Origin of the sequence: Streptomyces arenae (assembly GCF_022343545.1) — a bacterium.
Lineage (GTDB): Bacteria > Actinomycetota > Actinomycetes > Streptomycetales > Streptomycetaceae > Streptomyces > Streptomyces humi.
The window spans coordinates 1-57,671 of sequence record NZ_JAKQYH010000060.1 but is presented as its reverse complement, the minus strand read 5'-3'; the positions used below and the strand labels follow the sequence as shown (position 1 = coordinate 57,671).

Genomic DNA, 57,671 nt, shown 5'->3' with positions numbered 1-57,671 from the left:
CTCACCGTCGGGGCCGAGCAGCAGCGGCAGCGGATGCCCGGCGCTGGCGAGGGTGCAGCGGGCACCGCCCTCCTCCAGGGGGGTCAGCTCGCCGTAGAGGAGGGACAGGAACCGGGTCTGCGGGCCGTCCCCGGGCGGCAGCGGGTGACCGCCGGCGGCGACCAGGGCGCGGGCGGCGGCGTCGGCGGCCTCGGTGGCGTCGTCGAGGAGCAGCTGGTTCAGGCGGTCGAGGACGTCGGCGACCCGGTAGCCCTCGCGCGCGAGGAGACGCAGCCAGGGCCGCGCCAGGCCGATGACGACGGCCGCCTCCGGGCCCTTTCCCTGGACGTCGCCGACGGCGAAGCACCAGCGGCCGTCACCGGCCGGGAACAGGTCGTAGAAGTCGCCGCTGGGACCGCCCATGTCACAGGGCTCGTAGACGAGCGCGCTGCGCAGGCCCGGGATCTCGGCGACCGCGCCGGGCAGCAGCCCCCGCTGGAGGACGGCGCTGATGGTGGCCTGCCGGGCGTACTGGCGGGCCGCCCCGATGGCAAGGGCGACCCGGCGGCCGAAGTCCTCGACCAGGCCGGTGATCTCGTCGGGGAAGCCGTCCGGGCCGGCGCGTCCGATGACGAGGGTGCCGAGCGGACGGCCGCCCGCGATCAGCCGGTAGGCGAGCGCCGCGCCCTGGGCGCCCTGCGGGCCGAGCACCGCGCCGGGCCAGGGATACGGCTCGGGCCCGGACCGCAAGCCGTCCCTCGCGCCCGGCGGGTCCTTCTCCAGGGCCCTGCGCAGCTCCTCGATGCGGTTCTCGCTGCTGTGCCAGACCCGGGCCAGCCGCGGCCCGCCGGCGCCCGTCGGGTCGTTCCAGCCGCCGCGTACGGTCGCCTCGTCCTCCAGCCACACCGCGCACCAGTCGGCGAGCCTGGGCACGATCAGCTGGCCGGTGAGCGCGGCCACCAGGTTCTCGTCGAGCTGTCCTGCGAGCAGGTCGGAGGCCTCGGCGAGGAAGGTCAGGGCGCCCCGGTTGAGCCAGTCCCGGTCCCGCTCGGGCCGGTGCGGGCATCCCTGGTCGGGACCGGCCGAGGAGGCTCCCTGGTCGGACTCGGCCGAAGGCCCGGGAGACGGGGTGTGCGGCCCCGGGGAGGCGGGCGGTTCGGGGGCGAGGATGCCGGCGACCCGCAGTTCCTGCTCGTCGGGCAGGGTGCCGCCGCGGCCGGTCAGCCGGGCCCACACCGACTTCGCCCCGGTCCGGTAGGTCACCCCCCAGGACTCGGCGAGCGAGGCGACCAGCCGCAGCCCCCGCCCGAACTCCGGCGTCTCGTACGGCGTCTCGCCCGCGTGGTCGCGGGGGGCACGGGAGGGATGGTGGTCGGTCACCTCGACGACGAGCGCCGTCTCTTCATGCCGCTCGTGCTGTGAGTGCTGTGAGTGCTGTGAGTGCTGTGAGTGCTGTTCACACTGTTCACGCTGTTCATGTTGCTGGTGCTGTCCGAGTGCGGGCTGCTCCAGCCACCAGTCGATCTCGACGTCGGTGCCGGCGTGCACCACGGCGTTGGTGACCAGTTCGCTGACGACGATCATGGCGTCCTCGGCGACCCGCCGCTGTTCCCGGCCCAGCAGTCCGCGGTCCGTCCACTCGTCCAGGGAAGCGCGCACCAGCGCGCGGGCGGAACCGGGCGCCAGCGGGCTCCCCGGCAGAGTCGCGCGCCCCTGCGCGCGCGGGACCGTGCTTTCGTGCACGGGCGCCTCGTCGCGCGCAGGCGCCTCACGGACCGGGGAGACGGTCTCCCGTTGCGTGGGTATGGCCCCCATGTCCAGCTCCCCGAGCAGTTCGGACGAATACATCCCGACGGATGCGGACAGAGTGACAGACTGACTGCGCCCATAAGCACCGAGTTACCGAAGTGGGCCGCCATGAGTGAGAACAGTGCTACGCGTGTGCTCGAAGACGGACAGAAACCGGAACAACTCCGAGCATCCGAACTGCGCCCGCTGCTCGCCGCGATGACCGCCGCGCGGGACGGCGACTTCACCAAGGCGCCCGAGACCGGGGAGGGGATCGTCGCCGAACTCATAGCGGTCTTCAACCAGATCATGGACCGCAGCGTTCACTTCAACACCGAGGTGCAACGCGTGAAACGGGAACTGGTACGCCACGGCCGTCTCGACGAACGGCTGTCGGCGAGCCCCGGCCAGGGCGCCTGGACGTCCCGTGTCAACGACGTCAACCAGGTGCTCGACGCCCTGGTCGCCCCGGCGGCGAACGCCACGCGCGTGCTGGACGCGGTGGCCGGCGGCGACCTCACCCAGCGGGTCGACCTGCACGACGGCAGCCGCCAGTTGCGCGGCGACCTGCGCCGGCTGGGCCGCACGGTGAACAAGACGGTCGACCAGCTGTCCCTGTTCACCGGCGAGGTGACCCGGGTGGCCCGCGAGGTCGGCACCGAGGGCCGGCTCGGCGGCCGGGCCAAGGTGCAGGGTCTGTCGGGCAGCTGGCGGGACGTGACCGAGGCCGTGAACACGATGGCGTCCCGGCTGACCGCGCAGGTCCGTGACATCGCCCTGGTGACGACCGCGGTGGCCCGCGGCGACCTCACCCGCACGGTGACCGTCGAGGCGACCGGTGAGCTGCTGGAGCTGAAGCTCACCGTGAACACGATGGTCGACCAGCTCTCCGCGTTCGCCGACGAGGTCACCCGCGTCGCCCGCGAAGTCGGCACCGAGGGCCAGCTGGGCGGCCGCGCCCAGGTACGGGGTGTCTCCGGTGTGTGGAAGGACCTCACGGACAACGTCAACTTCATGGCGTCGAACCTGACGTCCCAGGTCCGCAACATCGCCCAGGTGACGACAGCCGTCGCCAACGGTGACCTTTCGCAGAAAATCACCGTCGACGCGAAAGGCGAGATTCTTGAACTGAAGTCGACCATCAACACGATGGTCGACCAGCTCTCCGCCTTCGCCGACGAAGTCACCCGCGTCGCCCGCGAAGTCGGCACCGAAGGAAACCTCGGCGGCCGGGCGCAGGTCAGAGGCGTCTCCGGCGTCTGGAAAGACCTCACCGAGAACGTCAACTTCATGGCGGACAACCTGACCTCGCAGGTCCGCAACATCGCCCTCGTCTCCACGGCCGTCGCCCAGGGCGATCTCGGCAAGAAGATCACGGTGGAGGCGAAAGGCGAGATCCTTGAACTGAAGTCGACCATCAACACGATGGTCGACCAGCTCTCCGCCTTCGCCGACGAAGTCACCCGCGTCGCCCGCGAAGTCGGCACCGAAGGAAACCTCGGCGGTCAGGCGCAGGTCAGAGGCGTCTCCGGCGTCGGGAAAGACCTCACGGACAACGTCAACTTCATGGCGCTCAACCTGACCTCGCAGGTCCGCAACATCGCCCAGGTGACGACAGCCGTCGCCAACGGCGACCTCTCCAAGAAAATCACCGTCGACGCACGCGGCGAGATCCTCGAACTCAAGGACACCGTCAACACGATGGTCCAACAACTACGGGCCTTCGCCGACGAGGTGACCCGCGTGGCCCGCGAGGTCGGCACCGACGGCCGGCTCGGCGGCCGGGCCCAGGTCCTCGGCGTCTCCGGGGTCTGGCGGGACCTCACCGACAACGTCAACTACATGGCCGACAACCTCACCTCCCAGGTGCGCAACATCGCCCAGGTCGCGACGGCCGTCGCCCAGGGCGACCTGTCCCGGAAGATCGACGTCGACGCGCGCGGCGAAATCCTCGAACTCAAGATCACCATCAACACGATGGTCGACACCCTGTCGTCCTTCGCGTCCGAGGTGACCCGCGTGGCCCGCGAGGTGGGCTCCGAGGGCCAGCTCGGCGGCCAGGCCCGGGTGGAGGGCGTGTACGGCACCTGGAAGCGCCTGACGACCAACGTGAACGAACTCGCGCTCAACCTCACCACCCAGGTCCGCGCGATCGCCGAGGTCGCCTCCGCTGTCGCCCAGGGCGACATGTCCCGCTCGATCACGGTCGAGGCCCGCGGCGAGGTCGCCGAACTGAAGGACAACATCAACCTGATGGTGGCCAACCTGCGCGAGACCACCCGCGCGAAGGACTGGCTGGAGTCCAACCTGGCCCGGCTCGCCGCACTGATGCAGGGCCACCGGGACCTGATGGAGGTCGCCGACCTGATCCTGCGCGAACTGACCCCGCTGGTGAACGCCCAGTACGGCGCGTTCTTCCTGGCCGACCCGGACGACGACGGCGCCACCGTGCCCATGGCCGTACCGGCGAAGGGCCTCGCCTTCATCGCCGGCTACGGCTCCGCCCAGGGCGCGACCGTCGAGACCGGCGGACTCCCGGTGCACGGCCTGATCCACCAGGCGGCCCGCGAGAAGAAGCGGATCCTCGTCGAGGAGACCCCACCGGACTACATCAAGATCAACAGCGGGCTGGGGGAAGCCGCGCCGACGACGATCGTCATCATCCCGATCCTCTTCGAGGACAAACTCCTCGGCGTGATCGAACTGGCTTCCTTCTCCCGCTTCTCCGACGTCCACCTGGCCTTCTTCGACCAGTTCGTCAACACCATCGGTGTGGCGATCAACACGATCATCGCCAACTCCCGCACTGAATCCCTGCTCGGCGAGTCACAACGGCTGGCGATGCAGCTCCAGGAACGTTCGGACGAACTCCAGGAACAACAGGCCGAACTACAGCGTTCGAACGCGGAACTGGAGGAGAAAGCAGCCCTGCTGGCGACCTCCTCCCAGTACAAGTCCGAGTTCCTGGCGAACATGTCCCACGAACTGCGCACCCCGCTGAACTCCCTGCTGATCCTGGCCCGGCTGCTGTCCGACAACCCGGACGGCCGCCTGTCCGACCAGGAGGTCCAGTTCGCCACGACGATCCACCGTTCGGGCTCGGACCTGCTCCAGCTCATCAACGACATCCTCGACCTGTCGAAGATCGAGGCCGGCCGGATGGACGTCCGCCCCAAACGACTCCCGCTGATCAAACTCCTCGACTACGTCCACGCCACCTTCCGCCCGCTCACCCTGGACCGGGGGCTGGCCTTCGAGGTCGCGGTCGGCGAGGACGTACCCCGCGAGATGTACTCGGACGAACAACGTCTCCAGCAGATCCTGCGCAACCTGCTCTCCAACGCCATCAAGTTCACCGCCAAAGGACGCGTGGAACTCCGGGTGTCCCGGGTCAGGGACCCCGAGCACCACTACGTCCGCGACAGCGACGACGTGATCGCCTTCCAGGTCACCGACACCGGGATCGGAATCGCCGCCGAAAAACTCCCGGTGATCTTCGAGGCGTTCCAGCAGGCCGACGGCACCACGAACCGCAAGTACGGCGGCACCGGCCTCGGCCTGTCCATCAGCCGGGAGATCGCCGGCCTGCTCGGCGGCCACATCGTCGCCGAGAGCGAACCGGGCACCGGCTCGACGTTCACCCTGTACGTCCCGGTCGTCAGCCCCGGCCACTCGGCCGCCGGCCCGACCGCACCGGAGGGCCGCCCTCTCGCGCTGCCCGGCCCCGTCGTCCCCCACGACACGGACGACGCCTGGCCAGCACCGGCGAAACTCAAGGCGTGGCAGTCCGGCCGCGCCGGCCGGGTCCTCCCCGGCCGCCGCGTCCTGATCATCGACGACGACATCCGCAACGTCTTCGCGCTCACCCACGTCCTGGGCCGCGTCGGCATGCCGGTGCTGTACGCGGAGAACGGCCGGGAAGGCATCGAGACCCTCGAACGCAACCCGGACGTCGAACTCGTCCTGATGGACATCATGATGCCGGAGATGGACGGCTACGAGACCATCGCGGCCATCCGCCGAGCCCCCCGCTGGACGGGCCTGCCGATCGTCGCCCTCACGGCGAAGGCGATGCCCGGCGACCGGGAGAAGTCCATCGCGCGCGGCGCCAACGACTACGTGCCCAAGCCGGTGGACGTCGACCGGCTGCTCACCGTCGTCACGGCGCTCCTGGACCCCGACACCACGGAAACCGTCACCACGGAAACCGTCGCCACGGCCGACAACGAACGGACGGAGCAATGATCCCTGACGAGCGGGCCGGCATCCTCCTGGTCGACGACATGGAGGACAACCTCATCGCGCTGGAAGCCGTTCTCGGCTCACTGAACGAGCCCATAGTGCGGGCACGTTCCGGTGAGGAGGCGATGAAGGCCCTGCTGCGCCGCCGTTTCGCCGTGGTCCTCCTCGACATCCGCATGCCGGGCATGGACGGCTTCGAGACGGCCGCGAACATCAAACGACTCGACCAGACGAAAGACGTCCCGATCATCTTCCTGACCGGCATGGAGGAGGACGCGGGATACGCGTTCCGCGGCTACGCGACGGGCGCGGCGGACTACCTGACGAAACCGTTCGACCCGTGGGTGCTACGGGCGAAGGTCAACGTGTTCCTGGAGTTGCACCGGAAGAACCAGCAACTCCAGGCGCTGCTGAATCGGGAACAGGCGAGCTTCAACGAGCTCAGCAAGCGACTGGCGGTCATGGAGGACCGCCTGTCCGAGGAACCCGTCGACGTAGCAACGCTGAAGAAAGAAGCCGGAAAACTACGTCAACTGCTGAGCAATGCACGGTCGTACTGACACGGACGGGCGCGGACGGGCGCGGGGAACCGTGCGGCCGGCCCCCACGCGCCCGTACCTGACAGCCTCTAGGCTTCCCGCGTCCCGGCGTACATCTCGTCGATGAGGTGCTTGTACTCCCGCTCCACGACCGGCCTCTTCAGCTTCAGGCTCGGTGTGATCTCCCCGTGCTCCACGTCGAGGTCCCGGGGAAGCAGCCGGAACTTCTTGATGGTCTGCCACTTCTGGAGACCTTCGTTGAGCTGCTTGACGTATCCGTCGACCATCTCGACGGTCACCGGCGCGGCCACGACCTCGGCGTAGGACTTGCCGTCCAGGCCGTTCTCCTTGGCCCATTCGAGGATCGCGGGCTCGTCGAGAGCGATCAGCGCGGTGCAGAAGTTCCGGTCGGCGCCGTGCACGAGGATGTTCGAGACGTACGGGCAGACCGCCTTGAACTGTCCCTCGACCTCGGCCGGCGCGATGTACTTGCCGCCGGACGTCTTGATGAGGTCCTTCTTCCGGTCGGTGATCCGCAGATAACCGTCGGGAGACAGTTCGCCGATGTCACCGGTGTGGAACCAGCCGTCGCTCTCCAGTACCTCGGCGGTCTTCTCCGGCAGCCCGTGGTAGCCCTGCATGATGCCGGGGCCGCGCAGCAGGATCTCCCCGTCGTCGGCGATCCGGACCTCGCAGCCGGGCAGCGGCTTGCCGACCGTCCCGGTGCGGTAGGCCTCGCCGGGGTTCACGAAGGACGCGGCCGAGGACTCCGTCAGGCCGTAGCCCTCCAGGATGTGCACGCCGGCGCCGGCGAAGAAGTAGCCGATCTCGGGCGCCAGCGCGGCGGAGCCGGAGACGCAGGCCCGCAGCCGTCCGCCGAAGGCCTCGCGCAGCTTGGAGTACACCAGGCCGTCGGCGACCTTGTGCTTGGCGGCGAGCCCGAAGGGCGCGGTCGCGGCGCCGGTGCGGCGGAAGTTGTCCTGGGTGACCTTGGCGTACTCGCGGGCGACCTCGGCCGCCCACTGGAAGATCTTGTACTTGGCCGCGCCGCCCGCGCGGGCCTTCGCCGCGACGCCGTTGTAGACCTTCTCGAAGATGCGCGGCACGGCGGCCATGTACGTCGGCTGCACGACCGGCAGATTCTCGATGATCTTGTCGACGCGGCCGTCGACAGCGGTGACGTGACCGACCTCGATCTGCCCGGAGGTGAGCACCTTGCCGAAGACGTGGGCGAGCGGCAGCCACAGGTACTGCACGTCCTCGCCGCTGATCAGCCCGGTCGCGGCGATCGCCTTCGCCATGTACGACCAGTTGTCCTGCGGCAGCCGCACACCCTTGGGGCGGCCGGTGGTACCGGAGGTGTAGATGAGCGTGGCGAGCTGGTCCTTGGTGATCGCGCCGACCCGCTCCTTGATCAGCTCGGGGTGCTTCTCCAGGTACTTGGCGCCGCGCTGTTCCAGTTCGGCAAGGGTGATGACCCAGTCGCTCGTCTCGACGCCGGCCCCGTCGATGACGACGACCTGGGTGAGCTCGGGCAGCTCCGCGCGCTTCTCGACGGCCTTGGCGAGCTGTGCCGCGTCCTCCGCGATCAGCACCCGGCTCTCGGAGTCGGAGAGGATGAACGCCGACTCCTCGGCGTTGGTCTGCGGGTAGACGGTCGTGGTGGCCGCGCCGGCGCACAGGATGCCGAGGTCGGCGAGGATCCACTCGACGCGGGTGGAGGAGGCGAGGGCGACCCGCTGCTCCGGCTGGATGCCGAGTTCGATGAGGCCGGCCGCGATGGCGTAGACCCGTTCGGCCGCCTGCGCCCAGCTGAGCGACTTCCAGTCGTCCGGGCCGTCGCCGGAGGCGGCGGGCACCGGGTAGCGGTAGGCCTCGGCGTCCGGTGTGGCCGTCACCCGATCCAGGAAGAGGGCCGCCACGGACGGCGGTCGGTTCTCGATCAGTGTCTGTGTGTCGCTCACGACATCCTCCGGGACCCGCGACGGTGCGGCTGGCTCAGTGCGGCTGGGTTTACTCACGGTGTGGGTTGACGCTGGTTGTTTAACTCGCGAGTAACTATCGAGCAGGGATCAGAGTAAGCCGCGACCGGGCTGTACGTAAGGGGCATCGGCCTGTCTGTTTCCCCGCATCTTCCACGCAGAGCGACGCTACGCGCGCGTAGGGGCCCGCCGCGCTTTCGTACGGCGGACCCCTGTTGCGCCCGGTTTGCGACCGCGACCGACTGTTACCCGCGGTTACTTCTTGCTCTTGGCCGATCCCGCGCTGTCATCACTGCTCAGGACCGCGATGAAGGCCTCCTGCGGAACCTCCACGGAACCCACCATCTTCATCCGCTTCTTGCCTTCCTTCTGCTTCTCCAGCAGCTTGCGCTTGCGGGAGATGTCGCCGCCGTAGCACTTGGCGAGGACGTCCTTGCGGATGGCACGGATGGTCTCGCGGGCGATGACCCGGGAGCCGATGGCGGCCTGGATGGGCACCTCGAAGGCCTGCCGGGGAATCAGCTCGCGCAGCTTGGCGACGAGCCGCACACCGTAGGCGTACGCCGCGTCCTTGTGCGTGATCGCCGAGAACGCGTCGACCTTGTCGCCGTGCAGCAGGATGTCGACCTTCACCAGGCTGGACGTCTGCTCACCGGTGGGCTCGTAGTCGAGCGAGGCGTACCCGCGGGTCTTCGACTTCAACTGGTCGAAGAAGTCGAAGACGATCTCCGCGAGAGGAAGCGTGTACCGGATCTCGACCCGGTCCTCGGAGAGGTAGTCCATCCCGAGCAGCGTGCCGCGCCGGGTCTGGCACAGCTCCATGATCGAGCCGATGAACTCGGTCGGCGCGAGGATCGTGGCCCGTACGACGGGCTCGTACACCTCGTTGATCTTCCCCTCGGGGAATTCGCTCGGATTGGTGACGGTGTACTCGGTCCCGTCCTCCATGACCACGCGGTACACCACGTTGGGCGCGGTGGCGATGAGATCGAGACCGAACTCCCGCTCCAGCCGCTCCCGGATCACGTCCAGGTGCAGCAGGCCGAGGAAGCCGACGCGGAAACCGAAGCCGAGGGCGGCGGAGGTCTCCGGTTCGTAGACGAGTGCGGCGTCGTTGAGCTGCAGCTTGTCCAGCGCCTCGCGCAGCTCCGGATAGTCGGAGCCGTCGAGCGGATAGAGCCCGGAGAAAACCATGGGCTTCGGGTCCTTGTAGCCGCCCAGGGCCTCCGTGGCGCCCTTGTTCTGGCTGGTGACGGTGTCACCGACCTTGGACTGCCGGACGTCCTTCACACCGGTGATCAGGTAACCGACCTCACCGACACCCAGGCCGTCCGCGGACAGCATCTCCGGCGAGTTGGTCCCGATCTCCAGCAGCTCGTGCGTGGCGCCCGTCGACATCATCCTGATGCGCTCGCGCTTGTTGAGCTGGCCGTCGATGACACGGACGTACGTCACGACACCGCGGTAGGAGTCGTAGACCGAGTCGAAAATCATGGCGCGGGCGGGCGCGTCGGCGACACCGACCGGCGCCGGGATCTCCTGGACGACCTTGTTCAGCAGCGCGTCGACGCCGACACCGGTCTTCGCGGAGACCCGCAGCACGTCGTCCGGCTCACAGCCGACCAGGTTCGCCAGTTCCTCGGCGAACTTCTCCGGCTGCGCGGCCGGCAGGTCGATCTTGTTGAGCACGGGGATGATCGTGAGGTCGTTCTCCATCGCCAGGTACAGGTTGGCGAGGGTCTGCGCCTCGATGCCCTGGGCGGCGTCGACGAGGAGGATCGTCCCCTCGCAGGCCGCCAGCGACCGCGAGACCTCGTAGGTGAAGTCGACGTGCCCCGGGGTGTCGATCATGTTGAGGATGTGCGTGCTGCCCTGGTCCGGGCCCTCGGTGGGGGCCCAGGGCAGACGCACCGCCTGGGACTTGATCGTGATGCCGCGTTCGCGCTCGATGTCCATCCGGTCGAGGTACTGAGCACGCATCTGCCGCTGCTCGACCACACCGGTCAGCTGGAGCATCCGGTCGGCGAGCGTGGACTTGCCGTGGTCGATGTGCGCGATGATGCAGAAATTGCGGATCAGAGCCGGGGCGGTACGGCTCGGCTCGGGCACATTGTTAGGGGTCGCGGGCACGCAGGGTCCTGTCTCTTGAGGCGCCTTATGCCTCGGGTCGGATCGATACGTAGCCTCCATGGTCCCATGGAGAGCGACCAGGGGACGGTTTGGGCTGGCAGCCACCCCGCTGCTAGTCTGGGCAGCTGTGTCTCATGCCCTCTCAGCGCGAGGCACTGTCAATCAGAAAACACCCGGTACGCGACCCGGATCTCTCCATGCCTTCGTGCCCGGAGAAGTCCCGGCCCGTGCCTGAACCTGAAAAGGCTCATTCGTGGCGAACATCAAGTCCCAGATCAAGCGGATCAAGACCAACGAGAAGGCTCGGCTGCGCAACAAGGCCGTCAAGTCCTCCCTGAAGACCGCGATCCGCAAGGCCCGCGAGGCCGCTGCCGCGGGTGACGTCCAGAAGGCCACCGAGCTGCAGCGCGCTGCCGCGCGTCAGCTCGACAAGGCCGTCTCCAAGGGCGTCATCCACAAGAACCAGGCCGCCAACAAGAAGTCGGCGCTTGCTTCCAAGGTCGCTTCCCTCCAGGGCTGAACCTCTTCTTCCTTGATCTGACCGCCGGAAAGACCCAGAGCGGGCCCTCTCTCATCCGCTCCCGACCGGCACCCCGAGGATCGACGCGCGGCCTGCGTTCGCCACGCGGGCGTTGATCCGACAGCTCGAACCGAAGGCCCCGTCCTCCGCCCTTCCCCAGGGCGACGGACGGGGCCTTCGGTGTGCGCGGCGGCTCCGGGCGCCCGGAGCACGGGCCGGTTGGCGCTAGCCGCGCCCCCGTGACCGTGCGGCCCGCGCGATGGTCACCACGGCCTTCTCCAGGGCGTACTCGGGGTCGTCCCCGCCGCCCTTCACGCCCGCGTCGGCCTCGGCGACGGCCCGCAGCGCGACCGCGACACCGTCCGGTGTCCAGCCGCGCATCTGCTGCCGCACCCGGTCGATCTTCCACGGCGGCATCCCGAGTTCCCGCGCGAGATCAGCGGGCCGGCCGCCGCGGGCCCCCGACAGCTTCCCGATCGCCCGCACGCCCTGCGCGAGCGCGCTCGTGATCATCACCGGTGCGACCCCGGTCGCCAGCGACCAGCGCAACGCCTCCAGCGCCTCCGCCGTCCGTCCTTCCACGGCCCGGTCGGCGACGGTGAAGCTCGACGCCTCGGCCCGCCCCGTGTAGTACCGCCCGACGACGGCCTCGTCGACGGTGCCCTCGACGTCCGCGGTGAGCTGCGACACCGCCGACGCCAGTTCCCGCAGATCACTGCCGATGGCGTCGACGAGGGCCTGGCAGGCCTCCGGTGTCGCGGACCGCCCGAGCGCCCGGAACTCACCGCGTACGAACGCCAGCCGGTCCGCGGGCTTGGTCATCTTCGGGCACGCGATCTCCCGCGCCCCCGCCTTGCGTGCCGCGTCCAGCACTCCCTTGCCCTTGACCCCGCCCGCGTGCAGCAGCACGAGCGTGATCTCCTCGGCGGGCGCCCCGAGATACGCCTTCACGTCCTTGACGGTGTCGGCGGACAGGTCCTGCGCGTTGCGTACGACCACGACCTTGCGCTCGGCGAACAGCGACGGGCTGGTCAGCTCCGCGAGGGTGCCGGGCTGCAACTGGTCCGGGGCCAGGTCCCGGACGTCCGTGTCGGCGTCGGCGGCCCGGGCGGCGGCCACCACCTGCTGCACCGCACGGTCGAGCAGCAGGTCCTCCTGCCCCACGGCAAGGGTCACCGGGGCGAGCGGATCGTCATCAGCAGTCTTCTTGGCCATCGCGCCAAGCATCCCACGGCCCACTGACAACGCGGCCGGACAGCCGGGCGCCGCTCACCGGCACCTCCGCCAAGAACGGCACCTCCGACGAGAACGGCGCTTCGGCCGGGAACGGCACCTCCGCCGGGAGGAAGGTCACGGTTCCTCCCGCCAGCCGTCCCACTGCCCCGCGAACTCGTCGAGCGCCGCCGGGTCCAGCAGGCCTTCCTCGTCCCGCAGCAGCACCAGCCACTGCGCGTCCTCCGCGTCGTCCTCCCCCGCCAGCGCGTCCCGCACCAGCCGTGGCTCCTCGGCGACCCCGAACCGCTCCCCGAGCGCCTCGGCCGCCTCCTCCGCCGCGTCCCGGTCCGGCAGCACCAGCACATGTCTCACATCGCTCACGGCCTCATTCTCGGGCACCGCTGCGCACCGGACCGAGCCGGGACGGCCGGCTCAGCCCTTGGGCACGATCTGCACGTCCAGGTCGATGCGGATGCTCGGTCCGACGACCGCGATCCCGCGCGCCAGCATGGTCTGCCAGCTCACGGTGAAGTCGTCGCGGTGCAGTTCGGTGGTGGCCCGGCAGGCCGCCCGCACCTCGCCCTCCATGCCGTTGCCGAGCCCGAAATGCTCGGTGTCCAGCGTGACCGTCCGTGTCACGCCGTGCAGCGACAGCGCCCCCGTGACCGCCCACCTGGCGCCGCCCCTGTGCACGAACCGCTCGCCGTAGAACTCCAGCGTCGGGAACCGCTGCACATCCAGGAAGTCCGCCGACCTCAGGTGGTCGTCCCGCATCCGCACGCGCGTGTCGATGGCCGCGGCGTCGATGACCACGTGCACGCGTAATCCCCCGACGACCGAATTAACCGTTCTGGTCGCCCTTTCGTGCCTTTCGCACAGCCGGCACACGGTCCAGTTCGATCCCGAACCGCACCCGGTAGACCCCGAGCACCTCCTCGTCACTCCCCAACTCCCGCACCTCACGCGTTCCGTCCGCCGTCGTCACCGTCAGCGTCCGTCCCCCGAGCGTGATCCGGCCGCCGTCCTCGGTGACCCGGGAACAGACCAGAGACTGCGTGAAGTGCGACGCCGACGAGGTGCTGTGCCACCACGTCCCGGCCGTGAAATCCCCGAGCACCCGCGGCCTGACCTCCAGCCGGTACTCCGGCCGCTCGTTCCGCAGCACGTCCAGATCCCCGGACGCCCCGTCGCCCGCTCCGCCCGCCCCCGCCCCCGCCCCTGCCGCGTCCGGTCCGGCCTCCGTGATCCGGAACGACCCGCCCGGATCGGCCTGTTCACCCCGCTCCGCGAACGCCAGCGGGTAGTGGCTGTGCGCCCCGAACCCGACGTCCGCCAGCCATTCGCTCCCGTCCACCGTCCGCACCCGCAGCGCGAGATGGTCGTACGGGATCCCCAACCGCCCCGCCTCCCCGTACACCCGCCCCGCCAGCGGCGTCACCCCGAAGCCCAGCGCGGTGAGCAGGACGGCGAACGCGCCGTTGAGCTCGTAGCAGAACCCGCCGCGGCCCGCACCCACCACCTTGTCCAGCAGCCGCTCCTCCTCCAGCACGATCTCCTCGCCGAGATGGATCGACAGGTTCTCGAAGGGCACCGTCAGCAGGTGCCGCAGATGCAGCTCACGCAGAGCGGCGGCGCTGGGCCGGGGCGGGCGGGCGGTGCCGAGACGGTGGAGGTAGGCGTCGATCCGCGCGGAGTTCACCGAGTTCATGCCCTCAGTCTCGCGCCACTCCCAGCTCCCCGGCCCGCCGTCCGCTGCCACCACCGGTCACCGCGAGCGCCCCGTCCCGGTCCGTGCGCAGCACCACCGCCCCCAGTGCCTCCAGTCCGGCGACCGTCCCCGGTGCCGGATGCCCGTACGGGTTGTCCGCACCGCAGGAGATCAGCGCGATCCTCGGCGCCACCAGCCGTATCAACTCCGGATCCTGGAACGCGGACCCGTGGTGGGCGACCTTCAGCACATCCACCCGGCCCAGCACGGCGGCCGCCGGCGATCTCAGGAGTTCCTGTTGGGCCGGGGGTTCGAGATCCCCGAGCAGCAGCATGCGCAGCCCCGCCGAACGCACCAGCAGGGTGACACTGGCGTCGTTCGGGCCGTCCGGTTCCGGCGCCGGATCCGGCGGCGGCCACAGCACCTGCCAGTCCAGCGGCCCGGTCCTGCGCCGCTCCCCGGCCACCGCGCGCGTGAGAGGGACACCGTGCGCGGCCGCCTCCCGTGTGACGAACTCCGCCTGGTCCGCCGGTTCCGGAAACCCTGTCGTCTCGATCTGCGCGACCTCACGCCCCCGCAGCACCCCAGGCAGTCCGGCCACGTGATCGGCATGGAAGTGGGTCAGAACGACCAGCGGAACGCGTGTGATGCCGAGTTCCCTCAGACAGTGGTCGACCAGCTTCGGATCGGGCCCGGCGTCCACGACCACCCCCGTACCCGCGCCCGCCGCGAGCACCGTCGCGTCACCCTGCCCCACGTCGCACATCGCCAGCCGCCAGCCGGGCGGCGGCCAGCCCGTGACCACCCGGGTCAGCGGCGCCGGCCGTACCACCAGCAGGACCAGCAGCACCCCCAGTGCCCCGCACCACCACGGATGCCGCAGCAACCGCCGCCCCAGCGGTACGACGGCCACCGTGATCCCCGCGAGCAGCAGCGCACCCGCCCAGCTCCCCGGCCAGTCCACTCCCGCCCCTGGCAGCCCGGCCCCGGTCCGGGCGATCCCCGCGATCCACGCGGCGGGCCAACCCGCGCACCACGCCAGCACCTTGGCCACCGGCATCGCCACCGGAGCGACCGCGAGCGCCGCGAACCCCAGCACCGTGGCCGGCGCGACCGCGAGCTCCGCCAGCAGGTTGCAGGGCACCGCCACCAGACTCACCCGCGCCGACAGCACCGCTACCACCGGCCCGCACACCGCCTGCGCGGCGGCCGCCGCGGCCAGGCCCTCGGCCAGGCGCTCCGGCACCCCGCGCCGCCGCAGCGCCTCGCTCCACCCCGGCGCCAGCACCAACAGCGATCCGGTGGCCAGCACGGACAGCAGGAAACCGTAGCTGCGGGACAGCCACGGGTCGTAGAGCACCAGCAGCAGTACCGCCGTCGCCAGTGCCGGCATCAGGGACCGGCGGCGGCCGGTGGCCAGGGCCAGCAGGGCGACGGCCCCGCAGGCAGCCGCCCGCAGCACACTGGGATCCGGTCGGCACACGACGACGAACCCGAGCGTGAGCGCCGACGAGAACAGCGCGGTCGCCCGCAGCGACAGCCCCAGACGCGGGGCGAGCCCCCGCCGTTCGACCTGCTGCGCCAGGCCCGGCGGCCCGATGAGCAGCGCGAGCAGGATGGTGAGGTTGCTGCCCGACACCGCGAGGGTGTGTGCGAGATCGGTCTCCTCGAAAGCTTCGTCCAGTTCGGGGGTGATCCTCGAGGTATCGCCGACGACCAGTCCGGGCAGCAGCGCCCGCGCGTCCTCGGGCAGCCCGTCGGTCGCCTCCCGCAGCCCGGCCCGCAGCCGTCCGGCCAGCCGCTGCGGTCCGCTCGGCTCCCCCACCACGATCGGCGCGGGGTGCTCCCGTACCCGGAGCATCGCCGCGACCCGGTCCCCGCCGACGGTCGGCGCCGCCAGCCGCCCGGTCACCCGCAGCCGCGTGGAGGGCAGCAGCCCCAGCCACTCGGCCCGACCGCCACCACCGGGCGCCGGCACCCCGGTGTCGACGACCACCAGCACCGGCGAACGCGTCGTCACCACCGTCCCGTCGTCCTGCTCCACCCGCCTCACCTCGCCGCGCGCCAGTACGGCGGCCGACGTGGTGTGATCTCCCTGCACCCGGGGCCTGCTGACCCAGGGGTCACCGGTGAGTTCCACCTCCGCGGTCACGGTCGCGTACTCGCGGGCCAGTCCCGGCACCGGCCCCCGGCGCACATCCGCCCCGTGCAACCCCGCGGAGACGGCCGACCCGGCGACGCAGAGCAGCAGCGCACCGACGGAGGCTCCCCGCCAGGCCGGCCGGGACGGCGGTACGTCGCCGGTCCTGTCCCACGGGCGTGCCCCCGCCCGGCTCCGCCACAGCAGGATCAACCCGGTCACCAGGCAGCCGACGACGATCCCGGCCACCCACCCCCGCGGCGCGTCCAGCGCCAGCGCCGCCGTCGCCCAGACAGCGAGGGCAGGCGGCACCAGCCGCAGGTCCACGGTGCCGTCGTGCCGGCGACGTACGGTCCCCTGCCGCGGGTCCGAGCCTGAGCGGCCGGCCCGGCGCAGGGCCGCGGACCGGGGCGGGGGCGTGGAGTGAGGCGGGGGCGTGGAGTGGGACAAGGGCGTGTGGGGCAAGGGCGTGGAGTGAGACAGGGGCGTGGAGTGGGGCACGGATCGCGGCGGGGCGCCGTCGGACGCCCGGCTCATGGCCGTACCAGGTCCCGCAGGTCGGAGAAGCGGCGATCGCCGATGCCCTTCACCTGGCGGAGTTCGTCGACCGAACGGAAACCGACGTGCCGGGTGCGGTAGTCGACGATGTGCTGGGCCAGCACCGGCCCCACTCCCGGCAGCGCGTCGAGCTGCTCCACCGTCGCCGTGTTCAGGGAGACCGGCTCCGAAGGACCGGCTCCCGCACCGACACCCCCGGCGACCTGGCCCGCCTGACCGGCCTGGCCCGCAGCGGCCGGCGGAGCGGGACCCCCGACGACGATCTGTTCGCCGTCCATCAGGAAACGGGCCCGATTGAGTCCGTCGGTGTCCACTCCGGGCCGTACCCCGCCGGCCGCCCGCAGCGCGTCGGCCACCCGGGAACCGGCCGGCAGCGTGTGCACCCCCGGCTCGCGGACCTTCCCGGTGACGTCCACCACGACCTCACCACCGGTCCCACCGGCCCCGCCGGCCCCACCGACCGCAGCGGTGGTGCCGGTGGGGCCGGCTGCGGTGCCCATACCGGCACCGGCGGCCGCCACGTTCTCCCCGCTGTCCCTCTCGGGCCGCCCGGGCTGCGGACCCTTATCGAACGGCGCCTGGGCGCGCACCACCTCAGGGGCGCTCACGGACTCGGTCCGGCCCGTCCAGAAATGCTGCACGGCCAGCGCCCCGGCCACGACGAGAACCACCCCGAGGGCTACCGCACCCCGGCGTTCCAGGCCGCAGCGCGTCTGCAGCCACACCGGCATCCGTTCCCGCACGGCGACCCCGAACCGGGCCCGCAGCCCGGGAAGTGCCGGCGCGTGCCCGTCCCTGTTCTCACCGGCGAGGGTGCGGGCCGACGACACGACGGCCGCCGCCGTCGACAGCGCCGCCACGGCGGTGCGCATCCCGTTGCCGGCCGTGCGCACCGCACTAGTCGCCGCGGTCAGTCCGGCCGCGGAACCGGTGCCGGTCACCGTCCCCGCGGTAGGAGGTCCTTGTCCCCGCCCTCGCCCCTGCCTGGTGACCCCGCGTTCGCCGAAGAGGAGTTCCGCCCGGCGGCGCAGTTCGTCCGCGGGAGCGGGGCGGTGGCGGGCGCCGGCCCGGACCGGGGGCCGCCGGTGCCGGGTGCGGCCGTCGGAAGCGGGGCCCCGGCCCGGGCCGCTGGTCGCGTGTGTCTCGTGTGAGCGTGATCGAAGTGCCATGCGACGAGGATCGGGCTTCTCACGGATCCGCGATGATCTTGCTCGGTTTCCGTGGACCACGACCGGGTTGTGGACAACTTTGCCACCCGGACGAGTGATCGTGACGGGCCGGGGTCCCGGTCCGCAGGTCAGCGTGGGGAGACGACCGCCCCGAGCAATCCGGGTCCGGTGTGTGCCCCGATGACCGCGCCGACCTCGCTCACATGAAGGTCGGCCAGCCCCGGCACCCGGGCCCGCAGCCGGTCGGCGAGAGCGGCGGCCCGGTCGGGGGCCGCGAGGTGGTGGACGGCGATGTCCACCTCGGCGTCGCCGGCACGCTCGGCCGCGAGTTCCTCGAGCCGGGCGATGGCCCGGGACGCCGTCCGTACCTTCTCCAGGAGATCGATCCGGCCGCCGTCCAGCTGGAGCAGGGGCTTCACGGCGAGCGCGGAACCCAGCAGTGCCTGGGCGGCGCCGATACGGCCGCCGCGGCGCAGATAGTCGAGGGTGTCGACGTAGAAGTACGCCGAGGTGCCCGCGGCCCGCTTCTCCGCCGCCGTGACGGCCTCGTCCAAGGTGCCCCCGGCGTCGGCGGCCTCGGCCGCCGCGAGCGCGCAGAAACCGAGCGCCATCGCGACCATCCCGGTGTCCACCACCCGCACGGGGACCGGTGCTTGGCGGGCCGCGACGACCGCGGCGTCGAACGTGCCCGACAGTTCGGCGGACAGGTGCAGCGAGACGATGCCGGTGGCCCCCGACTCGGCGACCCTGCGGTAGGTTTCGGCGAACACCTCGGGGCTGGGCCGGGACGTGGTGACGGGACGCTTCTTCTGCAGGGCCTGTGCCAGCGAACGGGTCGAGATCTCCGTGCCCTCTTCGAGTGCCCGGTTGCCCAGGACCACGGTCAGGGGAACCGCGGTGATGCCGTGCCGCTCCATCGTCCGCGGCGGCAGGTAGGCCGTTGAATCGGTGACGATCGCGACATGGCGGGACATGAGCTGGAGGTTACCTGGCGTAGCCCGGGCGCGGCAGCCCGCCCCCGCTCACCTGGCCCGGGACCGGCCGCCTCAAGTGGTGCTCTCCGGCCGGGGCTTCTTCTGCCACGGGTACACCCGTGGCGCGCCGGGCGGAGTGATCGCGGACTGTGCGGGCCCTTCAGCCGTGTCCGGCCGGGGCGCCTCCGGCCAGGTCTGACGGTCACCCTGCCCGGGGGCCGCCGCGGGCCACGGCGGGGTCTCGGGTCCGGAGGCGGGCCGGGCCCAGTGGCGCAGGGCGTCCGCCTCGACACCGATCTGCGCGCTCAGGGTGTCCAGATCGTCGTCGGCGAAGCGGCGGGCCCGGTCGCGGGCCGCCCAGCGCAACGCGTCCGCGGACTCGGTGACACGCTTCGTACGCCGCCGCAGCTCGGGCAGTCTCGTGGCGAGCGTCGCCCGGTCCGGTTCGGTCTCCAGGCGCCGGAGCTCACCGTCCAGTTCCTGCCCGTGGGCGCTGAGCCGCTCGAAGAGAGCGAGGGACTCCTTCAGCGACTCATCCTCGGTGACGCCCGCGTGCAACGCCTCCTGGGTGGCCCGCATCGAGGTGCGCAGGGCGAGGCGGAGCTGGGCGATCTCGGCCGCCGGGCCGATCTGGACCATGGACCTGGCGCGCAGTGTGTGGTCCTCGACCGTGCGCCGGGCCTGCGTGATCGTACGGTCCACTCCACGCTTGGCGGCGCCGACCGCCTTGAAGGTGACGTAGGCCCCGCCTGCGACGAAGAGCAGGAACAGCACGGCGAATACGGCGATCACTGCTTCCACGGTGCTCCTCCTCGCTCCCGACCACCCCGACCACCCCGACCGCCTGAAGAGCCCGGCACGGGTGGCCGCGCTCTTCAACGGTAAACGCAAAGGGCAGGCCCGGAGTTCCAGAAAAACCCCGAACCTGCCCGTAGGGGACCACCCGGAGGCCGTCGGGGCGTCAGCCCGTGACGATGTTCACCAGCTTCGGCGCACGCACGATCACCTTGCGGATCCCGGCGCCACCCAGGGACTTGACGACCGTCTCGTCGGCCAGCGCCACCTTCTCCAGCTCCGCGTCGGAGATGGCCGGCGACACCTCCAGACGGGCCTTGACCTTGCCCTTGATCTGCACGACACAGGTGACGGTCTCGTCGACGACGTAGTTCGGGTCGGCGACGGGGAAGTCCCGGTGCACGACCGAGTCGGTGTGGCCCAGCTTGCGCCACAGTTCCTCGGCGATGTGCGGGGCCAGGGACGCGATCAGCAGCACCAGCGGCTCGGCGACCGTGCGCGACACCGCGCCGCCCGCCTTGGTCAGGTGGTTGTTCAGTTCGGTGACCTTGGCGATGGCCGTGTTGAAACGCAGGCCTTCCAGGTCCTGACGGACACCGTCGATCGCCTTGTGCAGGGCGCGCAGCGTCTCCTCGTCGGGCTCGGCGTCGGTGACGGTGACCTCACCGGTGGCCTCGTCGACGATGTTGCGCCACAGCCGCTGCAGCAGACGGAACTGGCCCACCACCGCGCGCGTGTCCCACGGCCGGGAGACGTCCAGCGGGCCCATCGCCATCTCGTACAGGCGCAGGGTGTCCGCGCCGTACTCGGCGCAGATCTCGTCCGGGGTCACCGCGTTCTTCAGCGACTTGCCCATCTTGCCCAGCAGCCGACTGACCTTCTCGCCCTGGTAGTAGTAGGCGCCGTCCTGCTCCTCCACCTCGGCGGCGGGCACCGGGAAGCCACGGCCGTCGCGGTAGACATAGGCCTGGATCATGCCCTGGTTGAACAGCTTGTGGAACGGCTCGGCGGACGACACGTGTCCCAGGTCGTACAGCACCTTCGACCAGAAACGGGCGTACAGCAGGTGCAGCACGGCGTGCTCGGCGCCGCCGACGTACAGGTCGACACCGCCGTGCGGCATGCCCTGACGCGGACCCATCCAGTACTGCTCGACCTCCGGGTCGACCAGTTGCTCGCTGTTGTGCGGATCCAGGTAACGCAGCTCGTACCAGCAGGAACCGGCCCAGTTGGGCATGGTGTTGGTCTCGCGGCGGTACTTCTTCGGCCCGTCGCCCAGGTCCAGGGTGACGTTGACCCACTCGGCGTTGCGGGACAGCGGCGTCTCGGGCTGGGTGTCGGCGTCCTCGGGATCGAAGGTGCGCGGCGAGTAGTCCTCGACCTCGGGCAGTTCCAGCGGCAGCATCGACTCGGGCAGCGCGTGGGCGACGCCGTCCTCGTCGTAGACGATCGGGAACGGCTCGCCCCAGTAGCGCTGCCGGCTGAACAGCCAGTCACGCAGCCGGAAGTTGACGGTGCCCTCGCCGATGCCCTTCCGGGCCAGCCACTCGGTGATGCGGGCCTTGGCCTCGGGAACCGGCAGGCCGTTCAGATCGATGTCGTCGTTGGAAGAGTTGATGATCTTCGCGTCGTAGGAGGCGAAGGCGTTCTCCCACGTGGAGGTGTCGGTGCCACGGCCGTCGGTCGGCTCGACGATGCAGACGATCGGCAGCTCGAAGGCGCGCGCGAACTCGAAGTCGCGCTGGTCGCCGGCCGGGACGGCCATGATCGCGCCGGTGCCGTAGCCCATCAGGACGTAGTCGGCGATGAAGACGGGGACCCGCTCGCCGTTGACCGGGTTGGTGGCGTACTCGCCGGTGAAGACGCCGGTCTTGTCCTTGGCCTCGGCCTGCCGCTCGACGTCGGACTTCGACGCGGCCTGCGCCCGGTACGCGGCGACGGCCTCGGCCGGTGTGGCGTGGCCGCCGGTCCACGCCTCGCGGGTTCCCTCGGGCCAGGCGGCCGGGGTGAACTTGTCGACCAGCGGGTGTTCGGGAGCCAGCACCATGTAGGTCGCGCCGAACAGGGTGTCCGGGCGTGTGGTGAAGACCGTGATGTTCTCGCCGTCGATCGGGAAGTCGACGCGGGCGCCCTCACTGCGGCCGATCCAGTTGCGCTGCTGCAGCTTGATGGCCTCGGGCCAGTCCAGCTCGTTCAGGTCGTCCAGCAGCCGGTCGGCGTAGGCGGTGATACGCATGTTCCACTGGCGCAGCTTGGCCTTGAAGACCGGGAAGTTGCCCCGCTCGGAACGGCCGTCGGCGGTGACCTCCTCGTTGGCCAGGACGGTGCCCAGGCCGGGGCACCAGTTGACCGGCGCGTCGGAGGCGTAGGCCAGACGGAACTCACCCAGGACGTCGCCGCGCTCGGCGGCGGTCAGCTCGTTCCACGCGCGCGTGTGGCCCGGTACGGCACGCTCACCGCTCTCGAACTGGGCGATCAGTGCGGAGATCGGGCGGGCCTTGTCGGCTTCGTCGTCGTACCAGGAGTTGAAGATCTGCAGGAAGATCCACTGGGTCCACTTGTAGTAGTCCGGGTCGATCGTGGCGAACGAGCGGCGCTTGTCGTGGCCCAGGCCCAGCCGGCGCAGCTGCGCCTTCATGTTCTCGATGTTGGCCTCGGTGGACACGCGCGGGTGCGTGCCGGTCTGCACCGCGTACTGCTCGGCGGGCAGGCCGAAGGCGTCGAAGCCCAGCGTGTGCAGGACGTTGTGGCCGTTCATCCGCTGGAAGCGGGCGAAGACGTCGGTGGCGATGTAGCCCAGGGGGTGGCCGACGTGCAGGCCAGCACCGGACGGGTACGGGAACATGTCCATGATGAACTTCTTGGGCCTGGCGACCAGCTCGGGGTCGCCGGCCAGGTCACCCTTGGGGTTGGGGGCCGCGTAGGTGCCGTCGGCGTCCCAGAAGTCCTGCCAGCGTGCCTCGATCTCGGCGGCCAGAGCGGCCGTGTAGCGGTGCGGCGCGGCCTCCGCCGACGTGGCGGCGGCAGCGGGGTTCGTCTCGCTCATGATCCTCAAAGCTCCATCGGTCGTCTCTGCCTGCGGCTGCGAACTTCTAGAAACGAAAAATCCCCTCGCACAGGAGGGGACGCCGCGCCGATGCCGACCAGCCGTTTCGTCCGGCGGTCGGGACTGATCAGCGCGGCCCGCTAAGCAGAAGGCGTACGGCACGCATGGCGTCAGGGTACCGCAGCCCTTGAGCAAGCTGCGACGCGCTTACGTATCAACGGTTGACACGTGCGTCTAAGGCGACCATCGGGACGAGAGTTGAACCAGGTTCAAAAATTTCTTCGCGTACCGTCCGCTAAGGGACACCGCAAGGGCCGCGGCGCCCTTTGATAACAACGCAATAACTCAAACCTCGTACTGATCGGTATGGCGCCACTTAGGCTGCGGCACCGGGACCGCTTTCCCGAACTGCTCGGAGTTGCCCCCATGAACCCTCGTCGTAGTAACAGCTCGCTCCCCAAACCAGGCCGCTCGGCCTACGGGGTGGCGTCCGCTGTCGTCCTGCTGCTGATACCCATAGTCGTCCTGTTGGGAGGCGACTGGCTGCAGCAGTTCCTGAACTTCGGTGCGGGCGTTCTGGCGCTCGTCTGCCTCACCTGCTCGTGCATCTGGGGCCTGGTGGCCCAGGACCGCATCCTTCTCAACATCCGCCAGCGGATCGTGGCCCAGGCCATCCACCGGGTCACGGCGGTCGCCTCGATCGCGTTCCTGCTGGTGCACATCGGGGTGAAGATCGCACTGGACCACGCCGACTGGATCGCGGCCCTGATCCCCTTCGGCTGGCTGGTCACCGGAAGCGGCGGCGCGAACCCGGGCAGCGCCACCCTCATCGGCATGGGCTCCCTCGCCGCCTACCTCATGATCTTCGTGGGCATCACCGGTGCACTGCGCAACCAGTTCGCCGCCCCCGCCATGGTGGCCGCCCGCTGGCGCGCGATGCACATGCTGGCCTACCCGGCCCTGTGCTTCGCCCTGCTCCACGGCCTCTTCGCGGGGCGTCCGGCGAAGACGTTCTTCATGGTGTCGTACGAACTGTGCCTGGCCGGGATCATGGCCGCCCTGCTCCTGCGTGCCGCGCCCCGCCCGTTCAAGCGCAGGTTCGCCGACCGGCTGGTCACGCTCCTCGGCGACTCGGACCGGTCCCGCATGAGCGACCTCGACGCGAGCCGCGCCAGGATGAGCGAGTCCGGCCTCTCCGGCTACGACAGCCCCCGCGAGCGCGAGCCCAGGGGGTCGCGTGGCGACACCTCGTCCACGCAGTCGAATCCGCTGTTCCCGTCCGCCGCCCCCGCCTCCGATCCTGCCTCCGGCTACGCGGCCGCCTACCGGGCCACGAACGCGCCCGGGCAGCCCCAGTCGCCCTTCGCAGCCGGTCAGACCGCACGCATGGAACGGCTGGACGTCCAGTCCACCGGGGCCATCCCGCGCGTGGACGGCCCCTCCAGCACCTCGGGCAGCTGGCCGGTCCCGACCCCGCCGCCGGTCGGCGAGGCACCTCCGTCGGCGTACGACCCACTCCAGGACACCGGATACAACATCCCGGTCTATGGCAATCCGGGCGCCGCTGGTACGGGCGGACGTGATGTGTACGACACGGGTGAGACGAACGCCCGCTATGGGACGTACAACTCGAATGACACGTACAACAGCGGTCCCGCCAACGAACCAGCGCCCGGCGCGTCCTTCGACTCACCGGGTTCGGGCGAACCTTGGAACACGCCTTCCGGAGGCTATAGGTGAACGAGGCCCTGCCCGACGTACCAGAAGTCCGCGTGGTCGGCCTTCCGCAGCTCACGTCGGGCTTCGACCTTGTCGAAAGACTCGATCTGCCCATGCACCTCAAGGTGCACGGGCCGCTTGAACCCCTGGGCGGGGAGCAGCTCGCGCAGCTCTCCGAACGCATCAACCTGAAGGGCCGCGGCGGTGCGGGCTTCCCCTTCCACAAAAAGCTGCGTTCGGTCGCCGAAGCCGCGATCAAACGTGGCGTGCGGCCGGTCGTCGTCGTCAACGGCAGCGAGGACGAGCCGGCCTGCCGCAAGGACACGGTGCTGATCAACCGTGCACCGCATCTCATCCTGGACGGCGCGCTGCTGTGCGCAGAGGCCCTGGGGGCCCGCACGCTCGTGATCGGTGTCACGCGGGAGTCCACCCAGCGCTCCATGGAGCAGGCACTCGCCGAGCGCGGCCTGAGCAACGGCCGCCGTTCCGCCCTGAAGGCGTTCGTCCAGCGCAACCCGGTCCGTATGGTCACGGGTGCCGCCGCGTCGCTGATCCGCTCGATCGACGGCGGCCCGGCGATCCCTCCCGGCCGCAAGACCAGCGCCTCGCAGAACGGCGTCGGCGGCGCGCCGACGCTGCTGTCGAACGCGGAGACGTTCGCGCAGCTGGCGATCGCCGCGCGTATCGGCCCCGAGCGTTACGGCAACACCGGCCTGTACGACGAGCCGGGCACCGTCATGCTGACGGTCTCCGGTGCCGTCGCCCGCCCCATGGTGATCGAGGTACCCACCGGCGTGCCGCTGCGCTACGTGCTGCAGCTGGCCGGCGCCCCGCCGGTGCCGCAGGGTGTGCTCACCGGCGGTTACCACGGCAAGTGGATCGACGCGGCCACGGTCAACGAGGCGATCGTCTCCCGTAACTCGCTCGACGCGGTGGGTGGCGCGCTGGGCGCCGGTGCGATCCTGCCGATCACGCAGGACACGTGCCCGCTGGGCGAGTCGCTGCGGGTCGCCCAGTGGCTGGCGGAGGAGAGCGCGGGACAGTGCGGTCCCTGCTACCTCGGCCTGCCGGCGGCCGCACGCGGCATGGAGGACATCCTCAACGGCGGCGGTCCGGCCGCCCTGGAGGCGCTCAAACAGGTCGCGAAGAACGTGAAGCGCCGCGGGGCGTGCTCGCACCCGGACGGCTCCGCGATGTTCCTCGAGTCGACGATCAAGGCGTTCACGGACGACCTGGCCGCGCATGTCCTCGGAAACGGCTGCGGACGGCCCGTGGAAGGCGTTCTGCCGCTCTTCGAGGACGGCAAGATGCCCACCGGCATCCCCGGTGGCGGAGAGCCCGAGGACAACGGTGGCGGCAGCCGCCAGAAGATCTACGTCGACTGGACGCTGTGCCGGGGTCACGGTCTGTGCGCGGACATCCTTCCGGAGGTCTTCGAACTCGGCGCGGACGGTTTCCCGACGGTCGCTCAGGCGAAGGTGCCGCGGTTCGCGGAGGCCAAGGCGATCCGTGCGGTGCGCCGCTGCCCGGCGCTCGCGCTGCGCCTCGAGGAGGACACACGCTCCCAGGCGCCGGCGAAGAACCTGCCGGTGCTGTCGCAGGGCCGCGGCCGGCGGGCGCTGGGGCGCTGACCGCGGACCCACCGACGAGCGCGTGAAGGGGGCCACCCGCTGCGGGTGGCCCCCTTCACGCGTTCGGGTCGGTCGGGAAGGTTTCCCGGCAACGCCGAAGGCGGACCATCCGTCCGGATGATCCGCCTTCGATTTCTGTGGAGCTAAGGAGAATTGAACTCCTGACCTCCTGCATGCCATGCAGGCGCTCTACCAACTGAGCTATAGCCCCGTGTTTTGTTCCGCCCGGTTTCCCTGGCGGCGACGCCAACATTACACGGTCGACGGGGTGCATCACCAAATCGTTTCCGGTCTGTACGGATACGGGCGATAGTGTCGGACTTCGTGACCGTGATCGCGTTCTCCGAGACCCGGCGCCGGGTCTCGGCGCCACTGGGGGCGTGCCTGTTGTCGTTCACGGTGTTCTGGCTGGCGCAGCGGGCCGCGCACGTGTCGATGATCGACCTGATGGTCTACCGGGCGGAGGGAGCGACCGTCCGTGCGGGCGGCGACCTCTACGCGCTGCGCGTCACCGCGGCCCATCTGCCGTCCACCTACCCGCCGTTCGCGGCTCTGCTGTTCACGCCGCTGACGCTGCTGGACGTGCCGAGCATGCGCACGCTGGCGACGGCCGGGAATCTCGCGCTCCTGCTGGCGTTCGTCGGGCTGTCGCTGCGGCTCGTCGGGCACGTGCGCGTGGGGTGCGTTCTGTGGGTCACGGCGGTGGCGGTGTGGTGTGAGCCGGTGTGGACGACCGTGCGTTACGGGCAGGTCAATCTGCTGCTGGCGGTACTGGTCCTGTGGGATCTGTCACGGCGGCCCGCCGAACGCCCGGACCGCTGGGCGGGGGTGGGTGTCGGGCTCGCCGCCGCGGTCAAGCTGACGCCGGCCCTGTTCGCGGTCTTCCTGCTCGTCACGGGCCTGGTGGCGCGTGTCGGGGGTCGGGACGGGGGGCCGTGGCTGCGGCACGCGCGCGGGGCGGCCGGTGCCTTCGCGGGGGCGACCCTGCTGGCGGCGGCCGTCCTGCCGTACGACTCGTGGCGGTTCTGGACGGCGATGGTGTTCCGGACCGGGCGGGTGGGTCAGGCCGAGGAGACCGCGAATCAGGCTCTGCGTGGCGTTCTGGCGCGTTTGCTGCACACCGCCGAGCCGGGAGCCCTGTGGACGGCCGCGGCGGCTCTGACGGCCGTTCTGGGGCTCGCGGTGGCGGTCGTCGTGGAGTTGCGCGGCGGGCGGGCCTGGGCGGTGGCCGTGTGCGCGGTCACCGCGCTGCTGATCAGCCCCGTGTCCTGGTCCCACCACTGGGTGTGGTGCGTCCCCGTGGTGCTGCTGCTGTGGTCGCGCGGGCACCGGGCGGTGGCCGCGGGGACGCTGCTGGTCTTCTGCTCGTACGCCCTGTGGTGGGTGCCGCACGGGCACGGACGGCCCGAACTGCACCAGAACACGCTGGACTTGGCGCTGTCGGCGCTCTACCCGGTCACCGGTGCGCTGTTCCTGGCGCTCGCCCGGACATCGTTGCCGCGGCCGGGTCCCGGTCAGGCCGTGACGAACGAGTAGAACCTCTTGAGCGTGCAGTGCTCCTCCAGGAGACGGCCGTAGATCGGCTCGCCCTCCAGCTCACGGTAGGTCTCGATCGGGTCGCCTTTTATGATCAGCGCCCGCGCGCATTCCTCGCACCAGTACTGGTAGTCGGGGTTGATCGGCTCCATGTCGCGGACGATCGGTGTGCCGCTCCCGCACCAGTCGCACTTCCGCCTGTGTGCACCCATCGATCAGCTCCAGCTGTGGCCGCAGGCCGTGCACACGTAGGAGATCCCGCCGTTGTCGCCGAGTACTTGGGCCACATGCACGGAACCGCAGGAAGGGCAGAGCAGCCGGGTGATCGTGTCCCGTATCAACGCCGCACCGAGGAGGTGGCCGCCCTCCTCAAGGATGCTCGCAGGCATCGCTACTCCTCCCGTCGGGCCGCGCCCCCTTCCGGCCGTTTGATTCTGCCACGGCCGGACCAATACGGTCAGCGACGCCTCAGTACCAGTCCGGACACGGCACCCGCGGCCGCCGTCGCGGCGAGCGTCCATGCGCAGGCTGACAGCGCCTCCGCAGAGGTATACGCCCCTGGGGCCCCAAGTGACTCAAGCCGGTTCAAGAACAGTGTGCCGAACGCCGCGACCCCGGTGAGCTGACCGAGCTGGGTGACGGTGGCGAGGAGACCGCTGGCGTCCGCCGCGTCCTCGGGACGCACGGTTGCGAGCGCGCCCGTGAGGGTGGGACTGAAGGCGAGCGCGAGCCCCACTCCCACTCCGGCGTACGCCAGAAAAATCCACACGCCCCCGTCGCCGCCCCCGTGGAAGGCCATTCCGACGCCGGCCGTGCCCAGCGCGGTCAGCACGAACCCGGCCGGCGTCAGTGCCCGCTGCCAGGAGGCGGGCCACCTGCGCCAGGTGAGGGCGACCGTGCCGAACACGACGGCGGTAGGCGCGAAGGTGAGTCCGGCGCGCAGCGCGCTGTAGCCGAGGCCGTCCTGGACGTGCAGGGTGAGGGTGAACAGGAATCCCGCGTTGACGGCCATGACGGCGAGGATGCGCACCACGGCCAGGCTCATGCCGGCGTGCCGGAGCACCCTGGGAGCGATCAGCGGGGCGCCGCCGCGCCGGGCCAGTCTCGACTCGTAGCCGCAGAACAGGGCGAACAGGAGCGCCGCGGCTCCCAGGGACAGCCAGGACCACAGCGGCCAGCCCTCCTCCTGGCCGAGCACCAGCGGCACGGTCAGCAGGGACACGGCGGACCCCAGCAGGACCAGGCCGGGCAGGTCGAGGCCCCGCGCCCGCTGCGGCCCTCCGGTGCCGGACGGCAGGACACGCCGGCCGAGGACGAGGAGTACGGCGCCGACGGGCACGTTGACGAGGAACACCGGCCGCCACCCGGTGCCGAACAGGTCGGCGCCGACCAGGACGCCGCCGATGATCTGGCCGGCGGCGGCGCCGACCGCGAGGACCGCCGAGTAGGCGCCGAGTGCCCGGATCCGGGCCTCGCCGGTGAACGCGCGCTGGATGATGCTGAGGACCTGCGGGATCATCACGGCCGAACCGGCGCCCTGCACCAGCCGGAACGCGATCAGCGCGGTGGCCCCTTGGGCCAGGCCGCAGGCCAGCGAGGCCGTCGTGAACAGGGCGAGGCCGGCGAGGTGGACCCGTCCGTGGCCGAACCGGTCGCCGAGCCGGGCGCCGGTGATCAGCAGCACCGCGTAGCTGATGGTGTAACCGGCCACGACCAGCTGCAAGTCGGCGCCGGAGGCGTGCAGTTCGGAACCCATGGTGGGGGCCGCGACGTTCACGATGAAGACGTCCAGCACGGCCATGAACAGGGCCGCGAGGACGACCGGGAGGAGCAGCCGGGACCGGTTGTCGGTGCCGGGTGCTTCACTTTTCGCAGGGCTCGGAGCGGGCGCGGGACCCGGTCCGGTCCGGGATGTCGTCGTCATGGGTCCGAGCGTGGCGACGGGCCGGTACGGGTGCCGAGAGCCCGTCGATGCTGGTACTGGCAGCACCTGGCACGCGGCGGGTGCCGCGGCCACGATGGAGTACGTGACAACGGGGGACGTGACGATGGGCACGGCAGGACACCGCCGCAGGCCGGAGCTGGCCGCGTTCCTGCGCACCAGGCGGGCGCGGGTGACACCGGCGGACGTCGGTATGCCACCGGGGCTGCGGCGGCGCACTCCCGGGCTGCGCCGGGAGGAGGTCGCCCAGCTCTCGGGCGTGGGTGTGACCTGGTACACGTGGCTGGAGCAGGGCCGGCCGATCAACGCGTCGCCGCAGGTGCTGGACGCGGTGGCGCGCACGCTGCGTCTGGACGCGCCGGAGCGGGAGCATCTGTACCGGCTGGCGGAGGTGGCGTACGCGCCGGCGCCGGAGGGGCTGTCCCGGTCGGTCGCCGCGGAGGTGCAGGGCATCATCGACGCCCTGGATCCGCTGATGGCGGTCGTGTACACGTCGCGTTACGACGTGCTGGCCACCAACGCCGCCTACCGGGATCTGTTCCTGGTTCCGGAGACGGTTCGGATCGGTGTGCCGAACGTGTTGTGGACGCTGTTCACGGTGCCGGAGGAGGAGAGTCCTGTGGTGCACCTGGAGCGTGAGCTGCCGATGATGGTGGCGACCCTGCGCTCCAGCTACGGCAGACATGTGGGCGAGCCGGCCTGGGAGGACTTCATACGCGCGCTGTCCCGGACCAGTGCGCGCTTCGCCCGGTTGTGGGCGAGCGGGGCGGTGACGCAGCCGGGGCCGCGGGTGAAGACGTTCCGTCACGGGGCGGTGGGCGAGGTGCGGATGACGTCGCAGTCGTTGTCGATCGACGGGATGCCGGAGTCCCGGATCGTGGTCTACACACCGGAGGACGAACGGGCGCGGGAGAAGGTCGCGTTGCTGCGCGAGCGCAGGCAGCGGCTGTGGCCGGCGACGGATGAGACGGCCGCCGAGATCATCCGGGAGTGGAACAAAGAAAATCCCGCCCTCTTAAGAAGGCGGGATTCCCATCACCGATCTTTGACGACTCGACAGTGTGTGGAGTGTCGATCTGTGGAGCTAAGGAGAATTGAACTCCTGACCTCCTGCATGCCATGCAGGCGCTCTACCAACTGAGCTATAGCCCCTCGCATTCTTCCCGTCTTTCCGCTCGGCGGGCTGAACAAGAAGAACTTTAGCCTGCGACCTGCCGGAAAGTGAAATCCGGGGTCCGGCGACCCGGCGTCCCCGGTCGTCTCAGTCGTCGTCGCCGAGGACGGGCTCGGGGAGGGTCCCCGCGTTGTGCTCCAGGAGCCGCCAGCCACGGGCGCCTTCGCCGAGCACGGACCAGCAGCAGTTGGTGAGACCGCCGAGGCTCTCCCAGTGCTGGGCGTCCAGGCCGAGGAGGCGTCCGATGGTCGTGCGGATGGTGCCGCCGTGGCTGACGACCACGAGGGTGCCGTCCTCGGGCAGCTTCTCGGCGTGCCCGAGCACGACGGGGGCGGCCCGGTCGGCGACCTCGGTCTCCAGTTCGCCGCCGCCGCGGCGCACCGGTTCGCCGCGCTTCCAGGCGGCGTACTCGTCACCGTGGCGGGCGATGATCTCCTCGTGGGTGAGGCCCTGCCACACACCCGCGTAGGTCTCGCGCAGCGCCTCGTCACGGACCACCTCGAGGCCGGTGAGCTCGGCGAGCCGGGCGGCCGTGTCGGAGGCCCGCTTCAGGTCGGAGGAGACGATCGCGTCGGGACCCAGGGAGGCGAGCAGGCGGGCCGCCCGCCGGGCCTGGCCGATGCCGGTCTCGGTGAGCTCGACGTCGGTGGAGCCCTGGAAGCGGCGCTCCACGTTCCAGGCGGTCTGGCCGTGCCGCCACAGGATGATGCGGCGGCCGCGGCCCTTGCGGTCGGTGACCTCGCCGGTGGCGCTCATCACCACTCCCCGCCGGTCCCGGCTTCACCGCTGTCGTCGGCGGCCTGCAGCCTGGCGTGCTCCGCGGCCTTGCCGCGGGTGGCCTTGGCGTCGGCGGGCAGCTCGATCTCGGGGCAGTCCTTCCAGAGCCGCTCCAGGGCGTAGAAGACGCGCTCCTCGCTGTGCTGGACGTGGACGACGATGTCGACGTAGTCGAGCAGGATCCAGCGGGACTCGCGGTCTCCCTCACGGCGCACCGGCTTGGCGCCGAGTTCCTTCTGCAGGCGCTCCTCGATCTCGTCGACGATCGACTTGACCTGGCGGTCGTTGGGTGCGGAGGCCAGCAGGAAGGCGTCCGTGATCGACAGGACGTCGCTGACGTCGTAGGCGATGACGTCGTGGGCGAGCTTGTCGGCGGCCGCCTGGGCGGCGGCGGTGATGAGCTCGAGGGAACGGTCGGTGGCGGTCACTGCGTGGCTTTCCGTCGGCGGTCGTTTGAACCACAAGGGTCTCACGGACCGCCGGTCGCACCCCACGTGATTACCGCGTCACGTGGGGTGCGGCGGGCGGCTGCCTCAGGCTGCCTCAGGAGGAGGACGGCTTGTAGTCCTGGCCGAGGACGACCGAGACGTCCGCGCCCGAGCCGACCGTGCCCTTGGTCACGTCCTTCGCGTCGAGGCCGAGGGTCTTGGCGACCTCGGTGGCGTTCTCCTTGTCGGAGGCGTCGGAGTACAGCACCTTGGAGGCCGGCTGGGTGCCGGAGGCCGTACCGCCCTCCAGGAAGGTGTAACCGCCGTTGACGAGGACGACGCGGGCCTTCTCGGTGTTGTCCTTGACGCCGGTGGCGTTCTGGACGGAGACCCGGATCGCGGAACCCGCCGACGGGCTCTTGGCGGTGCCGCCGAGGATGTCCTTGACGACGCTGGAGCTGGTCTGGGCGCTGAGGGTGCCGTCCGTCTGGACGGGCAGCAGGGCGGTCTTGTAGTCGCCGCCCTTGGCGAGGTCGGCGAGCCTGGCGAGGAAGGTGCCGAGGTCCTTGTCGGTCAGTGAGGGGTCGAGGATCTGCGCGAGGGTCTGCACGGTGGTCGTGGCGGCCGACGCGTCGGAGGACATCTTGCGCAGCACGCCCTGCATGACCTGCCCGAACCGCTCCAGCTGGGCGTTCTGGGCCTCGCCCGAGGCCCGGTAGGTGGCGTAGGCGACGGCGGCCTTGCCGCCGAGGGTCTGGTCCCTGCCCTTGTTGACGAGGGGTTCCTCGCCCTTCTTCTTGGAGTTCGGGTCGGGGACGTCCGTGTTGGTGTCGATGTCGATGTTCCCGACGAGTTCGACGAGGTTCTGCAGATAAGGCGTGTCGAGGCGCCAGGTGCCCTCGATGTTGGTGCCGAGGACGGTGTCGAGCTGGTCGCGGGTGCCGGAGGAGCCGTCGTCGTCGACGGACTTGGCGAGGGTCGTGGTGGTGCCGTCGTCGTCGGTGAGGGCGAGGGCGTTGGGCAGCAGGACGGTGCTGCCCTGCTTGGTGGTGGTGTTGTCGACGAGCAGCGCGGTCGAGGTGCCGCCGCCGCTGGTGTTGTGCAGGTGGACGACGACGACGTCACGTTTCTGGGCGGCCGCGGAGGTCGTCGTGCCGCCCTTGGCTCCGGAGGAGGACAGGCCGGGGAGTTTCCCGGCGTACCAGAGGTAGCCGACGCCGCCGACGGCCACCAGGGCGAGGACGACGACCAGGGCGACCATCCGGGTGCGGGCGCGGCGCTTGGCCTCCTCGCGGCGCTCGGTGCGGTTCTCCGTGAAGTTCAGCCAGTCGATGACGTCCTCGGAGTCACCGTCCGGCTCCTCGACGAACGCGAACTGTTCGGTGCGGTAGTCCCGGTCGCCCTGCCGGGCTTCGGTGGTCTCCTCGGGCGGCCCGGCCTGCTGCGGGATGTGCGCGGTCTGTTCGGCGACGCGGGGCTGCCTGCCGCTGGTGGCCGTCTGCCCGTAGGGGTCGTAGCCGGTCTGGCCGGCGGTGTCGTACGGGTCGTAGGCGGGCGTGGGCGGCTGCCGGCCGGTGTCGTGGACGGGGGCCTGCTGCCCGGTGTCGTACGACGGCGTGGTGTGCTGCCCGGTGCCGTAGGGGGGGTTGTGACGGCCGCCGTCGGCGTACGGGTCGTAGCCGTAGCCCTGTCCGGCGTACGGATCGTACGTCTGCTGTTGTTGCTGCTGTTGCTGTTGCTGCTGTGCTGGGATCTGGCGGTACACCGGCTGTCCGTACTCGTCGTAGCCGACGAGTTCGTACTGGTCGCTTCCGTAGCCCGCGTCGTATCGGTCGTTCACCGGTGCCCCTCTCGGCTCACTCGCCGCGGTACAGCTCGCGCTTGTCGATGTAGCGCACGACTCCGTCCGGCACCATGTACCAGATGGGGTCGCCCTTGGCGACTCTCGCACGGCAGTCTGTGGAGGAGATGGCGAGCGCGGGAACCTCCACCAGCGAGACACCGCCCTCGGGAAGACCGCGGTCGGTCAATTGGTGGCCGGGCCGGGTGCAGCCGATGAAGTGCGCGAGGGAGAACAGTTCCTCCGAGTCCCGCCAGGTGAGGATCTGACCGAGGGCGTCCGCGCCGGTGATGAAGAAGAGATCGGTGTCGGGGTTGAGGGCCCGCAGGTCGCGCAGGGTGTCGACGGTGTAGGTGGGGCCGCCTCGGTCGATGTCGATACGACTGACCGAGAACTGCGGGTTCTCGGCGGTCGCGATGACCGTCATCAGATAGCGGTCCTCGGCCGGTGACACCGCTCGGTGGGTCTTCTGCCACGGCTGCCCGGTGGGCACGAAGACCACCTCGTCCAGGTGGAACTGGGCTGCGACCTCGCTGGCCGCCACCAGGTGCCCGTGGTGGATCGGGTCGAACGTGCCGCCCATGACGCCGAGGCGGCGTTTGCCGGTGTCCCCGGGGGCCGCGCGCGTGTACCGCGGGGCCGTCACCGTGTCGTCGGCCTGGCCGGCCACGTCATTCGCCGGACCGGTAGGCATGTCCTGCTCTCCCATGCGTGCAGACCCTACCGGCCCGGCCCGTGGGCTCCGTCCGGAGGACGGGTGCCGGGTACGGCGGCCGGCTCAGCGGTCGCGGTTGAAGCGGGTGGTGATCCACAGCAGGAGCAGCAGGATGATGAACGCGCTGCCCCCGGTGACGAGCGGGTTGAGGCTCTCGTGGTTGCCGCCGCCCTCGCCCTCGGCGGCGAGGGTGACCAACTGGGCAGCGGCGCTGTGGAGATTCATCATCTGCGGCAGGACCTATCGCGTGTGGGCGGGATAAAGATGTCGGCCCATCGTATGCGGGTGGTGTCGCGGCGATCACGCCGACTCCTCCGTTGGGCCGACTCACGCGTCCCCGCGCGCGGGGAACGATGCGGGCGGCTCAGTCGTCCTTCTGTTTGTACCCGCGCAGCAGGAACCAGGCGGTCAGTGCGCAGCCGACGAACATGACGACGAGGACGACCCGGAGCAGATCGCCCGAGCCCTGATGCTGGGCGGCGCTCGCGGCCTGGGCGAGCCAGGCGGCCGGGGGGTGGTGCTCCATGAGGACTCCTTCGGCTGTACTGCCCGTCCAAGGTATCTCCGGCCTAGGCTGGGCCCTGCTTCGGGGGCACGGTGGACTCACTCACGTACATGGGGGATGACATGTCCGACGACGGCCACGAGCGGAACGGGCAGGGGCACGAGCGGGTGCCGAGCAGGCAGCGCCGGCGGTTCTCAGGGATCTCCTCGCGCGCGTACGAGCATCCGGCCGACCGTTCGGCGCTGGTGGCGCTGCGCAGGCTGAGCGGTTTCGACACGGTCTTCAAGGCGCTCAGCGGGCTGCTTCCGGAGCGGAGTCTGCGGCTGCTGTTCCTGTCCGATTCGGTCCGGGTCTCCGACCAGCAGTTCGCCCATCTGAACGACATGCTGCGGGACGCCTGTTACATCCTGGGCCTGGAGAAGGTCCCGCCGATGTACGTCACGCAGGACCCGCAGCCGAACGCGATGTGCATCGGCCTGGACGAACCGATCATCGTGGTGACCACGGGCCTCGTGGAACTCCTGGACGAGGAGGAGATGCGGGCGGTCGTCGGTCACGAGGTGGGGCACGCCCTGTCCGGGCATTCGGTGTACCGGACGATCCTGCTGTTCCTGACGAGTCTCGCGCTGAAGGTGGCCTGGATCCCGCTCGGCAATCTCGCGATCCTGGCGATCGTGACGGCGTTGCGGGAGTGGTTCCGCAAGTCGGAGCTGTCCGCCGACCGTGCGGGCCTGCTGGTGGGTCAGGATCTGCGGGCCTCGATGCGGGGGCTGATGAAGATAGCGGGCGGCAATCATCTGCACGAGATGAACGTGGACGCGTTCCTGCAGCAGGCCGAGGAGTACGAGGCCGGCGGCGACCTGCGGGACTCGGTGCTGAAGATCCTGAACGTGCTGCCGCGCTCGCACCCGTTCACCACGGTCCGCGCGGCGGAGCTGAAGAAGTGGGCGGAGTCCCGCGACTATCAGCGGATCATGGACGGTCACTATCCTCGGCGCGCCGAGGACAAGGAGACCTCGGTCAGCGACTCGTTCAAGGAGTCCGCGGCGAGCTACGCGAGCGATGTGAAGTCCTCGAAGGACCCGCTGATGAAGCTGGTCACGGACATCGCGGGCGGGGCGGGCGGCCTGGGCGGCCGGGTCAAGCGGGGCTTCGAGGGTTTCGCGAGCGCCCCGCCGCCGAAGGGCACGCCCGCACAGGACTCCCCGCCGCAGGACACTCCCCCGCGGGACGAGGAGTAGCGGGCCCGGCATGCAGGCCCCGGCCCGCCTGTTCAGGCCCCGGCCCGGCATGCAGGCCCCGGCCCGCCTGTTCAGGCCCCGGCCCGGCATCCCGGCCAGGGCGGACCGGGTTCTAGACCTTGGGCTCCGCCGCGGCGGACAGCGTCCCGCACAGGGCCGTCGCGCTGTCCGTGGCGAACGGGTTCGTACCCGCCGGGCCGCCCGCCTTGGCCGTCTGGCCGGCCAGCAGGGGGTGCAGGTGGCCGACGGCGTCCTCGGCGCAGGACAGCGGGCCCGCCTGGACGTAGGAGACGACCAGCTGGGCCTGGTGCAGGCGCAGGTCGTCGCGGTCGAAGCGGAAGGTCAGCTCGCGGCGGACGGTGAACAGGGAGACCTGGGAGCCCGCCGGGGCGCCGGTGGGCCGGAGCGCGTAGACGAAGGTGTGGTCGGCGGTGACCTCCAGGGTGGCCGAGTCCGTCTCGGTCGCCGACAGGTTGCCCTGGACGCGGATCCTCGGGTCGGCGAGTTCGGCACGGGTGGGGTCGAAGCGGACCAGCCATCCGGTGGGGGCGTGCCGTCCGTCCGCCGCGGGGTGGTCGAAGCTCTGGTCGAACTGGTCGAGCTGGCCGGGGTCGAGCAGCGCCCGCGCGGGCCGGACCTCGCTGCTGTCGAGGACCTCGGGGTAGAGAGAGGAGCGGACGAGGTAGTCCTTGGCCGTGGTCAGGGCGGTGACGACCTGGCTGTCGGAGAAGTGCGCGGTGCTGCGGGCGGGCGGCAGCGGTATCCCCTCGGCACCTGTCTCGTACTGCGCGGCGGGGCTGTGGGCGAACAGGGTCTCGGCATTGGCGGCGCCGGGCACCGTGCCCTGCGGGGAGAGCGGGATGACGGTCATCCGCAGCGGTTCGACGGGCTGCTGCGCGTCCTGCGTGCCGTAGGGGTGGCGGACGCCCATGTAGATCGCGGTGCCGAAGGCGACGAGGATCAGTACGAAGAGGATCACGGCCTGCCGGGTGAGGCCCCGGCGCAGCGGCGGGCGGCGGCGTACCGCGGGCGCGTGGTCGGTCATGCGTTCGCGCGCGGAGGACTCCTGGAGCCGGGCAGCGCGGACGAACGACTCGTCGAACACGACGGATCGGTACTCGTCCTCGCCACCCACGGGGCCGCCCTCGGGTGTCCCCTCCGGTGGGTCTCCTGGCCCGCCCATACTTTCAGAGTAGGTCTCGGGAGCCTCAGGTAAACGCCCAGCTACACGACAAGTTCTGACAGGTTCTCACCAGGAAGGACAAACCCCGTTCAGGGGGTGCGCGGAACGGCGGAGACCGCCTGCTGGGCGGGCTGGGAGTACTCGGCGGACACCGAGGGTGCCGCCGCGGTGCCCTGTTCCAGGCCGGTGGAGGAGGGCCTGGGCATCTGGTCGCGGCTGCCGCCCGAGGAGGCGCTGCGGTAGACCGCGGCGAAGGCGAGCGCGACCATGCCTATGCCCATGACGACGGCGAGCAGCCAGGCGACGGGGCGGTGCCAGCGGACGTGTTTGCCGTACGTCCCGGTGGCGCCGTAGCGGTCTTCCAGGACGTCGGTGTCGTCCAGGTCGTCGAGTTCGCCGCCGGGGCCGAAGTCGGGTCCGTCGGGGCCGTAGCCCTCGTCGTAGCGGTCGCCTCTGCCGAGGGCGCGGCGGGCCTCGGCCTCGGAGGCCTCGGCTCTGGCCTGGGCGGCGGCAAGGAGGCGTTCGACCGCGGTCGGCTCGTGGATCACGGCCGCCTTCACGAAGGCCTCGTCGAAGACCACGGTGTCGAACTCTTCGTCCGACATTCCGTGATCATGGTCGTCGTCGGGCTCCCAGCCGTCAGGGAACGGCGTGCCCCCCACGTCCTCCGGCACGGATCCAGAGTAGACCTGGGGGGGTCAATTTGGGCAGACGGTATGGAAATTCATAGGCCCGTTGAGACGCCTCTCACGCCCGTCTCTCACGCCCCCTGGGGCCCGGTGCGCCCATGCGCGCGCCCGCGCGCCGTACAGGGCCGCGTTGGGCCGTACGGGTGGCCGACGGCGGAGCTGCAGGTGCGGCAGCGGTGCGGCTGTCAGCGGCGGATGTGGCCGTCGCCGGTGACGATGTACTTGGTGCTGGTCAGCTCGGGCAGGCCCATGGGGCCGCGGGCGTGCAGCTTCTGGGTGGAGATGCCGATCTCGGCGCCGAAGCCGAACTGGCCGCCGTCGGTGAAGCGGGTGGACGCGTTCACGGCGACGGTGGTCGAGTCGACCAGCTGGGTGAACCGGCGGGCGGCCTGCTGGGAGGTAGTGACGATGGCCTCGGTGTGCCCGGACGTCCACAGCCGGATGTGTTCGACGGCCCTGTCGAGGGAGTCGACGACGGCGGCGGCGATGTCGTACGACAGGTACTCGGTCTCCCAGTCCTCCGGGACCGCTTCGACGACGTTCGCCTTGGTGTCCTCGGCGTAGGCGAGGACACGTTCGTCGGCGTGGACGGTGACGCCGGCCTCGGCGAGGGCGTCCAGGGCGCGCGGCAGGAACTCGGGGGCGATGTCCTGGTGGACGAGGAGGGTCTCGGCGGCGTTGCAGACGCTGACCCGCTGGGCCTTGGAGTTGATCAGGATGTCGATGGCCATGTCGATGTCGGCGTGGGCGTCGATGTAGACGTGGCAGTTGCCGGTGCCGGTCTCGATGACGGGGACCTTGGACTCCATGACGACGGTCTGGATGAGGGAGGCGCCGCCGCGCGGGATGAGGACGTCGACCAGGCCGCGGGCGCGCATCAGCTCGTGGACGGACTCTCGGCCCTCGCCGGGCACCAGCTGGACGGCGTCGGCGGGCAGTCCGGCGCCGCCGACGGCGTCCCGCAGGACCCTCACCAGGGCCGTGTTCGACTCGTAGGCGGAGGCGGAGCCGCGCAGCAGGACGGCGTTGCCGGACTTCAGGCAGAGGGCGGCGGCGTCGACGGTGACGTTCGGGCGGGCCTCGTAGATGATGCCGACGACACCGAGGGGGACGCGGACCTGTCGCAGGTCGATGCCGTTGGGGAGGGTGGAACCGCGGACGACCTCGCCGACCGGGTCGGGCAGCTTCGCCACGTCACGGACGTCGGAGGCGATGGCGCGGATCCGCTCGGGGGTGAGCGTGAGCCTGTCGACGATGGCCTCGCTGGTGCCGTTCTCGCGGGCCTTGGCGATGTCCTTGGCGTTGGCCTCGACGATCTCGCTCGTACGGACCTCCAGGGCGTCCGCGATGGCGAGCAGCGCGTCGTCCTTCACGGCGCGCGGCAGCGGCGCGAGGTCGGCGGCGGCGGCCTTGGCGCGGTAGGCGGCCTGCGTGACCGGGGACATGGCGTCGTACGGCGAGAGCGTGGTCATGAGGGAAGGGTAGTGCGCTCCGGCGGAGCGTCCACGCGTTGTTCCACACCGCGAGACGTGGATCAAAACGGGTCAATACCGGCCGGAGCGCAAGGCGTGTCAGAAGGGGTGGATGCCGACCGGTGTCGCGGGCGGCGGGCCGTAGCCCTCGGCGATCCGCTGGTGGTAGGTGGCGCGGTCGATGACTTCCAGGCCGACGATCTCCCAGGCGGGCAGGCCGGCGGTCTGCCGGTGCTCGCCCCACAGGCGCAGGGCGACGGCGGCGGCGTCGTGGAGGTCGCGGGCCTCTTCCCAGTAGCGGATCTCGGCGTGGTCGCAGGCGTAGCGGCTGGTGAGGAGGAACGGGTGGTCGTGGGCCAGTTGTTCGAGTCCGCGGCGCAGTTCCGGCAGGGGGACCTCGGCACCGCAGACGCTGAGCGTGACGTGCCACAGGCGGGGCAGGTCCTTCGGCTCCTCGTAGGTGTCCCCGGCCGCGACGCTCGTCAGAGCACCGCGGGACGCCGCAGCCCCAGGGCGCACTCGTCTCACGACGGCCTCCTTCAGCTGTGCTCGTGCGGAACGTGGTCCTGAGACAAAGTTGAGCAGGCCGCAAGGGTTCGTGTGGCGGTTTTACGGAACGTCCCCCACCGGGGTCGTTCGTTGTGCCCCGTTTTTACGGGTGCAGGATCACCAGGTCGTCCCTGTGTACGACCTCGCGTTCGTACGCCGGGCCCAGTTCGCGCGCCAACTCCCTGGTCGAACGTCCGATCAGCTGGGGGATCTCCTTGGCGTCGAAACTGACGAGGCCGCGCGCAACCGCGTGCCCGTCGGTGTCGCGCAGTTCCACGGGGTCGCCCGCGACGAAATCGCCCTCGACGGCGGCGATCCCCGCCGGCAGCAGCGACTTCCGGCCCTGTACGACCGCGCGCACGGCGCCGTCGTCGAGGGTGAGCGAGCCTTGCGGAGTGGAGGCGTGCTGAAGCCACAGGAGGCGGTCTGCGGACCGTTTGCCGGTGGGGTGGAAGTAGGTGCCGGTGTCACCGCCGGAGAGCGCCTCGGCGGCGTGCACGGCGCTGGTGAGGACGACGGGGATGCCCGCGGCGGCGGCGATCCTGGCGGCCTCGACCTTGGTGACCATGCCGCCGGTGCCGACACCGGCCTTCCCGGTGCTGCCGATCTCGACGCCCGCCAGGTCCCGTGGTCCCTTCACCTCCGCTATCCGCGAGGTGCCGGGCTTGCTGGGGTCGCCGTCGTAGACGCCGTCGACGTCGGAGAGGAGGACCAGCAGGTCGGCGTGGACGAGGTGGGCGACCAGGGCGGCGAGGCGGTCGTTGTCGCCGAAGCGGATCTCGTCGGTGGCGACGGTGTCGTTCTCGTTGACGACCGGGAGGGCGCCCATCGCGAGGAGTTTGTCCAGGGTGCGCGAGGCGTTGCGGTGGTGGGCGCGGCGGCTCATGTCGTCGGAGGTGAGCAGGACTTGGCCGACGCGGACGCCGTAGCGCGCGAAGGAGGCGGTGTAGCGGGCGACGAGCAGGCCCTGGCCGACGCTGGCGGCGGCCTGCTGGCGGGCCAGGTCGCGGGGGCGGCGGCGCAGGCCGAGCGGGGCCAGACCGGCGGCGATCGCACCGGAGGAGACGAGGACGACCTCCCTCTCCCCGCCGCTGCGGCTCTTGGCGAGGACGTCGACGAGCGCGTCGACACGGTCGGCGTCCAGGCCGCCGGAGGCGGTGGTGAGCGAGGAGGAACCCACCTTGACGACAATCCTGCGGGCCTCGCCCACGGCCTGCCTTGCCCTTGCCACGTCCTGTCCCCACTTCCTCGCGCGTGGCAGAGAATCTACGCGAACGGGACCGGCGGCAGGCGGGCCCGTCCAGCCTGCGGACGACAGGGTGGACACATCCTTGTGACCGGACGACCACAGTCCGCACACGGCAAAAAGGTTGCCCTGAACGCTTATAGAAACTGAAGCGAACGCAAAGTTAATTTGAAGTTTGTGTCATCTAAAGTTCGCCGCGTGAAGCGCATCCTCATCAGGTCGGGTAAGAGCCCCTACGACGTCGTCACCGTCGAGGAGGCCCTGCACCGGGACGTCATCGCCACAAACTCGGGCAATCTGATCTTCAGTGACGCCGCCCACAAGATCCTCGAGACGCCGGACACCGAGGTCGTCTCGAACGGCATGCCCTCCGACGTCTCCGCCGCCGCACGCATCAACGAGGAGTACGACGCCTTCGTCGTCCCGCTCGCCAACGCCTTCCGCCCGTCCTTCGAGAGCGCGTTGAAACGGATGACCCGGCTGATCTCGAAGTTGCGCATCCCGGTCGTCGTGCTCGGGGTCGGAGCGCAGACCGGTGTCAGCTACAACCCGGAACGACTCAAGCGCATGGAGCCGACCGTTCGGGAGTTCTGCGCGGCGGTGCTGGAACGCAGCGCGTCCATCGGCGTGCGGGGCGAGTTCACCGAGCAGTACCTGCGGGACATGGGCTTCACGGATGTCGAGGTCATCGGCTGTCCTTCGCTGTTCATGCACGGTGACCGGCTGCCGGTGCACAAGACCGCGCCGGAGCTGACGTCCGAGTCGCGGATCGCGATCAACGGCTCGCACAGCGCCGTACGCGCGCAGGGCCTGGACCGGATCATCAGCCGTACCCACGAGCGTTACCCGAATCTCTGCTTCGTCGGCCAGAACCTCAGTGACGCACGGCAGTTGCACTGGCGGGACCTGTCGGACCCCAACGCCGCGGTGACCTCGATGCCGACCCACCCGGACCATCCGATGTACCGGGAGGACAAGGTGCGGGTGTACATCGACCCCGTCACCTGGATCGACGAGTTGCGTTCTTTCGACTTCTCCTTCGGTTCGCGCATCCACGGCAACATCGCGGCGCTGCTCGCCGGTACGCCGGCCACCGTGCTGTGCGGAGACTCGCGGACGCTGGAACTGTGCCGGTACTTCGAGATACCGCACCGGCGGCTGGACCAGGCCGCCAAGGATCCGGATTCCGCCGATCCGGCGAAGCTGTACGCGGAGGCCGACTTCGGCGGACTGGTCGGCGGTCACCGGGAGCGCTTCGAACGGTTCACGGGCTTCCTGGACAAGAACGGCCTGGACAACACGTTCACGCACGGGGACGGCGGGGCGGCCTTCGAGGGGAAGATGAGTGCGCTGGCGTTCCCGCCGGGCGTACGACCCTGGAACGACACGGACGTCACATCGCTCACCTCCCGGTTCGGCTGGCTGCACAGTCGTATCGACGAGCTGTCACTGGACAACGCCCGGCTGGAGAAGGAACTCGCTCGCGCCGGGGCCCGCGCGAAGACCGCCGCCCCGGCGCCCACTTCGGTGTACCGGCGGGCCCGGCGGGCCGTGGGCAAGCCGCTCCGCCGGGCTCTGGGAACCGGCCAGTAGGACGGGGGGTCGGCCTCGCGAGGCCGGCACGGTCAGGCGGCGGCCGTTTTGACGCCCCGGGTGGGCAGTGAACGCCGGACCTTGCGCAGCGCGCGTCGCATGAAGGTGCCGGCGGCGTCCTCCCGGTAGCCCTCGACCGCGCGGGCCTCCCGGGGTTCGGCGAGGTAGACCCAGTCGGGGACATCGGCCGGCTTGGAGCGGAAGTGGGGGTAGGCCAGGTACACGCGGGTGCCGCGCTTCTCCAGCACGGCATCGGCCTGCTTCTTGGCACGGACGAACTCGATGACCTCGGGGAGGAGTTCGGGGCGTCGTACGGCCACCAGGTGGAGTCGGAGTCGTTCGTGGACCCGCAGGCGGCGGGCGACCTCCGGGTTCCAGTGGGCGGCCATCAGCGGGCCGGCCAGTTCCATCTTGTGCTGCCGTATTCGCTCGTCGTCCTTGAGGAACTTGGGGCCGAACTGCGGGAGCAGGGTGACGAGGAACGGCCGGACCATGAGGGTGTCGCGGCGCGGTCCTGCCGGGACCATGTCGGCTATCAGGTTCATCAGGGCGCGCGCCGAGTCGAAACGCAGGGTGTAGCTGCCGCTCTTGGTGACGTGCTTTCCGTCCTCGCGGCCGACCAGGTAGTAGCAGGGGTAGTCGGCGACGACGGAGACGCCGTCGGCGCGGAGGTAGGCCTCCATGGTGAACAGCGCGTCCTCGCCGGTCCAAAGGGACTCGTCGAAACGCATGCCGTGCCGTTCCAGGAGCGCGCGGCGGAAGAGTTTCTGGGCGCTGAGCGTGAACTTGATGTTGGACGAGAACACGTCGGTGCGGTCGAGCGTCTTGCCCCACATCGACGTCGGGGGTTTGCGGTTGATCCCCTCGACCTTGCCGAGGACGACGTCCGTTCCGTTCTTGTCCGCCATGGCGACCATGCGTTCCAGGGCCTCGTCGCCGAGTCGGTCGTCGGCGTCCAGGAAGAACACATAGCGGCCGGTGGCCTTGGCGAGGCCGACGTTGCGGGGGCCGCTGGGGCCGCCGGAGTTCTCCTGGCGGATCACGGTCACGGGCATGGCGGCGCGGGCCGCGAACTCCTCCAGGCACTCCCCCGTGCCGTCGGCCGATCCGTCGTCGACGGCGATGACCTCCATCCGTGCCGGGTCGAGGGTCTGGCGCTCGACGGAGGCCAGGCATTCGACGAGGTACGGCATCGCTTCGTACGCCCCGATGATGACGGTCACATCAGGCTGCGCAACGGCGGTCACGTTTCCCCCTAGTCATGGTGCATTCCCCCGGTGTCGACTCAGTCGCAACGTTGTAGATGGCTGATCGACGCGACCGGTTGCCCCGGAACGCACCTTCAGTGGCCCAGCTCACATGGCGAGTACACAGCCGGACGGTGTACTGCGGGTTACGCCGGACAGTACGGACGGGCGGTAAGAGCCACTCAGGGGAAACCGCGAAGCGCTGGTAAGAAGACGCACCCTAGATCGCTAAGCAAAGGTAAGAGGAAGTGTTTGCGCGGTGGCAGCATGCCGCATGCCGCATGCCGTGCCCAGCCGAACGGGCTCGGTCCCGGGGAGGAGTCCCCGGGACCGAGCCCGTTCGGTGTGGTGTGCGCGCGTGCGCGTGTCAGCCGGCGGTCGTGGTGCCTTCCGCCTCGCTGGCGGCCTTCAGCGGGTCCCCCGGCAGCGTCTTGGCGATGTCGGCGGCTTCCGCGTCACCGGCCGCGATCCGGGCCTGCTGACCGAGGTTGCGGGTTTCGGCCTTGCGGGCGAGCGCGGCCACCGCGCGGTTGAACTGCTCGATGGAGGTCGGCTCGTCCGGGCCCAGCAGGTAGTGCTTGAGTTCCTCGCGGTCCGCGGCCAGCGGATCGGCGGAGGGGTCGCGTACGGCGTCCAGCAGGGCGCCAAGTTCCTTGGCGCTGTTGGAGAGGATCACGGCGGCCCGTACAGCGGTGTTGGCCTGCTTGAACTCCTCCACGCCGACTCCGGCGGAGTCGGTGACGGCATACGGCTTGCCGCTCGCGATGAAGTCGGAGACCACGCTGGAGATGTCGGAGACCATCGCGTCGGAGACGTTGAAGCAGTCGTACAGGCGCGGTTCGGCGCCCGTGATGACGCGGTGTTCGTGGTCGGGGAAGGATCGCCAGAGGGTGTCGTTCCATTCGGCGCGCAGCCGGGCGACTTCTTCGTGCTTCTTCAGGTCGACGATGTCGTCGCGGCTGGCCTCGGCCTCGTCGCGCTTCTCGTCGCCGGTGCCGGTCAGCTCGGTCAGGCGGGCCTCGATACGGCTGAGCTCGGCCTGGGCCGCGGCCTGGGCGGCCGTGTCGACGGTGAAGCGGGGGTCGGCGGCGCGTTCGGCGGCGGCCTTTTCGATGAGGGCGGTGACGCGCCGGTGGGCGGCGCCGGCCTGGGCGCTGACGGTGCCGGTGAAGGGGTGCGGCTTGTAGAGGACGCGGACCGGCGGGTCGGCCTTGACGAGCTTCTTCACGATCTTCTCGCCGGCGAGCACGAGGGAGGTGTTGCCGGGGTTGTCGTCCCAGCCTTCCCAGGTGGGCGCGTAGAGGACGGTGGGGATGCGGCCGTCGGGGACGCCCTGCCAGGCCTGGATGGGGGCCAGCTGCGGGCGGCCGACCTCGACGATGTCGTCGTCGCGGACACCGACGTCGGCGATGGCGTAGCGGTCGCGGCCCGCACGGCCGGCGGTCCACACCTCGTCGTACACCTTGCTGAACGGGTTGACGCTGGCCAGCTTGTCGCTGTCGCCGTGGCCGATGAAGACGTGCTTCATGGTGGGGACGCGCAGCAGGTGGATGTTCTTTCCGACGTTGGCCGCGTAGAGGGCGACGCGGACCGTGGAGAGGTCCAGGTTCATCAGGTGCACGCCGCCGGGCACGCAGATGACGGGGGCGGTGGTCGGGGCGAGGCTCTGCAGGATGACTCGTTCGCGCAGCAGGACCAGCGGGCGCGTCTCCAGCTGCTCCATGGTTTCCAGCCACATGTTGACCTGGTAGGCGGAGTCCTTGGAGCCGGAGAAGTACAGGACGGTCTCGGGCTTGTACTCGGTGAGCCACTCGTCGACGGCGGCCAGCACGGTGTCGGCGTCCGGCGGGGTCTTGCGGCCGCGTACGTACGGCATCAGCACCAGCACGTACAGGGTGCCGAGGGCGAGGGTCAGGCCGATGCCGACGAATCCGGCGACCGCGTTGTCCGTGGTCGCCGAGATCAGCAGGCCGACGACGGCCGCGAGGTCGAGGTGCAGCATCTTCTCGGCGGAGCGGTCCAGCAGGCCCTGCGGCGGGGCGTCCGGGATGCGGATGCGGGACTTCAGGTCGACGTTGCGGGTGGCGACCGGCATCCGGCGGCGGTTGCGGATCAGCTGGACCAGCGCGCCGTGCGGGGCCTGCAGTCCGTAGAAGGCGATGAAGCAGGCGATCGCGCCGTAGAAGACCAGGCCGTTCGAGAGGTCCATGCGGGCCAGCAGCAGGATCAGCAGCAGCTGCCGGATCAGGAAGCGGATCGACAGGCCGGCCCGGACCTTGCTCAGGCGGCTGATGAGGTAGCTGCCCTTGCGGTGCAGGTAGTGGTCCGCCAGGTACGTGACGGCGGCCGCGGCCGCGAAGGCGTAGACGCTCGGGACGAGCGCGGCGATCATGAGCACCGGGAAGCCGAGGATCATGAGTGCCGCCGCGGCCAGCTCGGCCGCGCTGCCCACCCGGGCGACGCGAATAGCGGTGGATATCACGGAGAACCTTTTGCTGACAAAAAGGCCTGTATTTGACCTTGCGGACGATCTGGCGTGTGAGGCGATCTGAGTTTTTACGGGTTCAGGCCCCTGTGAATGCTCTACGAACAGAACACGCAACCACAGAGGCCTGAATTACAGATGACTATTGGAGGCTGATTATGCCACGCCGTCCTGTCGGTCCAGGACACTGGCCAGGGCCTGTTCGAAGCCGGTGGCCTCGCCGGCGGCCGCCGTCGGGTCCTGCTGGCGGACGTCGATGACATGACCGGTGAGTTCGGACAGCAGCACGTCGAGGGAGGTGCGGGCGACGGCCTCGGAGGAGAGCAGCGAGCCCGCCGGTTCCTGGCCGAAGGCCTTGGTGCGCATGGGGGTGGCGGTGCGTTCGGGGTTGATGCAGTTGACCCGGACGGAGTCGCCGGCCCACTCGTCGGACAGGGCCTGGGTGAGGTTCACCATGGCGGCCTTGGTGGAGGAGTAGAGGCTGTACTCGGCGCGGCCCCGGGTGTAGCTGCTGGAGGTGTAGAGGAGCAGCTGGCCCTTGGTCTCAGCGAGGTACTTGTAGCTGGAACGGGCGATCTGCACGGGGGCCAGGTAGTTGACCTTCAGTGCTTCCTCGATGGTGGCGTTGTCGGTCTCGGCGAGCTTGCCGATGCGCAGCACGCCCGCCGTGTTGACGACGTAGTCGATCCGGCCGGTCTCGGCGTAGGCCTTGGACAGGGCGTCGTCGACCTCCTCCGGGTTCTCCACGTGGGTGCCGGTGGTGGAGCGGCCCAGCGCGTAGACGTTGGCGCCGTAGGACTCGGCGAGTTCGGCGATGTCCTTGCCGATGCCGTACGAGCCGCCGAAGATGACCGCGGTCTTGCCGGTGAGCAGTTCGCGGTAGGCCTCTTCGCCGTTCTGCTCGGGGGCGGCGGTGGAGGCGAGCTGGAACAGCTTGTCGGCGATGAAGACGTCGACGGGCTGGGTGACCTTCATGTTGTACTCGTCGCCGGCGACGACGTGGATCGGCACGTCGGGCAGGTACTTGAGGACCACGGAGCAGTCGTCGGTGGCCTGGAAGTTGGGGTCGCCGTCGGCGACCTGGTAGGCCCGCTTGATCGTGGACAGCTTGAACGCCTGCGGGGTCTGGCCGCGGCGCAGCCGGGAGCGGTCCGGGATCTCGGTGATGAACTCGCCGTCCTCGCCGTGGGTGCGGGTGACGATGATGGTGTCGGCGGACGGGATGGCGACGTCGACGGCCTGGTAGCGGTCCAGTGCGGCGACGCAGTCGTCGATGACGCGCTGCGACAGCAGGGGGCGTACGGCGTCGTGGAAGAGGACGTTGAGGTCCTCTCCGTCGGCCAGCCCCTCGCCGAGGGCCTGGATGGCGCGCTCGGTGGTCTCGTTGCGGGTGCTGCCGCCTTCGATGACCTTCTTGACCTTGGTGAAGCCGGCCTTGGCGACGATCTTCTCGATGTCCGCGACGTAGCCCGGTGCCATCAGCACGATGATGTCGTCGATCGAGTCGGCCTTCTCGAAGGTGGCCAGGGTGTGCTCGATGACTGCCTTGCCGGCGATCTTCAGCAGCTGCTTGGGGATCGACAGACCCACCCGCTGGCCGGTGCCACCGGCCAGGATCACTGCGGTGGTTCGGGGCTTGGCTATGTGCTGGGACACAGGTGACCTACCTTGGGGCATCAGGGAACGGGGAAAGCGTCCCACTTCGGGTAACCGCTGTGCAAGGTGAGCGCCGTCCGCCGCATATGTATCCGCAACCTTTCATTCACCTTGCACCGCTGGTGATGGCCTCGCCTGTCGGCCGCCCGGGGAAGTTCCGTGAATTTGCTGTGAGTAACTACACAGGGCATTCCGATTGCTGAGCGTGACGCTTCGCGTGTCAGAGGTGCTAAGCCGTGCCACACGAACGGCTTAGCAGAGCTAAGCCGTTCGGCCTCGGTCGGCGCCGTCAGCGTCGTCGCAGCCTCTTGAGACATCGGTGTCCCAGTACCCGTACGAGTTCCTTCGACGACGTCTGGTGCACGGTGCGGGCTTTCGCCTCCGCCGTGTGCCGGACCGGTGCCGAGGCCGCCGCGGCGAGCGCGCCGTACAGGGCGTGGGCGGCGACCTCCGGGGCGATGCGGGCCTCGCCGGTGGCCATGGCCGGTTCCGGCCGTTCGGGGGCGGCGGACAGCAGGGCCGGGTCGCCGATGACGCGGACGCCCATGGCGCCGATGCGTTCCGCCATCTCGGCGCCGATGCCCGAGGCGGCCTCGACGGCCCAGCCGGGGGTGGAGATCTTCACGTCACCGGCGGTGGGGCTGCACGTGTTCTTCATATGCATGACCGCGCCGTTGCGGATGAGCTTGGAATAGAGCTCGTCAGGCAGGCCATTGCCGCGGAATTCCATGTTGAGCTTTCGCAGCATTTCGGTCTCGGCGAGGGTGAGGGAGCGGTTCGCCGCGTCCGGTACCGGCTGGAGAAGTTCTTGGGGAAGGCCGAGCAGTGCTTCGAAGGTGCGCAGCAGGCCGTCGCGGTCGCGGTCGTCGACCACGACGACGGTGATCCGGTCGGCGCCGACGGCGCGGATCCAGCGTTCGACGAGCCGGTCGTGCCGGTGCCGGCGCCAGAAGCTGGGGTTGGGCTTCTCGTAGGGGGCCTTGCGGAGCATGTGGTCGAGCCAGTCCTCGTAGCCCATGCGCAGGCCGTTCTGTACGTACTGCTGCCACTGCGAGGGCATGATCTTGGCGATCGGGCGCAGGGTGACGAGGACGTGGACGCGTTCGCCGCCGAGTTGCCGGACGATCCGGGAGACGGTCTCGTCGTCGGCGGCGTCGGCGAAGAACTCGCTGCTGATGACCGCCGTGCGGGACCCGGTGGCGTCGACCTGCTGGAGCAGCCGTGTCCAGTGCTTCTCGGTAGGCACGGTGTCGCCCATCATCGCGGGCCGGGCGCATGCCGCGAGGGCGGCTTCCATCGGGTGCCGGCTGGTCGCCGGGAACTCGACGCCGTGCGCGGGGAGCTTGTCCCTGGCGGCGAAGAGGGCGCCCTGGATGGCCGTGGTGCCGGTCTTGTGCGGGCCGATGTGCAGCAGGCGGGTGCCGGCGGGCAGGGCGGCGGGGGGACCGATGTGGCCTATCGGGGCGTTGTTCACCGGGGCTTCGCCTCTCGTACAGTCCGTCTCCATGGTTAACGAAAGGTAAGAGGTTTGCCTGAGGTTCACCTGAGAGGAGCCTGGGACACAGATGAGTCCCAGGCTCCCGTTACATGAAATTGACGATCGGCGCCCCGTTTCTCATCTACGCGGCGTTTGTCACCTCACGTGACCTGTACACCCGGTTCGTCCGCCGCCACGTGCAGGGTGGCGAGGGTGCGGGCGGTGGCCTGCGGGCTGACGACGGTGTCGACGACCCGGACGCGCGCGTCGATGCCGTGGCGGCGGATGTCGAAGAGGTGGTAGCCGCGGTGGGCGTCGATGACCTTCCAGTGCGGGTTGTCGGCCTTCAGGGGGTCGAACTGGGCGTGGAAGGCGGCCTGGTCCTGGTCGCCGTTGCTGGAGATGGAGGTGCCGACGAACTCGGCGCCGACGACGTCCGAGGAAGGGTCCGCGAAGTTCTTCTTCAGGTCGCTGATCATGGTCAGGTGCCGGTCGCCGCTGAGGACGACGGGGTTGCGGACGGAGGCGAAGTCGTCGAGGAGGGCGTTGCGTTCGGCCTGGTAGCCGTCCCAGGCGTCGTAGTACCAGAGTTTTCCGTCACCGGGCAGGATGTCGGTCTCGGCCATCATGATCTGTGAGGCGATCAGGTTCCAGCGGGCCGGTGAGCCGTGCAGTCCGTCGAGCAGCCACTGTTTCTGCCGGGCGCCGAGCATGGTGAGCGCGGGGTCCTCGGCGGCGGCCTGGCTGGTGACCTGGTCGCTGCGGAACTGCCGGGTGTCGAGGACGTTGAGCCGGACGAGGCGGCCGAACTCCAGGCGGCGGTACATCTGGATGTGGGGTCCGTCCGGGATCGCGGTGGCGCGGACCGGCATGTGCTCGTAGTAGGCCTGGAAGGCGGCGGTCAGGCGGGTGACGAAGGCGTCGTGGGGCTGTTTGTCGGGGTCCTGGGGGATCTCGCCGGCCCAGTCGTTGTCGACCTCGTGGTCGTCGAAGGTGACCACCCAGGGGGCGTTCGCGTGCATCGCGGCGAGGTCGGGGTCGCTGCGGTACTGGGCGTAGCGGTTGCGGTACTGCTCGAGGGTGTACGGCTCGCCCTTGCCCTCGTGGCGGCGCGGGCCGGAGGAGGACGGTGTGGACTCGTAGATGTAGTCGCCGACGAAGAGGACGGCGTCGGGGTCCTGGGCGAGCATGTCGGCGTACGGGGTGAAGTAGCCGTGCTGCCAGTTCTGGCAGGAGGCGAGGGCCACGCGCAGGGAGCCGCCCTTGGCGTGCGGGTGGGGGGCGGTGCGGGTGCGGCCCGTGGGGGAGATCCGGCCGCCGGCGCGGAAGCGGTACCAGTAGGAGCGGCCGGGGCGCAGTCCTCGTACGTCCACGTGGACGCTGTGGCCGTATTCGGGACGGGCGTGGGCGGTGCCGCGGCGGACGACTTTGTGGAGGCGTTCGTCCTCGGCGATCTCCCATTCGACGGGCACGATCGCGTCGGGCATGCCGCCGCCGGCGAGGGGGTCGGGGGCGAGCCGGGTCCAGAGCACGATGCCGTCGGGGAGCGGGTCGCCGGAGGCGATGCCGAGGCTGAACACGTTCTCTGGCAGCGGGGATTCGGCGGCGCGGGCGGCGGCGGGCAGCCAGAGCTGGGCGGAGGCGGCGGCCCCGAGGACGGCGGCACCGGCGGTCAGAAAGCGGCGTCGGTCGGGCGATGGTGCTCCGGTCATGCGCGGACTCCCTTGCCACAGTGGCCTCTTGGACGGTCTGGCCTTCGGAAGCTCCCACGGCTGGTGGGTCCGTCCGCTGAATGCAGGCATGCGTGCGCATGACAACTAGGGGGACAACAGAAAACCCGTTGCGGCCGGGAACGTGTCCCGGCCGCAACGGGCCTCTACGGGTCGGGCGGTGAATCGGCCGCCCCGGATCCCGGGGCTGCGGTACGGCTACTCGAACGGGTCGAAGTCGCCGTACTCGCGCAGGGATTCGTCGCGTTCGGCCTCGCGGTCGCGGCGGCGCTGGACGGCCGGGCGCTGTTCCTCGAAGCGGTGGTCCTCGCCGCGGCGGCCGAGCATCTCGGCGCCGGACATCATGGACGGCTCCCAGTCGAAGACGACGGCGTTGTCCTCGGGGCCGATGGCGACGCCGTCGCCCGCCCGGGCGCCCGCCTTCATCAGCTGCTCTTCCACGCCGAGCCGGTTGAGGCGGTCGGCGAGGTAGCCGACGGCCTCGTCGTTGTTGAAGTCGGTCTGGCGGACCCAGCGTTCGGGCTTCTCGCCGCGTACCCGGAAGAGGCGGTCGTCCTCCTGGGTGACGGTGAAGCCGGCGTCGTCGACGGCCTTGGGCCGGATGACGATGCGGGTCGCCTCCTCCTTGGGCCTGGCCGCCCGTGCCGTGCCGACCAGTTCGCCGAGTGCGAAGGTCAGCTCGCGCAGGCCGGTGTGGGCGACCGCGGAGACCTCGAAGACGCGGTAGCCGCGGGCCTCCAGGTCGGGGCGGACCATCTCGGCGAGGTCCTTGCCGTCGGGGACGTCGATCTTGTTGAGGACGACGATCCGGGGCCGGTCGCCGAGACCGCCGTACTGCTTGAGCTCCTCCTCGATGACGTCGAGGTCGGAGACGGGGTCGCGCTCGGACTCCAGGGTGGCGGTGTCCAGGACGTGCACGAGGACGCTGCACCGCTCGACGTGGCGCAGGAACTCAAGGCCGAGGCCCTTGCCCTGGCTGGCGCCGGGGATGAGGCCGGGGACGTCGGCGATGGTGTAGACGGTGGAGCCGGCGGTCACCACACCGAGGTTGGGGACCAGGGTGGTGAACGGGTAGTCGGCGATCTTCGGCTTGGCGGCGGACAGCACGGAGATCAGGGAGGACTTGCCGGCGCTCGGGTAGCCGACCAGGGCCACGTCGGCGACGGTCTTGAGCTCCAGGACGATGTCCCCGAAGTCTCCGGGCTCGCCGAGCAGCGCGAAGCCGGGGGCCTTGCGGCGGGCGCTGGCGAGGGCCGCGTTGCCGAGGCCGCCGCGGCCGCCCTGGGCGGCGACGTAGGAGGTGCCGTGGCCGACGAGGTCGGCGAGGACGTTGCCGGCCTTGTCGAGGACGACGGTGCCGTCGGGGACCGGCAGGATCAGGTCCTGGCCGTCCTTGCCGGCCCGGTTGCCGCCCTCGCCGGGCTTGCCGTTGGTGGCCTTGCGGTGCGGGGAGTGGTGGTAGTCGAGGAGCGTCGTCACCGACTGGTCGACGGTGAGGACGACGTCGCCGCCGCGGCCGCCGTTGCCGCCGTCGGGGCCGCCGAGCGGCTTGAACTTCTCCCGGTGTACGGAGGCGCAGCCGTGGCCTCCGTTACCCGCGGCGATGTGCAGCTCGACGCGGTCCACGAAGGTGGTCATGGTGCAGTGCCTCCAGATACTTGCGGGGTGATACCTATGTCAACACGCGAAAGGCGGACCCACTTCCCGAACGGGAAGTGAGGTCCGCCTCGCGAAATGTTCGGTCAGAGCCGTGCTGTCAGCAGACTCAGGCGACCGGAACGATGTTCACGACCTTGCGGCCACGGTGGGTACCGAACTCCACCGCGCCGGCGTTCAGCGCGAACAGCGTGTCGTCGCCGCCACGGCCGACGCCCGCACCCGGGTGGAAGTGGGTGCCACGCTGGCGGACCAGGATCTCGCCCGCGCTGACAACCTGACCGCCGAAACGCTTCACGCCGAGGCGCTGAGCGTTGGAGTCACGACCGTTACGGGTGGACGATGCGCCCTTCTTGTGTGCCATCTCTCCTCAGTCCCTTACTTCGCAGCCGCGGGGATCTCAGTGACCTTGATCGCCGTGTACTGCTGGCGGTGGCCCTGACGACGGCGGTAGCCGGTCTTGTTCTTGTAGCGCAGAATGTCGATCTTCTGGCCCTTGTGGTGGTCCACGACCTCGGCCTGGACCTTGATGCCGGCCAGCACCCACGGGTCGCTGGTCACAGCGTCGCCGTCGACAACGAGCAGGGTCGAGAGCTCGACCGTGTCGCCAACCTTGGCGGTGGAAATCTTGTCAACCTCGACGATGTCACCGACAGCAACCTTGTGCTGGCGGCCACCGCTGCGCACGATGGCGTACACGCGGATCTCACTCTCTCGCTCAGGAACGGCACCCCCGCAGTCCAGCCGCCCGGCAGACGCGGGCCGCCTCTTCGGAACACGTGGTGTCCCGAAGGAAGAGGTTTACGGGGATGTGGCGCGTCCTCATATCCATGGACACGCCGACGGTCAAGGTTACGGGGCGGTGGCCTGGGGGGTCAAACCGGGCCCCGTGGGGTGTGGGGCCGGTCACCCGGCCCCGGTGCGGCGGTGTGGGGCCGGTCACGAGGACCGGCCCCACGGACGGGCGTCAGCCCTCGTCGGTGGCGGGGACCGTGGTGGTCTTCTTCGCCGTCGACTTGGCGGCGGCCGTCTTGACGGTCTTGGCCGCCTTCTTGGCCGTCGTCTTCTTGGCGGCCGTCTTCTTCGCCGCGGTCTTCTTGGCCGCCGTCTTCTTCGCCGGGGCCTTCTTGGCGGCCGTCTTACGGGCCGTCTTCTTGGCCGGGGCGGCCTCCTCGGCGACCGGCTCCTCGGCCACCGGGGCCTCGGCCGCCGGCGTCTCGGACTCCGCCGCCGGCACGACCACGACGGCCGTCTCCTCGGACGCGGTCGGCGCGGTGGCCTTGCGCACCGCACGGCGGCGCGGACGGGCCGGTGCGGCGCTCTCGGCGGGCGCGGCCTGCTCGGGCTCCGTAGCGGGCTCGGCGGCCGGTTCCGCCGCGGTCACCGCGGCCGGTTCGGTCACCGCTTCCGGCGCCGCGTTCTCGGCGACGACGGTCACCACGGTTGCCTCGGCCCCCGCCGGGGAGCCGGCGGGCGCCGACACCTTCCGGGTGGCACGCCGACGCGTACGGCCCTTCGGCGCGGCCTCCTCGGCCTCCGGGGCGGCGGGAGCGGCCTGGGCGGCCGGAGCCGTCTCGGTGGCCTCCGGCGCCTGGACGACCGGGTCCTCCACGGCGACCGGCTCGGCGTGCGCCTCGGCGGCCGGCTCCGGCAGCACCTCCCGCTCGGCCTCGACGGCGGCCGGTACGGCCTGCGCGGTCGGCGCCTCCGCCTCGGCACCCCGGTTGCGGCCGGCACGCTCCTTGGGCGCGCCGGCCGGAGCCGAGGCCCGGCGGCTCGCCCGGCGGCGGGTACGGCCGCGGCCGGCCGCGGCCTCCGCCTCGGCGACGCTGCTGTACAGCTCCTCGTCCGGCGCGAAGTCGGGCGCGGACAGCGCGACGGGTTCGGCGACCTCGGCGGCCACCTCGGCCGCCGTCTCGACGGCGTGGACGGCCTCCGCGTGCTCGACGGACCCGTCGGTGACGACCTCGTGGGTCTCGTGGACGTCGTGCTCGTGCTCGTGTCCGTCGCCGCCGCGGCCGCGCTTCTTGCGCTTGCCGCCGCCACCGCCGCCGGAGGAGCCGGGCTGCTCCATGTGGACGATGACGCCGCGGCCGTTGCAGTGCACGCAGGTCTCGGAGAAGGACTCCAGCAGGCCCTGGCCGACGCGCTTGCGGGTCATCTGGACCAGGCCCAGCGAGGTGACCTCGGCCACCTGGTGCTTGGTCCGGTCCCGCCCGAGGCATTCGAGCAGGCGGCGCAGCACCAGGTCGCGGTTGGACTCCAGGACCATGTCGATGAAGTCGATGACGATGATGCCGCCGAGGTCGCGCAGCCGCAGCTGGCGGACGATCTCCTCGGCCGCCTCCAGGTTGTTGCGCGTCACCGTCTCTTCGAGGTTGCCGCCCTGGCCGGTGAACTTGCCGGTGTTGACGTCGACGACGACCATCGCCTCGGTCCGGTCGATGACCAGCGAACCGCCGCTGGGCAGCCAGACCTTGCGGTCCAGGGCCTTGGCGAGCTGCTCGTCGATCCGGTAGGTGGCGAAGACGTCGACCTCGGAGGTCCACTTCGACAGCCGGCCGGCGAGGTCGGGGGCGACGTGCGAGACGTAGCCGTGGACGGTGTCCCAGGCCTCGTCACCGCTGACGACGACCTTGGAGAAGTCCTCGTTGAAGATGTCGCGGACGACCCGGACGGTCATGTCGGGCTCGCCGTAGAGCAGCGACGGGGCGTTCGAGCTGCCGCCGTTCTTCGACTTCTTCCGGATGTCGTCCCACTGCGCCTGGAGCCGTTCGACGTCGCGGCGCAGTTCGTCCTCGCTCGCGCCCTCGGCGGCGGTGCGCACGATGACGCCCGCGTCCTCGGGGACGATCTTCTTGAGGATGGTCTTCAGCCGCGCGCGCTCGGTGTCGGGCAGCTTGCGGCTGATGCCGGTCATGGAGCCTTCGGGGACGTACACGAGGTAGCGGCCCGGGAGGGAGACCTGGCTGGTGAGGCGGGCGCCCTTGTGGCCGATCGGGTCCTTCGTGACCTGCACGAGGACGGACTGGCCGGACTTCAGGGCGGCCTCGATGCGGCGCGGCCCGTTGGCCATGCCGAGCGCCTCGAAGTTGACCTCACCGGCGTAGAGCACGGCGTTGCGGCCCTTGCCGATGTCGATGAAGGCGGCCTCCATCGACGGCAGCACGTTCTGCACCTTGCCGAGGTACACGTTGCCGACGTACGAGGTGGCCTGCTCCTTGTTGACGTAGTGCTCTACGAGCACGCCGTCCTCCAGGACGCCGATCTGGGTGCGGTCGCCGTGCTGGCGTACGACCATCACGCGCTCGACGGCCTCGCGGCGGGCGAGGAACTCGGCCTCGGTGATGATCGGGACGCGGCGGCGGCCCTGCTCGCGGCCCTCGCGACGGCGCTGCTTCTTGGCCTCCAGGCGGGTGGAGCCCTTGATGGACTGCACCTCGTCGGAGGGCTCGGAGGGCTTGCGGGGCTCGCGGACCTTGACGACGGTGCGCTCCGGGTCGCCCTCGCCGGGCTCGGCGTCGGTGGCGCTGTCCCCGGCGCGCCGCCTGCGGCGACGGCGACGGCGGCTGCTGGAGGAGGAGGCGCCGGCCTCGTCGTAGGCCTCCTCGTCGTCCTCTTCCTCCTGCTCGGCGGTGTCCTCGGCATCCTGCTCGGCCTGCTCGGCGGCGAGCTCGTCGGATCCGTCCTCGGCGCCCTCGCCGTCGGCGGCGTCACCGCGGCGACGGCGGCGGCCGCCCCGGCGGCGGCGACGGCGGGAGCCGGACTCCTCGGTCTCGTCGTCGGCGTCGGCCGCGTCGGCGGTGTCCTCGACGGACTCCTCCGGCTCCTCGGTCTCGGCGGCGGCGGCGGCGGTCTCGGCGACCGGGGCCTCCTCGACGGCGCCCCGGCGGCGGCGACGGCGCCGGGAACCGGCCTCGGTCTGCTCGGCGGGCTCCGCGGCGACGGCGGGCGTGGTGGCCGCGGTGGCTCCGGTGGCCCTGGTGGCCGCGGCGGACGGCGTGGCGTCCTCGGGCTCGCCGGGACCGGCGGACGCGGCGGCGGCCTCGGCGGCGGCGCGCTCCGGGGTCTGGAACTTCGGCTCGGTGAACACGGGCGCCTGGAAGACGGCGACGGCGGGCCTGGCCGGGCGGCGCGGCTCTTCGTCGGCGGCCCGGCCGGCGGGCTCGGAGAACCCGGTGGCGGCCTGGCGCACGACCCGGCGCCGGCGGCGCGGCGTCTCGGCCTCCGCGGGCTCGGCGGCCTCGGTCGCGGCCGGAGCGGTCGCGGCGTCGGCGGCCCGGCCGGCGGGCTCGGAGAACCCGGTGGCGGCCTGGCGCACGACCCGGCGCCGGCGGCGCGGCGTCTCGGCCTCCGCGGGCTCGGCGGCCTCGGTCGCGGCCGGAGCGGTCGCGG

42 protein-coding genes, 2 tRNA genes and 2 pseudogenes (1 of these 46 running past the window's edge) are annotated in these 57,671 nt (G+C 70.4%); 9 read left to right on the top strand and 37 right to left on the bottom strand.

The genetic code is table 11. The features are described 5' to 3' along the window. On the bottom strand, positions 1–1,794 hold the 5' portion of the coding sequence (locus MB828_RS27490; protein WP_301650570.1) for a SpoIIE family protein phosphatase. The gene continues 297 nt to the left of window position 1, outside the view; only the first 1,794 of its 2,091 coding nucleotides appear in the window; it begins with the start codon at positions 1,792–1,794; its stop codon lies beyond the left edge, outside the window. 102 nt (positions 1,795–1,896) lie between these two features. On the opposite strand from MB828_RS27490, the gene MB828_RS27485 reads away from it, so the two are divergent. Next, on the top strand, positions 1,897–6,012 hold the full coding sequence (locus MB828_RS27485; protein ID WP_301650569.1) for a HAMP domain-containing protein: 4,116 nt from the start codon (positions 1,897–1,899) through the stop codon (positions 6,010–6,012). Next, positions 6,009–6,569, top strand: coding sequence for a response regulator (locus MB828_RS27480; RefSeq protein ID WP_301650568.1), 561 nt, complete (start codon positions 6,009–6,011; stop codon positions 6,567–6,569). Before MB828_RS27485 ends, MB828_RS27480 begins: the two co-directional genes overlap by 4 nt. A 68-nt stretch (positions 6,570–6,637) precedes the next feature. Here MB828_RS27480 and MB828_RS27475 read toward each other — a convergent pair whose 3' ends face one another. Together MB828_RS27475 and lepA are read right to left on the bottom strand one after the other, a co-directional pair. Next, positions 6,638–8,512 carry an AMP-dependent synthetase/ligase gene (locus MB828_RS27475; RefSeq protein WP_133021959.1) on the bottom strand — a complete coding sequence of 625 codons (1,875 nt, stop codon included), beginning with the start codon at positions 8,510–8,512 and terminating at the stop codon, positions 6,638–6,640. Between the two features lie 273 nt (positions 8,513–8,785). Continuing rightward, entirely contained in the window at positions 8,786–10,660 is a 1,875-nt protein-coding gene (gene lepA, locus MB828_RS27470; RefSeq protein ID WP_301650567.1) for a translation elongation factor 4, read from the bottom strand. Between the two features lie 253 nt (positions 10,661–10,913). Here lepA and rpsT point away from each other — a divergent pair, with 253 nt between their 5' ends. Beyond that, positions 10,914–11,180 (top strand): 30S ribosomal protein S20, encoded by a 267-nt coding sequence (rpsT, locus tag MB828_RS27465; protein WP_046733201.1) that lies wholly within the window; start codon positions 10,914–10,916, stop codon positions 11,178–11,180. A 225-nt stretch (positions 11,181–11,405) separates the two neighbouring features. Here rpsT and holA read toward each other — a convergent pair whose 3' ends face one another. The 9 genes and pseudogenes from holA to leuS all read right to left on the bottom strand — a co-directional run bounded on the left by holA (position 11,406) and on the right by leuS (position 22,785). Further along, complete coding sequence (holA, locus tag MB828_RS27460; protein WP_207920467.1) at positions 11,406–12,395, bottom strand: DNA polymerase III subunit delta; 990 nt, start codon at positions 12,393–12,395, stop codon at positions 11,406–11,408. A gap of 135 nt (positions 12,396–12,530) precedes the next feature. Continuing rightward, on the bottom strand, positions 12,531–12,776 hold the full coding sequence (locus MB828_RS27455; RefSeq protein ID WP_301650566.1) for a hypothetical protein: 246 nt from the start codon (positions 12,774–12,776) through the stop codon (positions 12,531–12,533). A 51-nt stretch (positions 12,777–12,827) separates the two neighbouring features. Beyond that, a pseudogene (locus MB828_RS27450) lies at positions 12,828–13,211 on the bottom strand (YceI family protein); the annotation flags it as partial. A 25-nt stretch (positions 13,212–13,236) separates the two neighbouring features. After that, on the bottom strand, positions 13,237–14,103 hold the full coding sequence (locus MB828_RS27445) for an arylamine N-acetyltransferase family protein (RefSeq protein WP_430381436.1): 867 nt from the start codon (positions 14,101–14,103) through the stop codon (positions 13,237–13,239). 4 nt (positions 14,104–14,107) lie between these two features. Beyond that, positions 14,108–16,780 carry a ComEC/Rec2 family competence protein gene (locus tag MB828_RS27440; RefSeq protein ID WP_301650565.1) on the bottom strand — a complete coding sequence of 891 codons (2,673 nt, stop codon included), beginning with the start codon at positions 16,778–16,780 and terminating at the stop codon, positions 14,108–14,110. Then, positions 16,777–17,970 carry a helix-hairpin-helix domain-containing protein gene (locus MB828_RS27435; RefSeq protein ID WP_301650564.1) on the bottom strand — a complete coding sequence of 398 codons (1,194 nt, stop codon included), beginning with the start codon at positions 17,968–17,970 and terminating at the stop codon, positions 16,777–16,779. Before MB828_RS27435 ends, MB828_RS27440 begins: the two co-directional genes overlap by 4 nt. Positions 17,971–18,098: 128 nt before the next feature. Beyond that, positions 18,099–18,944 carry a DegV family protein gene (locus tag MB828_RS27430; RefSeq protein ID WP_301650563.1) on the bottom strand — a complete coding sequence of 282 codons (846 nt, stop codon included), beginning with the start codon at positions 18,942–18,944 and terminating at the stop codon, positions 18,099–18,101. A gap of 72 nt (positions 18,945–19,016) precedes the next feature. Further along, the gene (locus tag MB828_RS27425; RefSeq protein ID WP_301650562.1) at positions 19,017–19,745 is read right to left on the bottom strand and encodes a hypothetical protein; all 729 of its coding nucleotides are present in this window, start codon (positions 19,743–19,745) and stop codon (positions 19,017–19,019) included. A gap of 160 nt (positions 19,746–19,905) precedes the next feature. After that, the gene (gene leuS / locus MB828_RS27420) at positions 19,906–22,785 is read right to left on the bottom strand and encodes a leucine--tRNA ligase (RefSeq protein ID WP_301650561.1); all 2,880 of its coding nucleotides are present in this window, start codon (positions 22,783–22,785) and stop codon (positions 19,906–19,908) included. A 426-nt stretch (positions 22,786–23,211) separates the two neighbouring features. On the opposite strand from leuS, the gene MB828_RS27415 reads away from it, so the two are divergent. Further along, a complete protein-coding gene (locus MB828_RS27415) occupies positions 23,212–24,525 on the top strand; it encodes a cytochrome b/b6 domain-containing protein (protein WP_301650560.1) in 1,314 nt (437 codons plus the stop codon). Then, positions 24,522–26,135, top strand: coding sequence for an NADH-quinone oxidoreductase subunit NuoF family protein (locus MB828_RS27410; RefSeq protein ID WP_046733210.1), 1,614 nt, complete (start codon positions 24,522–24,524; stop codon positions 26,133–26,135). The genes MB828_RS27415 and MB828_RS27410 overlap by 4 nt, the downstream gene beginning before the upstream one ends. Before the next feature lie 138 nt (positions 26,136–26,273). Here MB828_RS27410 and MB828_RS27405 read toward each other — a convergent pair. Beyond that, positions 26,274–26,346: transfer RNA gene (locus MB828_RS27405), tRNA-Ala, on the bottom strand. 113 nt (positions 26,347–26,459) lie between these two features. Between MB828_RS27405 and MB828_RS27400 the strand changes: the two genes are divergently transcribed. Further along, a complete protein-coding gene (locus tag MB828_RS27400) occupies positions 26,460–27,671 on the top strand; it encodes a glycosyltransferase 87 family protein (RefSeq protein WP_301650559.1) in 1,212 nt (403 codons plus the stop codon). Here MB828_RS27400 and MB828_RS27395 read toward each other — a convergent pair. The 3 genes from MB828_RS27395 to MB828_RS27385 form a co-directional block, all read right to left on the bottom strand. Beyond that, on the bottom strand, positions 27,650–27,883 hold the full coding sequence (locus MB828_RS27395) for a hypothetical protein (protein WP_006136074.1): 234 nt from the start codon (positions 27,881–27,883) through the stop codon (positions 27,650–27,652). The two genes, MB828_RS27400 and MB828_RS27395, sit on opposite strands and share 22 nt — an antisense overlap. Before the next feature lie 3 nt (positions 27,884–27,886). Beyond that, positions 27,887–28,060: a hypothetical protein gene (locus tag MB828_RS27390; protein ID WP_107483215.1), complete on the bottom strand. Its 174-nt coding sequence runs from the start codon at positions 28,058–28,060 to the stop codon at positions 27,887–27,889. A gap of 68 nt (positions 28,061–28,128) precedes the next feature. Next, positions 28,129–29,595 (bottom strand): MFS transporter, encoded by a 1,467-nt coding sequence (locus MB828_RS27385; RefSeq protein WP_301650558.1) that lies wholly within the window; start codon positions 29,593–29,595, stop codon positions 28,129–28,131. 94 nt (positions 29,596–29,689) lie between these two features. Between MB828_RS27385 and MB828_RS27380 the strand changes: the two are divergent. After that, positions 29,690–30,556: pseudogene (locus tag MB828_RS27380) on the top strand (helix-turn-helix transcriptional regulator); the annotation flags it as partial. Between the two features lie 136 nt (positions 30,557–30,692). Here the strand turns inward: MB828_RS27380 and MB828_RS27375 are convergent. The 7 genes from MB828_RS27375 to MB828_RS27345 all read right to left on the bottom strand — a co-directional run bounded on the left by MB828_RS27375 (position 30,693) and on the right by MB828_RS27345 (position 35,073). Beyond that, positions 30,693–30,765 (bottom strand) — tRNA-Ala (locus MB828_RS27375). Positions 30,766–30,874: 109 nt separating this feature from the next. Next, a complete protein-coding gene (locus tag MB828_RS27370; RefSeq protein WP_133021948.1) occupies positions 30,875–31,543 on the bottom strand; it encodes a histidine phosphatase family protein in 669 nt (222 codons plus the stop codon). Then, entirely contained in the window at positions 31,543–31,992 is a 450-nt protein-coding gene (rsfS, locus tag MB828_RS27365) for a ribosome silencing factor (RefSeq protein WP_133021947.1), read from the bottom strand. Before rsfS ends, MB828_RS27370 begins: the two co-directional genes overlap by 1 nt. A gap of 115 nt (positions 31,993–32,107) precedes the next feature. Further along, positions 32,108–33,832 carry an LCP family protein gene (locus MB828_RS27360; protein ID WP_301650557.1) on the bottom strand — a complete coding sequence of 575 codons (1,725 nt, stop codon included), beginning with the start codon at positions 33,830–33,832 and terminating at the stop codon, positions 32,108–32,110. A gap of 16 nt (positions 33,833–33,848) precedes the next feature. Beyond that, on the bottom strand, positions 33,849–34,541 hold the full coding sequence (nadD, locus tag MB828_RS27355; RefSeq protein WP_301650556.1) for a nicotinate-nucleotide adenylyltransferase: 693 nt from the start codon (positions 34,539–34,541) through the stop codon (positions 33,849–33,851). A gap of 69 nt (positions 34,542–34,610) precedes the next feature. Continuing rightward, positions 34,611–34,775: a hypothetical protein gene (locus MB828_RS27350; protein ID WP_165941386.1), complete on the bottom strand. Its 165-nt coding sequence runs from the start codon at positions 34,773–34,775 to the stop codon at positions 34,611–34,613. A gap of 136 nt (positions 34,776–34,911) precedes the next feature. Then, a complete protein-coding gene (locus MB828_RS27345; RefSeq protein WP_301650555.1) occupies positions 34,912–35,073 on the bottom strand; it encodes a hypothetical protein in 162 nt (53 codons plus the stop codon). A gap of 101 nt (positions 35,074–35,174) precedes the next feature. On the opposite strand from MB828_RS27345, the gene MB828_RS27340 reads away from it, so the two are divergent. Beyond that, positions 35,175–36,293: a M48 family metallopeptidase gene (locus tag MB828_RS27340; protein ID WP_301650554.1), complete on the top strand. Its 1,119-nt coding sequence runs from the start codon at positions 35,175–35,177 to the stop codon at positions 36,291–36,293. Between the two features lie 112 nt (positions 36,294–36,405). Here the strand turns inward: MB828_RS27340 and MB828_RS27335 are convergent, their stop codons facing one another. From MB828_RS27335 to proB, 5 genes are all read right to left on the bottom strand, one after another. After that, positions 36,406–37,476: a hypothetical protein gene (locus MB828_RS27335; protein ID WP_133021943.1), complete on the bottom strand. Its 1,071-nt coding sequence runs from the start codon at positions 37,474–37,476 to the stop codon at positions 36,406–36,408. 89 nt (positions 37,477–37,565) lie between these two features. Further along, positions 37,566–38,150, bottom strand: coding sequence for a hypothetical protein (locus MB828_RS27330; protein WP_301650553.1), 585 nt, complete (start codon positions 38,148–38,150; stop codon positions 37,566–37,568). 200 nt (positions 38,151–38,350) lie between these two features. Next, a complete protein-coding gene (locus tag MB828_RS27325) occupies positions 38,351–39,637 on the bottom strand; it encodes a glutamate-5-semialdehyde dehydrogenase (protein WP_301650552.1) in 1,287 nt (428 codons plus the stop codon). Positions 39,638–39,736: 99 nt separating this feature from the next. Continuing rightward, positions 39,737–40,165, bottom strand: a complete 429-nt coding sequence (locus tag MB828_RS27320; RefSeq protein WP_046733220.1) for a hypothetical protein — start codon at positions 40,163–40,165, stop codon at positions 39,737–39,739. A 124-nt stretch (positions 40,166–40,289) separates the two neighbouring features. Next, entirely contained in the window at positions 40,290–41,396 is a 1,107-nt protein-coding gene (proB, locus tag MB828_RS27315) for a glutamate 5-kinase (protein ID WP_301650572.1), read from the bottom strand. A gap of 234 nt (positions 41,397–41,630) precedes the next feature. Between proB and MB828_RS27310 the strand changes: the two genes are divergently transcribed. After that, positions 41,631–43,025, top strand: a complete 1,395-nt coding sequence (locus tag MB828_RS27310; RefSeq protein ID WP_301650551.1) for a polysaccharide pyruvyl transferase family protein — start codon at positions 41,631–41,633, stop codon at positions 43,023–43,025. Between the two features lie 32 nt (positions 43,026–43,057). Here the strand turns inward: MB828_RS27310 and MB828_RS27305 are convergent, their stop codons facing one another. The 9 genes from MB828_RS27305 to MB828_RS27265 form a co-directional block, all read right to left on the bottom strand. Next, positions 43,058–44,272, bottom strand: coding sequence for a glycosyltransferase family 2 protein (locus MB828_RS27305; protein ID WP_301650550.1), 1,215 nt, complete (start codon positions 44,270–44,272; stop codon positions 43,058–43,060). A gap of 367 nt (positions 44,273–44,639) precedes the next feature. Continuing rightward, complete coding sequence (locus MB828_RS27300; protein WP_301650549.1) at positions 44,640–46,754, bottom strand: hypothetical protein; 2,115 nt, start codon at positions 46,752–46,754, stop codon at positions 44,640–44,642. A 159-nt stretch (positions 46,755–46,913) separates the two neighbouring features. Continuing rightward, the gene (locus MB828_RS27295; RefSeq protein WP_301650548.1) at positions 46,914–48,413 is read right to left on the bottom strand and encodes a bifunctional cytidylyltransferase/SDR family oxidoreductase; all 1,500 of its coding nucleotides are present in this window, start codon (positions 48,411–48,413) and stop codon (positions 46,914–46,916) included. Between the two features lie 289 nt (positions 48,414–48,702). Next, positions 48,703–49,920 (bottom strand): hypothetical protein, encoded by a 1,218-nt coding sequence (locus MB828_RS27290; RefSeq protein ID WP_301650547.1) that lies wholly within the window; start codon positions 49,918–49,920, stop codon positions 48,703–48,705. A gap of 131 nt (positions 49,921–50,051) precedes the next feature. Continuing rightward, on the bottom strand, positions 50,052–51,602 hold the full coding sequence (locus tag MB828_RS27285) for an alkaline phosphatase D family protein (RefSeq protein WP_301650546.1): 1,551 nt from the start codon (positions 51,600–51,602) through the stop codon (positions 50,052–50,054). Between the two features lie 216 nt (positions 51,603–51,818). Then, positions 51,819–53,258, bottom strand: coding sequence for a GTPase ObgE (obgE, locus tag MB828_RS27280; RefSeq protein WP_133021936.1), 1,440 nt, complete (start codon positions 53,256–53,258; stop codon positions 51,819–51,821). 127 nt (positions 53,259–53,385) lie between these two features. Beyond that, the gene (gene rpmA, locus MB828_RS27275; RefSeq protein WP_015660411.1) at positions 53,386–53,640 is read right to left on the bottom strand and encodes a 50S ribosomal protein L27; all 255 of its coding nucleotides are present in this window, start codon (positions 53,638–53,640) and stop codon (positions 53,386–53,388) included. Between the two features lie 14 nt (positions 53,641–53,654). Further along, positions 53,655–53,975, bottom strand: a complete 321-nt coding sequence (gene rplU, locus MB828_RS27270) for a 50S ribosomal protein L21 (protein ID WP_004931419.1) — start codon at positions 53,973–53,975, stop codon at positions 53,655–53,657. 268 nt (positions 53,976–54,243) lie between these two features. Then, the coding region (locus tag MB828_RS27265) for an Rne/Rng family ribonuclease (protein ID WP_301650545.1) at positions 54,244–57,671 on the bottom strand (3,428 nt) is incomplete at its 5' end.

Excerpts from the sequence above, each read along its gene's own strand:
- MB828_RS27485 (WP_301650569.1), top strand. The coding sequence starts at position 1,897 with ATGAGTGAGAACAGTGCTACGCGTGTGCTCGAAGACGGACAGAAACCG.
- MB828_RS27480 (WP_301650568.1), top strand. The coding sequence starts at position 6,009 with ATGATCCCTGACGAGCGGGCCGGCATCCTCCTGGTCGACGACATGGAG.
- holA (WP_207920467.1), bottom strand. The coding sequence starts at position 12,395 with ATGGCCAAGAAGACTGCTGATGACGATCCGCTCGCCCCGGTGACCCTT.
- MB828_RS27445 (WP_430381436.1), bottom strand. The coding sequence starts at position 14,103 with ATGAACTCGGTGAACTCCGCGCGGATCGACGCCTACCTCCACCGTCTC.
- MB828_RS27440 (WP_301650565.1), bottom strand. The coding sequence starts at position 16,780 with ATGAGCCGGGCGTCCGACGGCGCCCCGCCGCGATCCGTGCCCCACTCC.
- MB828_RS27435 (WP_301650564.1), bottom strand. The coding sequence starts at position 17,970 with ATGGCACTTCGATCACGCTCACACGAGACACACGCGACCAGCGGCCCG.
- MB828_RS27430 (WP_301650563.1), bottom strand. The coding sequence starts at position 18,944 with ATGTCCCGCCATGTCGCGATCGTCACCGATTCAACGGCCTACCTGCCG.
- leuS (WP_301650561.1), bottom strand. The coding sequence starts at position 22,785 with ATGAGCGAGACGAACCCCGCTGCCGCCGCCACGTCGGCGGAGGCCGCG.
- MB828_RS27415 (WP_301650560.1), top strand. The coding sequence starts at position 23,212 with ATGAACCCTCGTCGTAGTAACAGCTCGCTCCCCAAACCAGGCCGCTCG.
- MB828_RS27395 (WP_006136074.1), bottom strand. The coding sequence starts at position 27,883 with ATGGGTGCACACAGGCGGAAGTGCGACTGGTGCGGGAGCGGCACACCG.
- MB828_RS27390 (WP_107483215.1), bottom strand. The coding sequence starts at position 28,060 with ATGCCTGCGAGCATCCTTGAGGAGGGCGGCCACCTCCTCGGTGCGGCG.
- MB828_RS27385 (WP_301650558.1), bottom strand. The coding sequence starts at position 29,595 with ATGACGACGACATCCCGGACCGGACCGGGTCCCGCGCCCGCTCCGAGC.
- MB828_RS27370 (WP_133021948.1), bottom strand. The coding sequence starts at position 31,543 with ATGAGCGCCACCGGCGAGGTCACCGACCGCAAGGGCCGCGGCCGCCGC.
- nadD (WP_301650556.1), bottom strand. The coding sequence starts at position 34,541 with ATGGGAGAGCAGGACATGCCTACCGGTCCGGCGAATGACGTGGCCGGC.
- MB828_RS27350 (WP_165941386.1), bottom strand. The coding sequence starts at position 34,775 with ATGATGAATCTCCACAGCGCCGCTGCCCAGTTGGTCACCCTCGCCGCC.
- MB828_RS27345 (WP_301650555.1), bottom strand. The coding sequence starts at position 35,073 with ATGGAGCACCACCCCCCGGCCGCCTGGCTCGCCCAGGCCGCGAGCGCC.
- MB828_RS27340 (WP_301650554.1), top strand. The coding sequence starts at position 35,175 with ATGTCCGACGACGGCCACGAGCGGAACGGGCAGGGGCACGAGCGGGTG.
- MB828_RS27335 (WP_133021943.1), bottom strand. The coding sequence starts at position 37,476 with ATGGGCGGGCCAGGAGACCCACCGGAGGGGACACCCGAGGGCGGCCCC.
- MB828_RS27325 (WP_301650552.1), bottom strand. The coding sequence starts at position 39,637 with ATGACCACGCTCTCGCCGTACGACGCCATGTCCCCGGTCACGCAGGCC.
- MB828_RS27290 (WP_301650547.1), bottom strand. The coding sequence starts at position 49,920 with ATGGAGACGGACTGTACGAGAGGCGAAGCCCCGGTGAACAACGCCCCG.
- MB828_RS27285 (WP_301650546.1), bottom strand. The coding sequence starts at position 51,602 with ATGACCGGAGCACCATCGCCCGACCGACGCCGCTTTCTGACCGCCGGT.
- obgE (WP_133021936.1), bottom strand. The coding sequence starts at position 53,258 with ATGACCACCTTCGTGGACCGCGTCGAGCTGCACATCGCCGCGGGTAAC.
- rpmA (WP_015660411.1), bottom strand. The coding sequence starts at position 53,640 with ATGGCACACAAGAAGGGCGCATCGTCCACCCGTAACGGTCGTGACTCC.